General features: G+C 73.3%; 36 protein-coding genes and 2 pseudogenes (1 of these 38 running past the window's edge). 17 read left to right on the forward strand and 21 right to left on the reverse strand.

Annotated features, from left to right (window positions below; genetic code table 11):
* Positions 1-139 precede the first annotated feature (139 nt).
* From ACYVO2_RS19455 to ACYVO2_RS19485, 7 genes are all read right to left on the reverse strand, one after another.
* Positions 140-1063 carry an MBL fold metallo-hydrolase gene (locus ACYVO2_RS19455; RefSeq protein ID WP_461009157.1) on the reverse strand — a complete coding sequence of 308 codons (924 nt, stop codon included), beginning with the start codon at positions 1061-1063 and terminating at the stop codon, positions 140-142.
* Between the two features lie 162 nt (positions 1064-1225).
* A complete protein-coding gene (locus ACYVO2_RS19460; RefSeq protein WP_461009158.1) occupies positions 1226-3244 on the reverse strand; it encodes a S9 family peptidase in 2019 nt (672 codons plus the stop codon).
* Entirely contained in the window at positions 3217-5001 is a 1785-nt protein-coding gene (locus ACYVO2_RS19465) for an N-acetylglutaminylglutamine amidotransferase (RefSeq protein WP_461009159.1), read from the reverse strand. The genes ACYVO2_RS19460 and ACYVO2_RS19465 overlap by 28 nt, the downstream gene beginning before the upstream one ends.
* A 230-nt stretch (positions 5002-5231) precedes the next feature.
* A complete protein-coding gene (locus ACYVO2_RS19470) occupies positions 5232-6422 on the reverse strand; it encodes a carboxylate-amine ligase (RefSeq protein ID WP_461009160.1) in 1191 nt (396 codons plus the stop codon).
* A gap of 292 nt (positions 6423-6714) precedes the next feature.
* On the reverse strand, positions 6715-7884 hold the full coding sequence (locus ACYVO2_RS19475) for a zinc-dependent alcohol dehydrogenase (RefSeq protein ID WP_461009161.1): 1170 nt from the start codon (positions 7882-7884) through the stop codon (positions 6715-6717).
* The gene (locus tag ACYVO2_RS19480) at positions 7881-8369 is read right to left on the reverse strand and encodes a hypothetical protein (protein ID WP_461009162.1); all 489 of its coding nucleotides are present in this window, start codon (positions 8367-8369) and stop codon (positions 7881-7883) included. Before ACYVO2_RS19480 ends, ACYVO2_RS19475 begins: the two co-directional genes overlap by 4 nt.
* A gap of 145 nt (positions 8370-8514) precedes the next feature.
* Complete coding sequence (locus ACYVO2_RS19485) at positions 8515-9048, reverse strand: hypothetical protein (protein ID WP_461009163.1); 534 nt, start codon at positions 9046-9048, stop codon at positions 8515-8517.
* A gap of 163 nt (positions 9049-9211) precedes the next feature.
* Here ACYVO2_RS19485 and ACYVO2_RS19490 point away from each other — a divergent pair, with 163 nt between their 5' ends.
* Both ACYVO2_RS19490 and ACYVO2_RS19495 read left to right on the forward strand, forming a co-directional pair.
* Positions 9212-9697: a DUF2243 domain-containing protein gene (locus tag ACYVO2_RS19490; RefSeq protein ID WP_461009164.1), complete on the forward strand. Its 486-nt coding sequence runs from the start codon at positions 9212-9214 to the stop codon at positions 9695-9697.
* A complete protein-coding gene (locus ACYVO2_RS19495; protein ID WP_461009165.1) occupies positions 9694-10503 on the forward strand; it encodes a cytochrome c oxidase assembly protein in 810 nt (269 codons plus the stop codon). Before ACYVO2_RS19490 ends, ACYVO2_RS19495 begins: the two co-directional genes overlap by 4 nt.
* Here the strand turns inward: ACYVO2_RS19495 and ACYVO2_RS19500 are convergent.
* The gene (locus ACYVO2_RS19500) at positions 10463-11218 is read right to left on the reverse strand and encodes an SDR family oxidoreductase (RefSeq protein ID WP_461009166.1); all 756 of its coding nucleotides are present in this window, start codon (positions 11216-11218) and stop codon (positions 10463-10465) included. The two genes, ACYVO2_RS19495 and ACYVO2_RS19500, sit on opposite strands and share 41 nt — an antisense overlap.
* A gap of 344 nt (positions 11219-11562) precedes the next feature.
* Between ACYVO2_RS19500 and ACYVO2_RS19505 the strand changes: the two genes are divergently transcribed.
* Complete coding sequence (locus ACYVO2_RS19505; RefSeq protein WP_461009167.1) at positions 11563-12504, forward strand: pirin family protein; 942 nt, start codon at positions 11563-11565, stop codon at positions 12502-12504.
* Positions 12505-12781: 277 nt separating this feature from the next.
* Here ACYVO2_RS19505 and ACYVO2_RS19510 read toward each other — a convergent pair.
* Positions 12782-12931, reverse strand: a pseudogene (locus ACYVO2_RS19510) (IS630 family transposase); the annotation flags it as partial.
* Positions 12932-13016: 85 nt separating this feature from the next.
* Positions 13017-13621: pseudogene (locus tag ACYVO2_RS19515) on the reverse strand (TetR/AcrR family transcriptional regulator).
* A 147-nt stretch (positions 13622-13768) separates the two neighbouring features.
* On the opposite strand from ACYVO2_RS19515, the gene ACYVO2_RS19520 reads away from it, so the two are divergent.
* The 4 genes from ACYVO2_RS19520 to ACYVO2_RS19535 all read left to right on the forward strand — a co-directional run bounded on the left by ACYVO2_RS19520 (position 13769) and on the right by ACYVO2_RS19535 (position 19023).
* Complete coding sequence (locus ACYVO2_RS19520) at positions 13769-14527, forward strand: SDR family NAD(P)-dependent oxidoreductase (protein ID WP_461009168.1); 759 nt, start codon at positions 13769-13771, stop codon at positions 14525-14527.
* A gap of 261 nt (positions 14528-14788) precedes the next feature.
* Positions 14789-17278: an ATP-binding SpoIIE family protein phosphatase gene (locus ACYVO2_RS19525; protein WP_461009245.1), complete on the forward strand. Its 2490-nt coding sequence runs from the start codon at positions 14789-14791 to the stop codon at positions 17276-17278.
* Between the two features lie 221 nt (positions 17279-17499).
* Complete coding sequence (locus ACYVO2_RS19530; RefSeq protein ID WP_461009169.1) at positions 17500-18261, forward strand: hypothetical protein; 762 nt, start codon at positions 17500-17502, stop codon at positions 18259-18261.
* Positions 18262-18321: 60 nt separating this feature from the next.
* Entirely contained in the window at positions 18322-19023 is a 702-nt protein-coding gene (locus ACYVO2_RS19535; protein ID WP_461009170.1) for an RICIN domain-containing protein, read from the forward strand.
* A 241-nt stretch (positions 19024-19264) separates the two neighbouring features.
* On the opposite strand, the gene ACYVO2_RS19540 is transcribed toward ACYVO2_RS19535, so the two are convergent.
* Together ACYVO2_RS19540 and ACYVO2_RS19545 are read right to left on the reverse strand one after the other, a co-directional pair.
* Positions 19265-20755 carry a carboxylesterase/lipase family protein gene (locus ACYVO2_RS19540; RefSeq protein WP_461009171.1) on the reverse strand — a complete coding sequence of 497 codons (1491 nt, stop codon included), beginning with the start codon at positions 20753-20755 and terminating at the stop codon, positions 19265-19267.
* A 22-nt stretch (positions 20756-20777) separates the two neighbouring features.
* Complete coding sequence (locus tag ACYVO2_RS19545) at positions 20778-21692, reverse strand: MBL fold metallo-hydrolase (protein ID WP_461009172.1); 915 nt, start codon at positions 21690-21692, stop codon at positions 20778-20780.
* A 180-nt stretch (positions 21693-21872) separates the two neighbouring features.
* Here ACYVO2_RS19545 and ACYVO2_RS19550 point away from each other — a divergent pair, with 180 nt between their 5' ends.
* The 3 genes from ACYVO2_RS19550 to ACYVO2_RS19560 all read left to right on the forward strand — a co-directional run bounded on the left by ACYVO2_RS19550 (position 21873) and on the right by ACYVO2_RS19560 (position 30438).
* Positions 21873-24674: a helix-turn-helix transcriptional regulator gene (locus tag ACYVO2_RS19550; protein ID WP_461009173.1), complete on the forward strand. Its 2802-nt coding sequence runs from the start codon at positions 21873-21875 to the stop codon at positions 24672-24674.
* A gap of 1414 nt (positions 24675-26088) precedes the next feature.
* A complete protein-coding gene (locus ACYVO2_RS19555; RefSeq protein ID WP_461009246.1) occupies positions 26089-27456 on the forward strand; it encodes a glycoside hydrolase family 43 protein in 1368 nt (455 codons plus the stop codon).
* A 141-nt stretch (positions 27457-27597) separates the two neighbouring features.
* Positions 27598-30438, forward strand: a complete 2841-nt coding sequence (locus ACYVO2_RS19560; protein WP_461009174.1) for a glycosyl hydrolase family 95 catalytic domain-containing protein — start codon at positions 27598-27600, stop codon at positions 30436-30438.
* A gap of 159 nt (positions 30439-30597) precedes the next feature.
* On the opposite strand, the gene ACYVO2_RS19565 is transcribed toward ACYVO2_RS19560, so the two are convergent.
* Both ACYVO2_RS19565 and ACYVO2_RS19570 read right to left on the reverse strand, forming a co-directional pair.
* Positions 30598-32913, reverse strand: coding sequence for a rhamnogalacturonan lyase family protein (locus tag ACYVO2_RS19565; protein ID WP_461009175.1), 2316 nt, complete (start codon positions 32911-32913; stop codon positions 30598-30600).
* Between the two features lie 697 nt (positions 32914-33610).
* Positions 33611-34681 carry a rhamnogalacturonan acetylesterase gene (locus tag ACYVO2_RS19570; protein WP_461009247.1) on the reverse strand — a complete coding sequence of 357 codons (1071 nt, stop codon included), beginning with the start codon at positions 34679-34681 and terminating at the stop codon, positions 33611-33613.
* Positions 34682-35580: 899 nt separating this feature from the next.
* Between ACYVO2_RS19570 and ACYVO2_RS19575 the strand changes: the two genes are divergently transcribed.
* Positions 35581-36918, forward strand: coding sequence for a poly(ethylene terephthalate) hydrolase family protein (locus ACYVO2_RS19575; protein ID WP_461009176.1), 1338 nt, complete (start codon positions 35581-35583; stop codon positions 36916-36918).
* Positions 36919-37158: 240 nt separating this feature from the next.
* Here ACYVO2_RS19575 and ACYVO2_RS19580 read toward each other — a convergent pair whose 3' ends face one another.
* Together ACYVO2_RS19580 and ACYVO2_RS19585 are read right to left on the reverse strand one after the other, a co-directional pair.
* On the reverse strand, positions 37159-37506 hold the full coding sequence (locus tag ACYVO2_RS19580; protein ID WP_461009177.1) for a barstar family protein: 348 nt from the start codon (positions 37504-37506) through the stop codon (positions 37159-37161).
* 329 nt (positions 37507-37835) lie between these two features.
* Positions 37836-38894, reverse strand: a complete 1059-nt coding sequence (locus ACYVO2_RS19585) for a phosphotransferase family protein (RefSeq protein WP_461009178.1) — start codon at positions 38892-38894, stop codon at positions 37836-37838.
* 301 nt (positions 38895-39195) lie between these two features.
* Here ACYVO2_RS19585 and ACYVO2_RS19590 point away from each other — a divergent pair, with 301 nt between their 5' ends.
* The 5 genes from ACYVO2_RS19590 (at position 39196) to ACYVO2_RS19610 (ending at position 49656) form a co-directional block, all read left to right on the forward strand.
* Positions 39196-41790, forward strand: a complete 2595-nt coding sequence (locus ACYVO2_RS19590) for a type 1 periplasmic-binding domain-containing protein (RefSeq protein ID WP_461009179.1) — start codon at positions 39196-39198, stop codon at positions 41788-41790.
* 127 nt (positions 41791-41917) lie between these two features.
* Positions 41918-43369, forward strand: coding sequence for an immunoglobulin-like domain-containing protein (locus ACYVO2_RS19595; RefSeq protein ID WP_461009180.1), 1452 nt, complete (start codon positions 41918-41920; stop codon positions 43367-43369).
* Positions 43370-43577: 208 nt separating this feature from the next.
* Entirely contained in the window at positions 43578-43736 is a 159-nt protein-coding gene (locus tag ACYVO2_RS19600) for a hypothetical protein (protein ID WP_461009181.1), read from the forward strand.
* A 96-nt stretch (positions 43737-43832) separates the two neighbouring features.
* Positions 43833-46463, forward strand: a complete 2631-nt coding sequence (locus tag ACYVO2_RS19605; protein WP_461009182.1) for a SpoIIE family protein phosphatase — start codon at positions 43833-43835, stop codon at positions 46461-46463.
* 259 nt (positions 46464-46722) lie between these two features.
* The gene (locus ACYVO2_RS19610; RefSeq protein WP_461009183.1) at positions 46723-49656 is read left to right on the forward strand and encodes a chondroitinase-B domain-containing protein; all 2934 of its coding nucleotides are present in this window, start codon (positions 46723-46725) and stop codon (positions 49654-49656) included.
* 217 nt (positions 49657-49873) lie between these two features.
* Here ACYVO2_RS19610 and ACYVO2_RS19615 read toward each other — a convergent pair whose 3' ends face one another.
* The 5 genes from ACYVO2_RS19615 to ACYVO2_RS19635 form a co-directional block, all read right to left on the reverse strand.
* Complete coding sequence (locus ACYVO2_RS19615) at positions 49874-52033, reverse strand: beta-L-arabinofuranosidase domain-containing protein (RefSeq protein ID WP_461009184.1); 2160 nt, start codon at positions 52031-52033, stop codon at positions 49874-49876.
* Positions 52034-52094: 61 nt separating this feature from the next.
* Positions 52095-54068 carry a glycoside hydrolase family 127 protein gene (locus tag ACYVO2_RS19620; protein WP_461009185.1) on the reverse strand — a complete coding sequence of 658 codons (1974 nt, stop codon included), beginning with the start codon at positions 54066-54068 and terminating at the stop codon, positions 52095-52097.
* Between the two features lie 71 nt (positions 54069-54139).
* Entirely contained in the window at positions 54140-54961 is an 822-nt protein-coding gene (locus ACYVO2_RS19625) for a carbohydrate ABC transporter permease (RefSeq protein WP_461009186.1), read from the reverse strand.
* 29 nt (positions 54962-54990) lie between these two features.
* Positions 54991-55953 (reverse strand): carbohydrate ABC transporter permease, encoded by a 963-nt coding sequence (locus ACYVO2_RS19630; RefSeq protein ID WP_461009187.1) that lies wholly within the window; start codon positions 55951-55953, stop codon positions 54991-54993.
* Between the two features lie 51 nt (positions 55954-56004).
* Positions 56005-57315 (reverse strand): ABC transporter substrate-binding protein, encoded by a 1311-nt coding sequence (locus ACYVO2_RS19635; RefSeq protein ID WP_461009188.1) that lies wholly within the window; start codon positions 57313-57315, stop codon positions 56005-56007.
* 276 nt (positions 57316-57591) lie between these two features.
* Here ACYVO2_RS19635 and ACYVO2_RS19640 point away from each other — a divergent pair, with 276 nt between their 5' ends.
* A protein-coding gene (locus ACYVO2_RS19640) for a LacI family DNA-binding transcriptional regulator (protein ID WP_461009189.1) crosses the window boundary here: on the forward strand, positions 57592-57671 show its 5' portion. The gene runs 949 nt beyond the window's last position; the window shows 80 of its 1029 coding nt (coding positions 1-80); it begins with the start codon at positions 57592-57594; its stop codon lies off the right edge, out of view.

A 57671-nucleotide genomic window follows, 5' to 3' on the forward strand; every position in this document is an offset into this window, starting at 1 on the left:
GGCGGCCCCTCCCGCGCCCGGGGCGGGCGGCGGCGGGGGCGGGCCCGGGGGTGCGCGGGGCGCGCGGGAGGGGCCGCCCGTCCGCGCGGGTGGCGATGGTGGTGCCGCGGTCCACGGGCGTCCTCCCCTGCACGGCCGGTCAGGCGGCGGCCGAGAACGGCGCCCACTGGCGGATCGCGAACCCGGAACCCTCGCGGTCCACTTCGGCGGCGCCGTGGCCGGGGAAGTGCGCGGGGATCACCAGGGCGCGGTGGTCGGCGGCCCAGTCGAGGATCCGCCGCCGGGTGGCGCTCGCCCGCGCCGGGTCCTCGTCGAAGCAGGTGTGCAGACCGGGGTCGAGGATCTGCACCGGGCTGTGCATGACGTCGCCGACGAACACGGCGGTGTCGCCGCCCGAGCGCAGCGTCAGGACGGCGGAGCCGGGGGTGTGGCCCGCGGCGACGTCCAGCCGCAGGTTGCGGTCGATGACGTGGCTGTCCTCCCACAGCAGGGCCTGACCCGCCCGGTGCACCGGGAGCACGCTGTCCTCGAACATGTTCTGGTTGCCGAGGTGGGCGGGGACACCGCCGGCGACCGCCCGGCGGTCGGTGCCGTTGACCGGGTTCCAGAAGTCGAAGTCGGTCCGGTTGATCAGGTAGGTGGCGTTGGGGAAGGTGGGCACCCACGCGCGGTCGGCGAGCACGGTGTTCCAGCCGACGTGGTCGGCGTGCACATGGGTGTTGACCACCAGGTCCACGTCCTCGGGCCGCACCCCGGCCGCGGCGAGGGAGTCCAGGAACGGGGTGTCAAGGCGGCTGAGCACCGGCAGGTAGGGGCGCTCCTTGTCGTTGCCCGCGCCGGTGTCCACGAGGATGGTGCGGCCCTCGCTGCGCACCACCCAGGTCTGCATGTACGCGCGGTAGGCGCCGCTGTCGCCGTCCCAGAAGTCCGGGTCCAGCCAGGAGGCGTTCTCCCGCCACAGCTCGGGCGTGCTCGCGGGCACGATGTCCTGCGCCGGGGCGATGTCGCCCCGCCATTCGACGACGCGGGTGATCTCGACGTCGCCCAGTGCGATGGTGTCCATGTCGGCCGCTCCCCTGAGGTGTGGTGCCGTGGCGGTGGGCCGGCGCCGCGGTCCGCCGGTGGTTGAACCGTAGGCGCGGCCCGGGGCGGCGTCCTATGCGCCGGAGGCTCGTCCGTATGCGCGCGCGTCTCGCGGTCGGGCACGGCCGGACCCGGCGGCGGGTCAGGTCAGGTGCCGCTCCAGCCAGTCCGCGGCGGTGCGGCGGAACAGGCGGCGGCTGTCCGCGCGCAGGAAGTCGTGGCCCTCCTCGCGCAGGGTCAGCAGCTCGGCGTGGACGCCGCGCTCCCTGGCGGCCTGCACGAACTGGCGGGACTCCCCCGGCGGCACGTTGGTGTCGTGCTCGCCGTGCACGGCCAGCACCGGCACCCGCAGCGCGTCGACGCGGCTCATCGGGGACAGGGCGTGCAGCAGCTCCCGGTCGCGTTCCGGGTGGCCGTACTTGTGGGCCGCGGAGCGGGCGATCCACGGCTCGGTGCCGGCGAAGAACGTCGCGAAGTCGGACATGCCGCACACCGCGACGCCGGTGCGGAACAGCTCCGGGTGCCACACCAGGCAGGCCATCACCAGGTAGCCGCCGTAGGAGCGGCCCATGACGGCCAGCCGCCCGGGGTCGGCCGGGCCCGCGGTGACCGCGTGCGCGGCGCAGTCGGCGACGTCCTCGATGGCGGCGAACCGGCCCGCGCCGAGGTCGGCGTCCACGAAGGACCGGCCGTGGCCGCCGGAGCCGCGCACGTCCGGGGCGAAGACGTCCAGGCCGCGGCCCAGCAGCTCGTGGTAGAGGGGGTCGAGCACCGGGCGCTCCTGCTCCTCCGGCCCGCCGTGCAGGTGCAGCACGCACGGCGCGGGCTCGTCCGGTGCCCGGCCGGGCGCGCGGTAGTACCAGCCGGTCAGCGGCAGGCCGTCGCGGGCCGTGAAGGACAGCGGCACCGGGCGCACGGGGCGGCGGCCGGGCGGGACGGCGTCCTCGTCGCGGGAGGACCACGGGGTGCGCCGGGCGGGCGCCTCGCCTGGCAGGTGCCACACGCCCGGGCGGCGCTGGGAGCCGGACAGGGCCAGCAGCAGCCCGCCGGGGCCCGCGGGCGCGGCGCGGGTGACCACCTCGTGCGGCAGCGCGACGGCCCGGGGCGGGCCGGCCAGGGCGGGGCCGCGGGCGGGGATGCGCAGCACCTCGAGGCGGTTGGCGCCCTGCGTGTTCCAGGCCAGCACGGCGGTCTGCCCGTCGCGGGCGAACGCCAGCAGGTCCAGGCCGCTGTCGTCCCGCCCGGCGACGACCGCGGTGGCGGTGGGCCGCCCCTGCTCGTCGAGGCCGACGGCGAGCAGGGCGGGGAACTCGCGTCCGGCGTCGCTGCGCAGCCACACGGTCCTGCCGTCGGGCGAGAAAACGCCGATCCACGGGTCGCCGTCGGCGGCCGGGACGGAGCAGGTGGTGCGCAGGTCGGCGGTGCGCACCACGAACGCCTCCCGGCGCAGCCGCGGGCCGCGCCGCAGCAGGGCCAGCCTCCCGTCGTGGCTGACGTCGCACACCCGCAGGGAGGCCGCGCCGGGTTCGACGGCGAGCAGGGCGGGGGCGGCCGCGCCCTCCGGGTCGAGGAGGTAGGCGGCCAGTGCCCCGCCGGGGCCGGACGCGGGCGCGGTGCCGTCCCGCGCCGCGGACCCGTGGGCGGAGGCGGGCTCGGCGACGGTGACGGCGAGCGCCGAGCCGTCGTGCCGCCAGCAGCCCAGGTGCGCGGAGGCGCCGGGCTCCGCGCCGGCGAGCAGGCGGCGCCCGGTGCCGTCGGGGCGCACGCACAGCACCCGGGTGTGCTCCCCGCCGCCGGGCGCGGTGGTGTAGGCGATCCAGCGGCCGTCGGGCGACCAGGACACCTCCAGCACGGGGTCGGGCCCGGTGTCGAGCAGGTGCGCCTCGTCGGCGTCGACCGGCCCGGCCCACAGTTGGGGCACGCCGCCGCGGTCGCAGATGAACGCCACCCGGTGCCCGCCCGGGTCCGCCGAGGGGTACCAGCAGCCGTGCGCGGTCAGGCGCCTGGGCCCCTCCCGCTGCCCGGCGGCGTCGGGCAGCGGGAGGGGCGCCGGGGCGGCGGGCGCGCCGGCCCGGCGGTGTGGGGCGTACGGCGCGGCGCCGCCCGGGTCGTGGGCGGCGGCCGGGCCGGGCGTCAGTGTATTCCGTGGGTTTGCAGCCATGTCTCCAGCAAAGCCACCTGCCACAACGCGTTGGCTCCGCGCCGGGTGCGGTGCGCGTCGGGGGCGGCGAGCAGTTCGGTGAGGTACTCCTCGCGGAACAGGCCGCGGGCCTTGGCCTCGGGTTCCGACAGCACCTGGCGGACCCGGGCCAGCACCGGGCCGGCCATGTGCGTGATGGCGGGGACGGGGAAGTAGCCCTTGGGCCGGTCCACGACCCGGCGGGGCAGGACCCGGCGCCCCGCGGCCTTCAGCACGCCCTTGCCGCCGTCGGCGAGTTTCAGCTCCGGTGGGCAGGCGGCGGCGAGTTCGACCAGCTCGTGGTCGAGGAAGGGCACCCTGGCCTCCAGGCCCCAGTCCATCGTCATGTTGTCGACGCGCTTGACCGGGTCGTCGGGCAGCATCACGTGCGTGTCCAGGCGCAGGGTCGCGTCCAGCGTGGTGGCCGCGCCGGGCTCGGCCATGTGCGCGCGCACCAGCTCGGCGGAGGTGTCGCGGTCCACCAGCATGTCGGGCCGGAGGACGCGGGCGAGGTCGGCGTGGGAGCGGTCGGAGTAGGTGTCCAGGTAGGCGTCGGCGGCCCGCTCGCGCGGGGCGGCGGCGATGTCGGGGTACCAGTGGTAGCCGGCGAGCACCTCGTCGGCGCCCTGACCGCTCTGGACCACCTTGACCTCCTTGGACACCTGCTCGGCCAGCAGGTGGAAGGCGACCACGTCGTGGCTCATCATGGGCTCGCTCATGGCCGCGACGGCGTCGTCGAGCGCGGTCGTCAGGCGGTCGGAGGGCACCATCAGCCGGTGGTGGTCGGTGCCGAAGTGCCGCGCGACCAGGTCGGAGTACGGGAACTCGTCGCCGTCGTCGCCGCCCTCGGCCTCGAAGCCGACGCTGAAGGTGGCCAGGTCCTTCTGCCCCTCCTCGGCCAGCAGCGCCACGATGAGGCTGGAGTCGAGGCCGCCGGAGAGCAGCACGCCGACGGGGACGTCGGCGACCATGCGGCGGCGCACCGCGGTGCGCAGCGCGTCCAGCACGGCGTCGCGCCAGTCGTCGGCGTCCATCCGCGCGTCCCGGGGTCTGCGGGAGTAGTCGGGCTGCCAGTAGCGGTGGTCGCGGCAGGTGCCGTCCGGCTCGATCACGCGGACCGTGGCGGGCGGGAGCTTGCGCACGCCGTTCAGGACGGTGCGCGGGGCGGCCACGGTGGCGTGCCAGGACAGGTACTGGTGGACCGCCACCGGGTCCAGGGAGGTGTCCACGCCTCCGGCGGCGAGCAGCGCGGGCAGCGAGGACGCGAAGCGCAGCACGCCCGCGGTCCGCGCCAGGTACAGCGGCTTGATGCCCAGCCGGTCGCGGCCCAGGGTCACCCGGCCGGTGGCGTGCTCGACCACGGCGAAGGCGAACATGCCGTACAGGCGGTCGACGCACTCCGCGCCCCACTGCCGGTACGCCTTGAGCAGCACCTCGGTGTCGGAGTCGGAGAAGAAGCGGTGGCCCAGGCCGCGCAGCTCCTCGCGCAGTTCCCGGTAGTTGTAGATGCAGCCGTTGAAGACGCCGGTGAGCCCGTTGTGGGGGTCGCTCATCGGCTGGGCGCCCGCCTGCGACAGGTCGATGATCTTCAGTCGCCGGTGCCCCAGGGCGACGGCGCCCTGCGACCAGAGCCCTCTGCCGTCGGGGCCGCGCGCGGCGAGACGGTCGGTCATGCGCTCCACGGCCGCCAGGTCGGGCCGCGCTCCGTCGAAGCGGATCTCTCCGCTCAGCCCGCACATCAGGCACCGCCTCCTCGGCGCGTCCCGCGGACCGGGGGCGGCGGTGGGTCCGCCGGTGCGTGGGGGCCGGTGCGGGCAAGGGGATTACCGCTGGACATGGGATCGAGACACTCCTGTTTCGGTGTTCATCTGTGCGATCGGCCGGATGGCGGCACGGGTGGGCGGGCGGCGAAGGGGCGGCGCCGTGGGCCCGCGTGCTCCCCTCCGGCGGGCGGGGCGCGGCCGGCGGCTCAGCCGCCGACGGCCCGCACGGGGCCGGGCACCCCCGGCGCCGGTGGTGCGAGGGGGACCGCGACGACGCCGCCCCCGGCGGACCCGGCCCGCCGCCGGGGCGGGCGGCCGCTGCGGGTCCGGGCGATGAGCTGGTCCACGGCCGCGGGCAGGCCCCGTTCCCGCGCCGTGCGGCGGATCCGGTGGGCGGCGCTGCCCTCGGCGATGGCCTGCTCCGTAAGGTCCCGCACCAGCGGCCAGTCCCCCGCCGCCTCCAGGGCGGGGCGCAGCCGGGCGAGCATGCCGCGCAGCACGACGGGGGCGGGGGCCGGGCGGCGGGTGCGCGGGTCGAGCAGCGCGCCCTCCAGGCCGGAGCGGGCCGCCCGCCAGGTGGCGGCGCGCACCCACTCGTGCCCGCTCTCGCACGGCGCCGCGCCGCGCCCGGCCAGCCGTTCGCAGGCGTCCACGACCAGGGCACGGTACAGGCCCGCGACGAGCACGACCGTCTCCGGGCGGGGGCAGGCGTCGCAGACGCGCAGCTCCAGTGTCCGTTGGTGGGCCGAGGGCCGCAGGTCGAAGTAGACCATTCCGGCGTCACTGATGACCTCGGTGCCGATCAGCTCCTCCACCACGGCGTCGTACTCGGCGGCGCCGGTGAAGCAGCCGACCGGCCCGGCGGTGGGCCAGCGCTGCCACACCATCGTGCGCCAACTGGCGTAGCCGGTGTCGTCGCCGAGCCAGAACGGCGAGGACGCGGAGAGCGCGAGCAGCGGGGGCAGCCACGGCCGGATGGCGCACATGACGCGGACGGCCGTGTCCCGGTCGGGGACGTCCACGTGCACCTGGGCGCTGCACACCAACTGCTCGTCGGCGACCCGCCCGTACTCCTCGGCCATGCGCCGGTAGCGCAGGTCGGAGGTGTAGGCGTGGGGCATCAGCCGCGCCAGGGGCGCAGTTCCGGCGGCCACGGCGGCCAGCCCCAGCGAGGAGGCGGCCCCGTCCAGGCTGCGCCGGGAGCGGACGATGTCGGCGTGCAGGTCGTGCAGGGAGGCGTGCACCTCGCTGTTCCACTCCACCACCGTCTGGTGCAGCTCGGTGGTGAAGCCCGGTCTGTGCAGCCGGCCGAGCAGGGCGCCGGCGCGTGGCACCAGTGATCCGCTCTCCAGGTCGAGCACATGGAATTCTTCCTCGACTCCGATGCGGACGGTCATCGCTCTGCTCCTTCGCGGCTCCACGCTCCCGCGGGACCGGCGGCTGGCCGGTCCCCCGCCCGCCGAGTCCCGGCGGGGGCAGCGGGAACACTGTGCTCCTGCGAGTGCCCGCTGAGCTGGAGGTTAGGCCACCCATTTACGGATCGTGAGCGGAGCGGCGCGGCGAGTACGCGGGCAGGACCGGACGGCCGCGGGATGCGCGCCGGCACCGCGGCGAGGGGCACGGAGAGTGGTCATCGCTCGGCACGGGGCCACCGGCGCCGCGCGCCCGGCGGGGACGGTCCGGAAGCCCTCAGGGCCTGAACACGGCGCGCACGCAGCCGTCCGTCTTCTCCTTGAACATCCGGTAGCCCTCGGGGGCGCGGTCCAGCGGCAGGGTGTGGGTGGCCAGGTGGGCCGTGGACAGCTCGCCGCGCGCCATGCGGTCCAGGAGCATGGGGATGTACCGCTGGCCGTGCTGCTGGGCCGCGCGCAGCGTCAGGCCCTTGTTGATCACCGCGCCCAGCGGGAACTTGTCCACCACCGCGCCGAAGACGCCCAGCACGAACACGGTGCCGCCCTTGCGGCAGGCGTGGATGGCCTGGCGCACCGCCGTCGGGCGGTCGGTCTGGAGGCGCAACTGCTGCTTGACCTGGTCGTACAGGTGGGCGGGGCCGGTGCTGTGGGCCTCCATGCCGACGGCCTCGATGCACACGTCGGGGCCCCGGCCGCCCGTCGCCTCCCGCAGCTCGGCGGCGACGTCGGTGGCCGAGTAGTCGAGGGTCTCCGCGCCGCAGTGCCTCGCCGCCATGGCCAGGCGCTCCGGGTGGCGGTCGATGGCGATGACCCGCTCGGCGCCCAGCAGGGCGGCGGCGCGCGCCGCCATCTGCCCGACCGCGCCGCAGCCCCACACCGCCACCACGTCGCCCGGCTTGACGCCGCCCAGGTGCGCGCCCATCCAGCCGGTGGGCGCGGAGTCGGAGGCGAACAGGGCGCTGACGTCGTCGACGCCCTCCGGCACCGGGAAGGCGCCGTAGTCCGCGAAGGGCACCCGGACGTACTCGGCGTGGCTGCCGCGGAAGCCGCCCATGGCGTGCGAGTAGCCGAAGACGCCGCCCGGTTCGTAGCCGTAGGCGGCCTGCGCGATGCCGGGGTTGGTGTTGGTGTTGTCGCACAGCGACCACAGGTCGTTGCGGCAGTACCAGCAGCGTCCGCAGCCGATGAACGAGCACACCACGACCCGGTCGCCGACCTTGTGCCTGCGCACGCCGCGGCCGACCTCGACGACCTCGCCCATGAACTCGTGGCCGATCACGTCCCCGGCCCGCATCGCCGGGACGTACCCGCCGATCAGGTGCAGGTCGGAGCCGCAGGTGGTGCCCAGGCGCACCTTGACCACGATGTCCTGGTCGTTGCGCAGCCCCGGGTCGGGGACCTCCTCCACGGACAGCTTGTTCACGCCCTGCCAGCACAGCGCCTTCACAGCACGCCCTCCCCTCCGGCCCGGCGCGCGGCCAGGCCGACGATCTTCCCGCCGGGCGTCTCGCGGTCGGTGCCCGGGGGGGCCGGCTCGATCACCTCTCCGGTCTCCAGCAGGGACTTGGCGTCGCGCAGCGCCGAACGTACGGCCTGGCGGGGGTCGTCCCCGCCCAGTCGCGCGGCCACCCCCGCGGCGCCGGTGGGCACGGGCACCCGGGGCCTGGCGGCCAGCTCCGTGCCGCGCCCGCCCGGCGCCGGGCGGACCCGTACCTCCACCCGGTCGCCGAGGGCGGCGAGCGGCTCGGGCGGGGTCCGCCCCGGCATCACCGCCTCCGGCGGCCCCTCGACCGTGACCACCAGCCAGCGGTCCGCGTCCTCCTGCCCGGCGGCCCGCCCGGCGGCGCGGAACGCGGCCCGCGCGGCCGCAGCGGCCGCCAGCCCTCCGGCCAGTCCTCCCGCCAGTACGGCGCCGCACACGGTGCGCCTCATCGTCGATGCCTCCCGTTCCGTGGTCGTCGTGGCCCGCCGGTCACCGGGCGGGGACAGCCCTGCGGGTTGCCGGTGAGGGCCCGGCCAAACCCGGGGCGGGGCGGCCCCGCCGCCGGGCGGGGCGCGGCGGCGGCCCGTCGGGGGCTCACCGCGCGTGGGCGTGCCTGCGGGGCAGCGGGCCGACGCCGGTGCGGCGGCCGGGGCGCAGGGCGGCGTGGTGCTGCCCGGGCCCGGGGCCCGAGCGGGCGGCCAGGGCGTCGGCGACGGCGCCGGTGGTGAAGGCGTACACGGCCTTGTGCAGCACGTCCACCACCAGCTCGGCCCGGGGCCAGGTGTCGGGCGGGGCGCCGACCCCGGTGGCGTTCTCCAGGATCTGGTCGTTGGTGAGGCGGACCACGGTGAACTTCGCCGACGCCAGCGGCCCGCGCAGCCCCGCGTGCGCCATCACCGAGCGCAGGACGCCGAGGAGGGCGGCCTGGCCGAAGTGCATCGCCCAGTTCACCGGCAGCGGCTGCTCGCGGGGGCGCTCGCGCATGCCGGTCAGGCGCTGGAGGACGCGTGCGGGGACGTGCGAGCCGGGCCGGCCGGTGACGGCCTGCTCGGCCCTCTCGCCGAGGGTCATCACGACGCCTCCGGCCGTCCCGGCGATCAGGCCCTGCCACAGTGCGCGTTTCATCATGTCCTGGCGGGTACCCGGCGCGGCGGCCCCCACCCGGAGCGTTCCGCCGCGGCACACCCGCGGCGGAGGCGTCCCCGCGCCTCGCGGCCGGAGTGGCGCGGCGGGTCACGGGGCAGGCGCGCCCCGCGTCGGACGGCACAGGAGCGAAGGGAGGCGGAGCCGGATGGCGGACGCGGCCCGGTCCTCCCGCTCCCCCGCGGCGTCCCCCGAGCCGCGCCGGTCGGCGGCCGTGTGCGCCCTGATCGGTGCGGCGGTGACGGCCGCGGCCGACGAGATCGTCTTCCACCAGCTCCTGGGCTGGCACCACTTCTACGACCGCTCCACCACCCGGGTGGGCCTGCTCTCCGACGGCCTGCTGCACTCGGCGGAGCTGCTGGCCCTGGTCGCCGGGTTCTTCCTGTACGCGGACCTGCGGCGGCGCGGCGGCCTCGCCCCGGCCCACGCGTGGGCCGGGTTCCTGCTGGGGGCGGGCGGCTTCCAGTTGTTCGACGGGATCGTGGACCACAAGCTGCTGCGCGTGCACCGGATCCGCTACGGCGTGGACGTCACACCGTACGACCTGGCCTGGAACGGCGGCGGCCTGGTGCTGCTGCTGGCCGGGGCGGCCCTGGCCGTGCGCGCGGCCCGCCGGGGCCGGTCCGGGCCGTGACGGCGGGGCACGGCCACTCCGGCGCGGTGCAGGCGGCGGCGGTGACGGCCGCCGCCGCAGCGCTCGCGCTCACCGCCGCCTACCTGGCGGCCGCCGCCCGTCTGCGCCGCCGCGGCGACGCCTGGCCGTGGACCCGGGACGCGTCGTTCGCCGCCGGGGGCGCCGCGCTGGCCTGGGCGGCGGTGGGTGCGCTGCCGGGCGGGCCGTTCACCGCCCACGTCGCCCGGCACCTGCTGGCCGGCATGGCGGCGCCGCTGCTGCTGGTCCTCGCCCGCCCGCTGACCCTGGCCCTGCGCGCCCTGCCGCCGGGCCGGGCGCGCCGGTGCCTGCTGGGCGTCGCGCGCTCCCGGGCCGCCGGGGTGCTGGTGCTCCCGCCGGTGGCGGCGCTGCTGGACGCGGGCGGGCTGTGGGTGCTGTACCGGACGGGTCTGTTCGCGGCGTCGCGGGAGCGGGCCCCGACGCACGTCCTGGTGCACGTCCACGTGGTGGCGGCCGGACTGCTGTTCGCCTTCGCCGTCTGCCAGGCCGACCCGGTGCGCCGCCGCTGGGGCCCGGCCGTGCGCGGGGCCGCGCTGCTGGCCGCGGGAGCGGCGCACGCCGTGCTCGCCAAGAGCCTGTACGTCTCGCCCCCGCCCGGCACCGCCGTCGCCGCCGAGGACCTGCGCACCGGGGCCCGGCTGATGTACTACGGCGGCGACGCGGTGGAGGCCGCCCTCGCCGCCGCCCTGGCCGCGCGGTGGTACGCCGCCGCGGGGCGCGCCCGGGTCAGACGATGCCGCCGTTGGCGCGCAGCACCTGGCCGTTGACCCAGTGCCCCGCCGGGGAGGCCAGGAACGCGGTGACCTCGGCGATGTCGGCGGGGTTGCCCAGGCGCTCCAGCGGGGGCCGGGCGGCGAGCCGGGCGACGGTCTCCTCGTCCTTGCCGGTGAGGAACAGGTCGGTGGCGGTGGGGCCGGGCGCGACGGTGTTGACGGTGACGTCCCGGCCGCGCATCTCCCGGGCCAGGATCATCGTCATGGCCTCCACCGCGCCCTTGGTGGACACGTAGGGCGCGTAGCCGGGGAGGGCCAGGCCGACCACGGAGGTGGAGAACAGCACGATCGCGCCTCCGGGGCGGACCCGGCGCGCGGCCTGCCGGGCGACGACGAAGGTGCCGCGGACGTTGGTGCGGTGCACCGCGTCCAGGGCGTCCAGGTCCACCTCGGCGACGGGCGCCTGGTACATCCGGCCCGCGGCGTTGATCACGACGTCGACGCCGCCGAAGGTGTTCTCCGCGGTGTCGAACAGCGCGGCGACGGCGTGCTCGTCGGCCACGTCCGCCCGCACGGCGACCGCCCGCCCGCCGGCCTTCTCCGCCTCGGCGACGGCGGCCCCGGCCTCCACGGCGTTGCCGGCGTAGTTCACCACGACCGCGTACCCGTCGGCGGCCAGGCGGCGCACGGTCTCGCGTCCGATGCCGCGGGACCCGCCGGTGACGACCGCGACACGCGGGGCGGGGACGGCGGAGGGGGTGGCGCTCATCGGGGATGTCCTTCCGGTGACGGGGAGGCCCGGCGGAAGACCGCCGCGCCTCGTGCTTCCCCTCCACCGTGGCCCCACCGTCGCCGCCCGGCCACGGTGGCCTCTTCCCTGGGGTCGGCAACCCCAGGCTGCGGACGCGCCCGGCGGGTACGCGGTCGTGGCGCGTACCCTGCGACGCGTCCCGCCGGAGAAGACCGTCCGCATCCCCGGCCGCCCACCGGGGGTGCGTCCGCCCCCGCCAGATGATTGAATATTGAACCTATCGTATCGCGGCGGCCCGCACCGCCCTCCCCCCACCGCACGGGCCGAGCACGTCCCCCCGCCGTCGAAAGGACGCGACCGTCATGAGTGACCTCGACCTCCAGCCCCCCGTGCGCCTGTGCGGGGGACGCGCCGACGCCTCCGCGGGGCCCGTCAAGGAGCTGCTGAGCCCCCGCGAGACACGGCTCGGCGGCAGCACCGTCGTGCGCAGGCTGCTGCCGAACCTGGGGCGGCGGATGGTCGGGGCGTGGTGCTTCGTCGACCACTACGGGCCCGACGACATCGCCGACGAGCCCGGCATGCAGGTGCCGCCCCACCCGCACATGGGCTTGCAGACCGTCAGTTGGCTGCACGAGGGCGAGGTGCTGCACCGCGACAGCCTCGGCAGCCTCCAGACCATCGGCCCCCGCCAACTCGGGCTGATGACCTCCGGCCGGGCCATCTCCCACGCCGAGCAGAGCCCCCGGTCACACGCCCGCCACCTGCACGGCGCCCAGTTGTGGGTCGCGCTGCCCGACGCCCACCGCCACGCCGACCTGCCCGTCGTCACCGCCCCCGGCCTCACCGCCACCGTGATCCTGGGCACCCTGGACGGCGCCCCCTCCCCCGGCACCACGTACACGCCGCTGGTGGGCGCGGACCTGTCCCTCACCGAGGGCACCGAGGCACGGCTGCCCCTGGACCCGGACTTCGAGTACGCGGTCCTGACGATGTCCGGCGCCACCGAGGTGGACGGGGTGCCCCTGGACCCCGGATCGATGCTCTACCTGGGCTGCGGCCGCACCGCCCTGCCCCTGCGCGCCCTCAGCGACAGCGCACTGCTGCTGCTCGGCGGCGAGCCGTTCGAGGAGAAGATCGTCATGTGGTGGAACTTCATCGGCCGCAGCCACGAGGACATCGCACAGGCCCGCGAGGACTGGATGACCGGCTCCCGGTTCGGGGAAGTCAGGGGCCACGACGGTTCCCGCCTGCCCGCCCCGCAGCTCCCGCCGGGCCCGCTGAAGGCGCGGGGACGGGTGCTCTGACCTGCACCTTTCCATCCATGGAGCGAATCCGCCGAGAGGCGTCAGCGGTGCACCCGAGGCCCAGCCGACCTGGTTGCGCACTGGCGTTTCCGCTTCCCGGCCAGCGGCGGTCGCCGTTCCCCGGCATGGCCATGTGTGGTCGCCTACGGCAAGCCTTTTGCTGACCCAATGCCGACTTTGCTGACGATAAGTCAGCTTGAGCGCGCGGCACTTCTCCCTGCCCAGAGGCTGGCGCCACTCACCAGACTGAGGGTCGTGCCGCGCAGGCCTTCCGTCACCGCTGCACCGACCGCACACTCACCCGCAGCTCACGGGCGACGGCCGCGTTGTCGTCCCCTCGCAGGAACCGCTCAGCCGCCTCCAACCGCAACCTCTCCCGGAAGGCCCGGCGCCCGGCCGTCAGCCCACCACCTCGCGCATACCTCATGAAGACGGCACACCGCAGGGATCAAGAGGCGTCAGCCCCCCACGACAACACGCTTTCAAGGTCAGCAATCCGGACATCGACCGAGCTACCGGGCTCGAGCCCGTCTCCCGCAGTGGCGCTCCGTTCGGCGACGGTCCCGGCCGCGGCCCACCGGTGCCGGCGCGACGAGCAAGGAACCGGCGGCCTGCTCGGGGACATCGATGTTGGTGGCGCTCTCCGCGTCAGGCACCACCGCGGTTCCCGCGGCGTGCTGGGCCTCCAAGTAGCGCTGGACGGAGATGAAGTAGGGCAGCTTGCCCAGCTCGAATTGAGCCCGTCCCAGTTCCGGGAGCGCGGCAGTTCGGCAATGACGATGCGGAAGAGGGCCGCCATCGCGGGTCTGCCGATCAGGGCGGCGTACCTGGCGGCCGATCGCGCTCAGGCCGGCGCGCAGGTCACCTGACTGCACAGCGGGCGCCGCTGGGGCCGGACCGCCCTTCCAGTGCTCGGTGACGATGGCTTCGAAGAGCGCCGCCTTGGTGGGGAACTGCTTGACAGCGTGGACTTCGAGACGACTGCCTCCTGCGCGATCTTCGCCAGCGAGGTCCCGTCATAGCCCCGTTCCAGGAAAAGCTTGGTGGCCGCTGCGGTGATCGCTTCGCGCTTGCGTTGAGCGAGTCGTTGATGGTGCGCGGAGAGTCCTGCGGGCATGGGCCATGTATGCCCTGTCACGAGGCGAGTCACTCGACTCGCCTCTGTGTGGATTTTTGCGTGAAGGGAGGCGAGTGGCACGACTCGCCTCGGTCGACGGGAGCGCCCTCCGTCGGCGTCCTTCCGTTCCCGCATGGAGGAGCACTCATGGAGTCAAGCAAGATCGCATCGGTGACCGGCGGCAATCGCGGGTGGGGCCGGGCCACGGCCTGGTCGCCGGCCCGGCACGGGCTGCGCGTCATCGTCACCTACCGTGGCGACGCGCCGGAGGCCGAGGAGGCGGTCAAGAGCGACCAGGAAACCGACGCCGCGGCCGCCGCACTGCGGCTGGACATTCGCGACGCGGCCTCCTTTCCTGCCTTCGTCTCCCACCTGGCCGCGCAGCTCGAGCGCTGGGACGCGACCCGGCTGGACGTCCTGGTCAACAACGCCGGGATCGGGCTGTTCGGACCGCTGGAAGCGGCCACGGCCGACGACTACGACGCGGTGATGGACACCAACGTGCGCGGCACGTTCTTCCTCATCCAGGCGCTTGCGCCCGTGCTGGTCGACGGGGGACGGATTATCAACGTCTCCTCCTCCCTCAGCCGCCACACCAGCGCCGGCACCTCGGTCCACTCGGCCTCCAAGGCGGCGGTCGAGGTCCTCAGCCGGACATTGGCCGTGGAACTGGGGGCGCGCGAGATCCGCGTCAATGCCATCGCGCCGGAGCCGACCGCCACCGACTTCAACGGCGGCGCCATGCGGGACGACGCGCAAATGCGCGAAGGCCTGAGCGCGCAGACCGCGCTCGGCCGCGTCGGCGAACCGCATGAGATCGGCGACGCCATCGCCGCGCTCGCCTCCGAGGAACTACGATGGGTCACCGCCCAGCGCCTCGAAGTGTCCGGCGGCACCCTGCTGTAGGGACCCCTGCCCACACCGTGTGCCCTGCTCCTTACCTGGCAGAACCGGGAAATGTACGCGGTCCGGCACACCCCCGTGCGGGTCGTCGGCCCACCCGCGTTGCGCCAACCGCTGAAGGACCAGGAACAGTCCGCTTCGAGCCCCGGTTGTTCCGGTGCCTGGCAACGGGCACCGGCCGGCGCGCAGTGAAGCGGGCGCCGATTTAGGCTGGAATCAGCCCTCGCGTGGACGACTGCCCGGACGGAGGCATGGCGCGTGGAGATGGCCGGCAAGCAGGACGCCCCCACTGCCGTCGCAGTGATCGACGCGGACGGCACGGTGAGCGGCTGGGGCGAAGGGGGGCGCCTGCTACTGGGCTGGACGGCGGAGGACACCGTGGGACGCCCGGTGACCGACCTGCTGGTCGATTCCCCGAAACTCGGCCTCCCCGGGGGCCATGGCACCGGCCACTCGGAGATCATCCCTCTGCGCCACAGGGACGGGTCCGTCGTGGACGCCGTAGTAACGACTCAACCGTTGTCCGGCGCCGCCGGGCGGGCCCTCGGTCACGTGGTGTCCTTTCAGCGTTGGGGAAGCCGCCCGCTGATCGCCGACCGGGCCTTCGAGCAGTGCCCCTTCGCTCTCGGCGTCTACGACCCTGAACTGCGGTTTTTGTGGATCAACGCCTCCTCGGGCCGGGTGATAGCGCACTCCGAGGAGCAAGTACTCGGTAGGCAGTACCGCGAGGTGCTGCCCGAATTCGACCGCACATTGTTTCCCGAAAGGGACGACAGGCCCTACACCGACAAGCTCTCCGAAGTCGCGAGGACGGGTGAGCCCGCGCGTCTGATCACCGTCTTCCGCCCCCGCGGCAGTGACTACGCCAACGCCTGGGCCACCAGCATCTGGCCGGTCCGAGACGGCGAGGGCAGGATCCGCGCGGTCGCCAACTGGGGGTTCGACATGAGCGCCGAGTACTGGGCTCGGCAACGCCTGCTCATGCTCAACGAGGCCAGCAGCGGCATTGGCCGGACACTCGACGTGATCGGCACCGCTGAGGAACTGGCCCGGACGGCGGTGCCGGGCTTCGTCGACCTCGTCAGCGTGGATCTCTTCGACGAGGTTCTGCGTGGAGAGGAGCCTCCTTCAGCGTCCGCGTTCACTCCCGGCGGGACGGTCAGGCTCAGCCGTGCCGCCCAATACACCTCGAAGGAGGACGCCGGCCGGGCCGCGGGGCCCACCACGCCGGTCACGCACACTCCCGGTTCGGTCGCCGCCCGCTGCATGGCCACCCGCAGGTCCACGGTCGAACTCGCCGCTGAACCCGGCCAGGGCAGCGAGTGGGCCTTCGGGCCCGGGCTCGCCGCCGACCCGGCGCACTGGCCGCCGGGCAATCCAGTGATCGACGAGTCCCTCGCCGCGAAAGACCTGACCGGACGGATCACCGTGCCGCTTCAGGCGCGCGGTGCGCTGCTCGGCGTCGTCGCCTTCTGCCGCCTGGACAGACCTGAGGCCTTCACCGCCGACGACCTGATCCTCGCCGAAGAGCTTGCCGCAAAGGCAGCCGTGGCCATCGACAACGCCCGCCGGTACTCGCGAGAGCGCACGACCGCCCTGACCCTGCAACGCAGCCTCCTGCCGCAGGGGCTGCCGCACCAGGAGGCGGTCGACGTGGCATCCCGCTATCTGCCGAGCGGGACCGACACGGAAGTGGGCGGCGACTGGTTCGATGTCATTCCCCTGTCCGGAGCCCGGGTCGCCCTGGTCGTCGGCGATGTCGTCGGCCACGGCCTGCACGCCTCGGCCAGCATGGGTCGGCTGCGCACCGCGGTCCGCACCCTCGCCGACGTCGACCTGCCCCCCGACGAACTGCTCACCCACCTGGACGACCTGGTTCTCCACCTCGCCAGCGATCTCCAGCCCGGCAGCCACTTCCAGCCGACCGGTGAGTCCGGCGCCACCTGCCTGTACACCGTCTACGACCCTGTCGCCCGGCGCCTCACCTTGGCCAGCGCAGGCCACCCCCTGCCCCTGGTCATCCATCCGGACGGCACCAGGGCCCTGGTGGCCGCACAGCCCGGACCCCCGCTCGGCATCGGTGGGCTGCCTTTCGAGGCCACCGAACTGGAACTGCCGGAGGACAGCCTGCTCGCCCTCTACACCGACGGGCTGGTGGAAAGCCGCGAACGCGACACCGACCAGGGGTTCGCCCAACTGCGGCAGGTGCTGAACCACTCGGTCACCTCACTGGAGGCCCTCTGCGACACAGTGATGGACGCCCTGCTCTCCGAACGCCGCACCGACGACGCCGCCCTGCTGCTCGCTCGCACTCATGGCCTGGATCCCGACCATGTCGCCGACTGCGACGTCGAACCCGACCCGGCCCAGGTGCCGCTCGCCAGGAAGTTCGCCGTCGACCAGCTAGACGCCTGGGGCCTGGAGGAGGCATCCTTCGTCACCGAGCTTGTCGTCAGCGAGCTGGTCACCAACGCCATCAGATACGGCGAACCACCGATCAAGCTACGGCTGATCCGTGACACTTCCCTGATCTGCGAGGTCTCGGACGCCAGCAATACCGCTCCGCACCTGCGCCGGGCCCGTGTCTTCGACGAGGGCGGCCGGGGTCTGTTGCTCGTCGCCCAGCTCACCCAGGGATGGGGGACCCGGCACATGACCAACGGCAAGACGATCTGGTGCGCGCAAGCCCTCCCCGAGGGGTCACTCTCGGGCGAGCAGAACCGAGTCACCCGCCCGTCGGCAGACGAGCGATGAACAAGTGAGCCGGCCGGCCACAAGCCAGACGTCATGCGCACTCGTGAGCACCCGCACCTCCTGGAACAGCAGCCCTGGAGCGCGATGGCCGGCATCAGCGGCTACCTGAACACCACCTGCCATGAGCCCAGCCACACGGGTGCGTTCGAACTTCGTGAACGGCATCAAGAAGCTGCCGGTCGAGGTGACGCTCAGTTGAGGCCACAGGCACCGATACATTCGTGGCCGTCCTCCTGGCCGCCCTGGCCGCGACCCTCGTGCCCGCCGGCCCGTCGCAGGCCGCGGACACCAGCGTCACCGTCGACTTCGGCACCACCGCAGGCACCCCCGGCCACCGCGCCTCGGGCATGATCTACGGGCTGACCCCCGACGGGTCGCTGCCGCCGGACCACTTCTTCAAGGACATCAAGTGGCACTTGATGCGAGCCGGCGGCGCGCAGCTCAACGGTGGCGGCTACGCCACCAGCCTCGCCGACTACCAGACCCGCTGGAAGGCCACCCTCGCCCAGTACAAGCGCACCGTCGCCCTCGGTGGCACGTTCGTCATCCTGCCGCACGACCTATGGGGCGCCGACGGCACCACCAGCCAGCCCTTCCCCGGCGACAACGGCGACTGGACGCAGTTCGACAACTTCGTCAAGCAGCTCATCTCCGACGTCAAGGCCAACAACATGACGGTGGAGTGGGACCTGTGGAACGAGCCGGACCTCAACGGCTTCTGGGACCGGCCCCAGAGCCAGTACCTACAGATGTGGTCGCGGTTCCACGCCGCCGTGCGGGCCAACCTTCCCGGGCAGCTCATCGTCGGCCCCAGCATCGCGACCCAGCCCAACTCCTCCAACACCTGGTGGACCACCTACCTGAAGCACATCAAGGCCAACAACGACGCCCTCGACATCTACTGGTTCATCGGCCGCCTGGAGCGGGCCGGCGCCGACGGCATGCGCGCCAACTGGGGATGGGGCCCCAACCTGCACGACTAGGCGGCCAACCTGCTCACCAGGAACAGCTCCGGCCAGTACCTGCCGCTCGGCGAGTGGTTCATGTACCGCTACTACGGCTCGCAGACCGGCAATGTCGTCAAGTACACCCCCGGCACCGACATCGACGGCTTCGCCACCAAGGACAACACCGCCAGGAACGCCAAGATCCTGATCGGCAGCAACGGCAACTCCGGCAACGTCACCGTCAACCTCACCGGCCTCAACACCACCTCCGTCGTGGAGAACGGCAGGGTCCGCGCCGTCGTCCAGCGCGTCCCGTACAACAGCGGCGCCGCCTTGACCGGCCCGACGACCGTCTCCGACACCACCCTGGCGGTCGCCGGCAACGCCGCTTCGGTGACCGTCCCCTACACCAACGCCCAGGACGGCTACACCATCACCCTGCTCCCGCCGTCCAACACCACCGTCTCCACGGTCGCCGGACGTCCCAACACCTACACGGTGGTCAACCAGCACAGCGGCAAGTGCCTGGACGTCTCCGGCGCCTCCACCGCCGACGGCGCCGCCGTCATCCAGTGGACGTGCAGCGGCACCGCCAACCAGATGTTCACCCTCAGCCCCGTCAGCGCGCTCGCCAACAGCCAGGACTACCAGCTCGTCGCCGCCCACAGCGGCAAGTGCGTCGACGTCTCCGGCGTCTCCACCCAGCCGCGAGCCGTGATCCACCAGTGGACCTGCGACTCCGGCGGCGCCCTCAGCACCAAGAAGAGCCAGATCTGGCGCCTCCAGGGCATGCGCTGACCCGTCCCTCGAGCACGGGGGCTCCCAGCACGACGGGGAGCCCTCACCTGGGCCGGGCGGACTGACGCGTCGGACGGAGCACCATCTCCGTCGCACCCGGCGCCCTCGTCCACCGAGCGACAAGCGACCCGGCAAGCACCTTGGCCTTCCGCCGGAACTCCCGGGCTGGTGCACGCCCTCGCCGGACGATCGGCCGTCCCGGTCAGTCGTCCGGCACCAGGTGGGTGCTCAGGCCGCGAGGTCAGTTCCAGGCCTGTCGTTCCCGGCCGCGGGGGTCGTCGACCTGGGTCCATTCGGCGTCGATGCGCATGGTGACCCTGCGTCGGGTGTCGTAGGGGTGCCAGCCGGGGTTGCCGGTCCTGGCGAACCGGATCCAGGCCTCGTGCATGCGGGCGGCGAGATCCGCGGGGGGCTTGTCGGGGCCGAGCAGGGCGGCAGGGCCGTGCAGTTGGGGAAGGTGCGCGAGGTCGAAGACGAAGGGCAGCTCGACCGCGTGGGTGGCGCCGAGCTCTCCGTCCAGGGCGTGCGAGCGCCAGGCGAACTCATAGGCGTGGGTGGCGGACCGAGGATGGGCGGCATGGGCGTCGGCCAGGGACCGGCTGCCCGCGCCGAACAGGGCGTCGCCCATGATGGCGGAGCGCAGTTCCGCGAAGGACGCCTCGGGGCGTGACGTTCGGTACGCCTCGATGAGTCGCGTCGGCTTCGGGTGGGCGCGCGCCGCCGCGTCGTGGACGTCCGCGGCCGTCGAGGTGGCGTACTTGCCCACGGGGACCAGGTAGAGGTTTCCCTCCTCGGTGTTGGTCCCGATGAGCAGGTCGACGTCGGCGCCGAGGCCTGCGGCGACGGATGCGGCGGGCTGCGTGTCGAGGACGAGGCTGAAGGGGCTGAGTCCGATCAGCGGGTCGTGGTGGGTCTCGGTCCGCAGGTCGATGCCGGCGAGCCGGGAGGCGGCCTCGACCAGGCGGTCGTCGGAGATCTCCGCGAAGGCGTCGACGTGGGGGGCGATGCCCAGCGCCTCGGCCGCGGCCTCGGTGACGCGGGCGGCCTGCTCGGTGGTGAACGCGCCCAGGCCGCTGCCGCTCTGGACGATCGCCCGGCGGAAGAGGCCCGCGGCTTCGGGGGTGGCGAGGACGCCGCCGACGACGGTCGCTCCGGCCGACTGGCCGAAGAGGGTGACGTTGTGCGGGTCACCGTGGAAGGCGGCGATGTTCTCCCGCACCCAGCGCAGCGCGGCCACGACGTCGAGCAGGCCGCGATTGGCGGGCGCGCCGGGGAGGTCGAGGAAACCGGCGATGCCGAGCCGGTGGTTGAGGGTGACGAGGACCACGCCGTCGCGGGCGAAGGCGGAGCCGTCGTAGAGCGCGGACCGTGTCGATCCGGCGACGAATCCGCCGCCGTGGACGAACACCATCACGGGCAGGTCACCGTCATCGGCGGCGGGCGTCCAGACGTTGACGGTGAGGTAGTCCTCGCCGCGGATCCAACCGGGGCCGAAGTAGGGGGACATGTCCACGCCGCCGAGCCTGCGCTCGGACTGCGGCGCGTTGGGCCCCGGCACGGTGGCGTCCCGTACGCCGGGCCACGACTCGTGCGGCTGCGGCGGCGCGAATCGGCCGGCGCCGCGGGGCGGGGCGGCATAGGGGATGTCGAGGAAGGCGGCGGTGTCGCCTCGGCGCAGGCCGCGGGCCGCTCCCTGCGCTGTGATCACGACGGGTTCGGGGTGGTGCTGCACAGTGGTGCCTTTCCGCGGGGTGTCAGGCCTGCTTGGCGTACGGGGCGAAGGGGGCCCAGCCCTTGACGGCGAACTTGCCGCCCTGGCGCGTCACTTCGGCGGCGCCGTGGCCGCCCAGGTGCGCGGGGATCACGAGGGCGTTGTTGTCGGCCGCCCAGCCGAGCACCTTGCGGCGGGTGGCGCGGGCGCCCGCGGGGTCTTCGCAGAAGCAACTGTTGACGTCGGGTTCGAGGATCTGCACCGGGCTGTGCAGCATGTCGCCGACGAACACCGCGCGGTCCGTCCCGGAGGTGAGGGTCAGGACGCAGGAGCCGGGGGTGTGCCCGGGAGCCGCGTCCAGGCGCAGGCCGGCGTCGATGCGGTGGCTGTTCTCCCACAGCAGCGTCTGACCGGCCCGGTGCACCGGGGCGACGCTGTCCTCGAAGACGTTCTGGTTGCCGCGGCCCAGCAGCGGCTTGTGGCCGTTCTCGGGGTTCCAGAAGTCGAAGTCCTCCTTCGGCATCAGATAGGTGGCGTTGGGGAAAGTGGGCACCCATTGCCGGCCGTCCAGGCGTGTGTTCCAGCCGACGTGATCGATGTGGAGATGCGTGTTGATCACGATGTCCACGTCCTCCGGCTGGACTCCGGCCCGGGCGAGATCGGCCAGGAAATCCGTTTCGAGGTGGCTCCAGACGGGCGCGTAGGGGCGCTCCTTGTGGTTGCCGACCCCGGTGTCGACGAGGATGGTCCTGCCCTCGCTGCGCAGGAGCCAGGTCTGGATCGCGGAGTTCACGATGTTGGTGTCGGAATCCAGGAAATGCGGGGTCAGCCAGGAGGCGCCGTCGTCCCACACTTTCTTCGGGCTTTCCGGGAAGAAGGTCTCGGGCGTCATCCCGACGGAGCCGAAGTATTCCCATACCCGGGTGATGCCGACGTTGCCGAGCGTGATGTGGTCCATGGGGTGTCCTGGGGAATTCGGGGGATTTCCTGAACGGTAGGAGCGGGTTCGGCGGGCGGGGTATCCGTCGGGTGACTGCACCTGCGCGCACGGCCCGGGCAGGGGGTGCGGCCGCTTGTAGCCTGGGCGGGGCATGGCGAGGCGGCTCCCGTTCGAGGAGCCACGATTCCTGGAGACCCCGTGGACGAGCACACAGGCGACCTCGGTGCGGTCCCGAGACCGGAGCCGGAGTCGGGGGAACCGCTCGTCGGCCGGGACGCCGAGCTGGGACGACTCTTCCGTGCGGTGGACTCGGCGTACGCCGACCCGGTGCTGATGCTGGTCGGCGGCGCGGGCACGGGGAAGAGCGCGCTGCTGGACCGTGTGGCGCGTCGGGCCGAGGCCGGTGGCGTGCGCGTACTGCGTGCCGAGGGGAGCGAGTCGGAGTCGCGTCTGGCGTTCTCCGCCCTGCATCAGTTGCTGCGGCCGGTGTCGGCCGAGGTGGACGGGCTGCCGGAGAGGCAGCGCGCGGCGATACAGGACGCCTTCGGTGCGGGACCGCCCGCACCGCGGCATGCGACGCCACCCGATCTCATGCTGATCGGGGGCGCCGTGCTGAGCCTGCTGTCGGCCCTGGGCAGCCGGGGTCCCGTACTCGTGGTGCTGGACGATGCGCAGTGGCTCGATCGTGCTTCCCTGGACGCGCTGGCCTTCGCCGCCAGACGGCTGGAGGGCGAGCCGGTCACCATGCTGCTCGCGGTCCGTGGCGGCGATCATCTTCCGGGATTCGACGGTCATGCGCCGACGCTCACTCTGGGACCGCTCGACAAGGCTGCGGCCGATCGGCTCCTCGATCTGCAACCGAACAGCCCCAGGGGCCACGCCAGGACGCGGATCCTCGAACAAGCAGGCGGCAACCCTCTGGCGCTGGTGGAACTGACGAGGGCGGCCACCACCCACGACGCGGCCGTCCGGTTGCCGTCCGCGGGCCCGCTCCCGGTCACGGATCACCTGGAGCGGATCTTCGCCGGCCGTCTGACCGGCCTGCCCGCCGCCGCCAAGCACGCCCTGCTGCTCCTGGCCGCCATGGACAGCGCCGACTCCGCGGTCGGCGTCGCGTCCGGGCTGCCGAACGCCGAGGACGACGTCTGGCTGCCCGCCGAGCAGGCCGGGCTGGTCCGGCGGACCGGGCGGGGCCTCCGGTTCCGCCACCCGCTGATGCGGTCCGCCGTGTATCACGCCGCGTCCTTCGGCGCCCGGCGCGAGGCCCATCTCGCGCTCGCCGAGCTGCTGCGGGACGAGCCGGACCGGCGTGCCTGGCATCTGGCCGCCGCCTGCACGGGCCCGGACGCGGCCGTGTCGGCGGAGCTGGAGCGGACCGCCGACCGAGCCCGCCGACGCGGCGGCCACGCGGCGGCCGCCAAGGCGCTCCAGCGCGCCGCGGAGCTCGCACCGCAGCGGGAGGACAGCGCCCGGCTGCTGGTCGAAGCCGCTTCAGCGGCCGTGTTCACCGGTGACCTCGCCTGGGTCGAGGAACTGGCCGCCGCGGCACGCGCCCGCACCGACGACCCGTCGCTGCTGGCGTCCGCCGCCGTGCAGACCGGACGGCTGGCGGTGCTGACCGTACGCCACACGACGGTGTTCTCCCGACTGACGGCCGCCGCCGAGCGGTGGGCGGCCTCTCAGCCCTCCGCGGCGCTGGAACTGCTGGCCTGCGCCGCCGTGGTCCGCTTCTACTGCGGAGAGGACACCCAGCGCCACCGCATCCAGGACATCCTGGGGCGTCTTCCCGAGGACGCCTCGTCCGCCGGCCCGCGCACCTGGGTGAGGGCCGTGACGGATCCTCACTCCGATCGGGCCGAGCTCGTCTCCCTGCTCCCGCGGTTGGCCGCCGAGGCGGAGGACCGGCCGGAGAGGCTGACCACCGTCGGGATCATGGCGTGGCTGCTGGACGAGACCCCGCAGGCCGTCCGCTGCTTCGACGAGGCCTTCGACCGCTGGCAGGAACGGGGGCGGTTGCCGGAGGGGTTGGGCGGCGCGGTCGCCTGGGCCCATGTGGAACGAGGACGATGGGACCAGGCCCGGGAGGCCTGCGCCCGCACCATCGCGGTCGGGCGAGCGGCCGGGCTCGACCACGCCGTGGCCTGCGCGGCCGCCGTGGACGCCACCGTGCTGGCCCACCAGGGGGACGCGGCGGCGGCCCGCGCCCGGGCTGACGACGCCCTCGGCCTGATCGATCCGCTGGAAAGCCGCTCGGTCTCCATCTATGCCCGTCGTGCGCTCGCCGCGGCGGCTGCCGCGGAAGGCGCGTACGAGACCGCCTACGGTCAGCTTCGCTCGGCCTTCACGGCGGACGGCGCGCCCGTGCACTACCACGCCTCCTACCCGGTCCTGGCGGATCTGGCCGCCGCCGCCGTGCGCAGCGGCCACCGCGAGGACGCCGCCATGGTCGTCGAGCGTTGCGCACGATCGCTCGGGGAGGGCATCTCACCTCGGCTGCGCGCGCTGGTCAGCCGGGCCCGTGGCCTGCTGGCCGACCCCGAGGACGCCGAGCCGCACTTCCGGGCCGCCGTGGCCGACCCGGTGCTCGCGCACTGGCCCTTCGAGCGCGCCCAGGCCCTGCTCGACCTCGCCGAGTGGCTGCGGCGCCGTCGGCGCGTCGCGGAGGCGCGGGCGCCGCTCACCGAGGCCCTGGAGACCTTCCGGCGTCTGGGCGCACGCCCGTGGACCGAGCGAGCGCGGGCCGAGTCGCGCGCCGCCGGCCTCGACGTCATGGACACGGCTCCCGACGCGCTCGCCGAACTCTCCCCGCAGCAGCGGCAGATCGTCGGGCTCGCCGCCCGCGGGCTGACCAATCGCGAGATCGGCGAGAGGCTCTTCCTCTCCCCGCGCACGGTCGGCTCACACCTCTACCGCAGCTTCCCCAAGCTGGGCATCACCGCCCGCTCCCAGCTCCGCGACCTCATCGAGGGCACTCCCGCCACGGCCGCTCACCAGGAATGAAGGCCCGTCCAGCCCGGCCGTGGAAGCAGTCCTGGTCCTGGGCCGGTCTGTACGGGCCCGCGGGGCTCGGCACGGCGTCCGCGCTCGGGCGCGGCGGCCACCGGGAGGTCCCTGTCAGGGAACCCAGGCCACACGTGACATGGTTGACCCGCGGGACCGCGGGTCGGGGGCGCTTTCGGCGCGTCGCCCGACGGTGTTCCGGGGATTGATGAGCGGTCGCCATGCCGCACGTTGTTCGACTTTTCGGACACGCGAGTCGCGGCAGTGGGTGCCGGCGGAGCGCGAGCACGAGGAGGGGGACGGTCACGGTCCCGTCGGCGACCGGGCGGGCGCCGGCGAGCGTGCCGCCGCCCGCGCCGCCGGGGCGCAGGCTGCACCGGGCGCGGTGGGCATCGAGCCTCCTGAGGGGTCGGCGGCGGTACGGGTCCGGTCCTTCCACTCCAGGGCTCGGCGTGACCGGTCACACCACTGGACGATTCTGGCGGCGAAACCCGAAGTGTCAATACCTGAACCCAACACGGGGCCCGGCATCGCGGACGCCGCCCAGGCCGCGTCCTTCACCGTCTCCGTCAGCGAACCGCGTGCGCGGCCGGTACGGCCGGACCGCCTGCCCGGGAGGGCGGCCGGACCCCGCGCACCGGCCGCCGCGCCGATCCGATCCGGTCGCCGAGCCGGCACCGGCCGCGGTCCACCTCGGCTTCGAGGACCTGGGCAGCGCGGGCGCCCGCATCGCGGGCCGGCGCGCTCAGTCGGAAAGCTCCCCGAAACTTGCGCCGGGTATTGACGCTCACTCAGGCATCCCCAATCATCCTAGTGTCCGACAGGCCAATGAATGTTCGAAATGTCGAACTTCATGCCCGGGTCGGCCCACATGACAACCGCACACCCCTCTCCGGCGCAGTACACACCCGACGGGCCCACGCACCACCTCACCCGCACCGCCCGTACCGGTACGGCTCCTGCCCGACGCCCTCGGTCGCCGCTCACGGCGATGGCGGCGTGCGGCAGCGGGCCATGACCACCCTTGGGAGACCGGCATGCCTCCGACCGCTCCACACCCGCCCCCGCGCCCGCGCCGCGCGGCGGTCCTCGCCCTGGCCGCCTCCGGTTCCTCCACCGGGGCATGAGCCCCTCCGCCGGCGGCGACCACTCCCGGCTCCCCTGGCGCCTGGGCCCGCTCACCCGGACCAACCCCACCTGCTGACCGCCCCTCCGGGCCGGGGCCGCCCACGCCGTCCGGTCCCGCCCTGTTCCCCCGCCGCACCGGCGTCACCACCGGGCGGACGAGCGGCGCCGGCCGCGGGACGCACCGCCGGCGCCGCTCGTCCGCCCACGTCACCTGGAGGCCAGGATGATCCCGGCTGCTCGACCGTTCCCCACCGGCACGAGACTCAGGCGAGCGGTCGCCTGGGTGATGGGCCTGATGCTCGCATGCGTCACCCTCCCCGCCGCGGTGCTGCCCACCGCGGCCAGGGCGGACAACCCGATCGTGCAGCACATCTACACCGCGGACCCCGCCCCGCTGATCCACAACGGCCGGGTGTACCTCTACACCGGGCACGACGAGGACGGCTCCACGTACTTCACCATGAAGGACTGGCGGGTGTGGTCGTCCGACGACATGGTCAACTGGACCGACCACGGCTCCCCGCTCAGCCTGGCCACCTTCAGTTGGGCGTCCGCCGACGCCTGGGCGGGCCAGGCCGTCCAGCGCAACGGCAAGTTCTACTGGTACGTCCCGGTGAAGAACCGGGCGACCGGCCGCATGGCGATCGGCGTGGCGGTGGCGGACAGCCCCACCGGGCCGTTCCGGGACGCCATCGGCCGCCCCCTGGTGGAGAACGGCGAGATCGACCCGACCGTCTTCATCGACGACGACGGCCAGGCGTACCTGTACTGGGGCAACCCGAACCTGTGGTACGTGAAGCTCAACGCCGACATGACCTCCTACTCGGGCAGCGCGACCAGGATCCCGCTCACCACCGCGGGCTTCGGCACCCGCACCGGTGACCCCAACCGGCCCACGCTGTACGAGGAAGCACCCTGGGTGTACAAGCGCAACGGCCTGTACTACATGGTCTTCGCGGCCAAGTGCTGCTCGGAGTTCATCGCCTACTCGACGGCGCCCGGCCCGACCGGGCCGTGGACCTACCGCGGCACCGTCATGCCCACGCAGGGGAGCAGCTTCACCAACCACCCGGGAATCATCGACTACAAGGGCAGCTCCTACTTCTTCTACCACAACGGCGCACTCCCCGGAGGCGGCGGCTTCACCCGCTCGGTCGCCGTGGAGAGGTTCTCCTACAACGCCGACGGCAGCATCCCGACGATCAACATGACCAGTGCGGGCGCGCCCCAGAACGGCACGTTGAACCCGTATGTGCGCCAGGAGGCCGAGACCATCGCCTGGGGGCCGGGCATCGAGACCGAGCCGTCCAGTGAGGGCGGCATGAACGTCGGATGGATCGAGAACGGCGACTACCTCAAGGTCAAGGGCGTGGCCTTCGGCTCCGGCGCGTCGTCCTTCACCGCGCGCGTGGCCTCGGCGACCGGCGGCGGCACCCTGGAGCTGCGCCTGGGCAGCCCCACCGGAACGGTGGTGGGCCGGTGCGGCCTGCCGGGCACCGGCGGCTGGCAGACCTGGACGTCGGTGTCCTGCCCGGTCAGCGGCGTCACCGGAACCCAGGACCTGTATCTGCGGTTCACCGGCGGCAGCGGCTACCTGGCCAACGTGAACTGGTGGCAGTTCACCGCCCGCACCGCCGCGACACCCTCTCGGTGACCCGGGGGCCCGGCGCCGCACCACCGGCCCCACCGCGGCCGCCGATCGCCGCCGGGCCCGCCCCCGCCCCCGCCACTCGCAGCACTCGGTACGCGAACCCGCCCCGGACCGGGCGCGGCATGGCAGCGACAGGAGAATCGCATGACTGATCCGACGCGCAGGCGCGTGATCACGGGAACGGCCGCCGGCCTCGCGGCCGCGCTGACGCCGATGGCCCGGACCGGGGCGGCCCATGCCGCGCAGGCGCCCACGGGCGGCGACATGGCCCTGTGGTACGACGAGCCGGCGGGCACGGACTGGCTGCGCGCGCTGCCGATCGGCAACGGCCGGCTGGGTGCCATGGTCTTCGGCAACACCGACACGGAGCGGTTGCAGCTCAACGAGGACACGGTCTGGGCCGGCGGGCCGCACGACTCGGCCAATCCGCGGGGCGCGGCCGCGCTGCCGGAGATCCGGCGGCTGGTGTTCCAGAACCAATGGGCCCAGGCGCAGGACCTGATCAACCGGACGATGCTGGGAAGCCCCGCCGGCCAGCTCGCCTACCAGCCCGTCGGCGACCTGAGACTCGCCTTCCCCGGCACCGGCGCGATCTCGCAGTACCAGCGGTGGCTCGACCTGACCACGGCCGTGACGGCGGTGTCGTACACGGCGGGCGGGGTGCGGTACCACCGCGAGGTGATCGCCAGCGCCCCCGACCAGGTGATCGCCGTGCGCCTGACCGCGGACGTGCCCCGCTCGATCACGTTCACGGCCACGTTCGCCAGCCCGCAGAACACCACGGTCTCCACCCCGGACAGCACGACGATCGGACTGTCCGGCATCTCCGGCACCATGGAAGGCATCGCCGGCTCCGTCCGCTTCCTGGCGCTGGCCCGCGCCGTCGTGCAGGGAGGAAGCACGTCGAGCTCCGGCGGCACCTTGCGGGTGACCGGCGCCGACAGCGTGACACTGCTGATCTCGATCGGCACCGGTTATGTCGACTTCCGCAACGTCAACGGCGACTACCAGGGCATCGCCCGGAGGCACCTCGACGCCGCCCGGAGCATCGCGTACGAGCAGTTGCGCGACCGGCACGTGGCCGACTACCAGAGGCTGTTCGGCCGGACCACGATCGACCTCGGCAGGACGGCGGCGGCGGACCTGACGACCGATGTGCGGATCGCCCAGCACTCGTCGGCGCACGACCCGCAGTTCTCCGCGCTGCTGTTCCAGTACGGCCGGTACCTGCTCATCTCCTCCTCCCGGCCGGGCACCCAGCCGGCCAACCTCCAGGGCATCTGGAACGACCAGATGAGCCCGTCCTGGGACTCGAAGTACACGATCAACGCCAATCTGCCGATGAATTACTGGCCGGCGGACACGACGAACCTGTCCGAGTGCTTCGAGCCGGTGTTCGACATGATCGGTGACCTCACGGTGACCGGTGCCCGCACCGCCGCGGTCCAGTACGGCGCCGGCGGCTGGGTCACCCACCACAACACCGACGCCTGGCGGGGCAGCTCGGTGGTCGACGGGGCGCTGTGGGGCATGTGGCAGACCGGCGGCGCCTGGCTGGCCACCATGATCTGGGACCACTACCTGTTCACCGGCGACCTCGGCTTCCTGCGGGCCAACTACCCCGCCATGAAGGGCGCCGCGCAGTTCTTCCTGGACACCCTGGTGCGGGAGCCGAGCCTCGGGTGGCTGGTCACCAATCCGTCGAACTCCCCCGAACTCCCCCACCACGCCGGAGTCAGCGTGTGCGCGGGCCCGACGATGGACATGCAGATCCTGCGCGACCTGTTCGACGGCTGCGCCCGCGCCGGGGAACTGCTGGGCGTGGACACCGACTTCCGCGGCCGGGTCCGGGCGGCCAGGGACCAGTTGGCGCCGACGCGGATCGGTTCGCGCGGCAACATCATGGAGTGGCTGTACGACTGGGTGGAGACCGAGCCGGGGCACCGGCACGTCTCCCACCTGTACGGTCTGCATCCCGGCAACCAGGTCACCAGGCGCGGCACCCCCGAGCTGTTCCGGGCCGCCCGGCGCACCCTGGAGCTGCGGGGCGACGCGGGCACCGGCTGGTCACTGGCCTGGAAGATCAATTTCTGGGCCCGGCTGGAGGAGGGAGCCCGCGCCCACGACCTGATCCGCAGCCTGGTCACACCCGACCGGCTCGCCCCCAACATGTTCGACCTGCACCCGCCCTTCCAGATCGACGGCAACTTCGGCGCCACCTCGGGCATCGCCGAGATGCTGCTGCACAGCCACACCGGTGAACTGCACGTCCTCCCGGCCCTGCCACCCGCCTGGCCCGACGGCCGGTTCGCGGGCCTGCGCGGACGCGGCGGGTACACCGTCGGCGCCCGATGGAGCGGCGGAGAGCCCCAGGAGCTCTCCGTCGTCCCCGACCGCGACGGAACCGTCAAGGTCCGCAGCCGGATGTTCGCCGGGCAGTTCGAGCTGGTCGACCTGGCCGACGGCGCGGCGGTGCCGGTGCAGCGGCCCGAGTCCGACGTGGTGACGTTCCCGGGGCGGGCCGGCCGCACGTACCGCGCGACATCCCTGGGGCGGGCGCCGGTGGTGGAGACCGGCGTGGACTACCGCCTGGTGGCGCAGCACAGCGGCAAGGCGGCGGACATCGAGTCCGCGTCCACGGCGGCGGGGGCGGCGCTGATCCAGTGGACGGCCAACGGCGGGGCCAACCAGCGATTCGACTTCCTCGCCTCCGCCGGGGGGCACTACCGGATCCGGTCCCGGAACAGCGGCCTGGTCCTCCAGGCGGCCGACTCGGGCGCGGGCATCGCCCAGCAGCCGGACACCGACGCCACCGGCCAGCAGTGGAGGGTGGTCGACCAGGGGGGCGGTGTGGTGAGCCTGGTCAACCGGCGCAGCGGCCTGGCCATGGACGTCTGGCAGGCCTCCACCGCCGACGGCGCCCGCATCTCCCAGTGGAACCTCACCGGCGCCCCCAACCAGCGCTTCCGGCTGGAGCGTCTCTAGGGCCTGCGGCTGCCTGTCGGCGGGGTCGGCCGACGCGGCACCGGCCGCCGTTGGGCGTGCACGCGCTCGGCACGCGGGTGGTCGAGCGGTGGGCCGGCCGGGGGGCGCCCGGCCGGCCACTCGGATGTCACTCCTTCCCTGGGCTCGGCATGTGCGGCGTCAGCGCAGGTAGACGCTGGGCTGCGCCGGGCGGGTCATGCCGGCGCCGAGGAAGTAGCTGGGGTGCGGCGGCTGGTTGTAGGCGGTGTTCTGCCAGGCCAGCGCCACGCGGTACTGCGCGTCGTGCAGCAGGGTGTGGAGTTTCGTGGTGGTGGGGGTGGTGGTGGCGTAGATGCGCAGGGCGGCGTTGCTGCTGTGGCGCCAGATCACCTCTTCCCGCCAGTCACCGAACAGGTCGCCGGACAGGACGGGGGTGGACTTGGTGCCGTTGCTGGAGGCGACGCCGCTGCCGGTGAGCAGGCGGGTGTCGCCGCCGGTGCCGTACTTGTCGATGGTGGTGCCGTTGAGGAGTTCACGCACCGGGTCGGCGTCCCACCAGGCGAGGAAGTTGGCGGAGGACGGGTTGCGGCCGACGTTGCCGCCGGAGGCGTTGCGCAGTTGGGTCATGTTCGGGCCCGAGCCCCAGAACTCCGCGCCCGGGTTCCCGGCGTGGATGTCGGCGGCCACCCCGCGGCCGGGACCTTCGGAGCCGCTGGTGGGGGTGCGGTGGATGACCTGGCCGGTGCGGGCGTCGTGCAGGTCGGAGCCGGGCTGGTTGCCGGCCTCGTGGATGGTGAAGACCTCCAGGCCGGTGCGGGAGGGCACGAAGTCGCCGACGTGCAGGGCGTCGCCGTGGCCGAAGCCGGTGGCGTACATCAGGCGGCCGTTGTCGTCGATGGTCGCGGAGCCGTAGACGATCTCCTGGCGGCCGTCGGCGTCGACATCGGCGATGGACAGTTGGTGGTTGCCCTGGCCGTAGGCCGCGCCGTTGCCGGAGGTGTTGGAGTCGAAGGTCCAGCGGCGGGTGAGCCGGCCGTCGCGGAAGTCCCAGGCGGCGATGACGGCGCGGGTGTAGTAGCCGCGGGCCATGATCAGGGACGGGCGCTGGCCGTCGAGGTAGGCGGTGCCGGCCAGGAAGCGGTCGGCGCGGTTGCCGTAGTTGTCGCCCCAGGAGGAGACGTTGCCGCGCGGCGGCTCGTAGTTGACGGTGGACATCGCGGCGCCGGTCTGGCCGTTGAACACCGTCAGGAACTCGGGCCCGGCCAGGACGTAGCCGCTGGAGTTGCGGTGGTCGGCGCCGGCGTTGCCGATGACGGTGCCCTGCCCGTCGCGGGTGCCGTCGGCGGTCTTCATGGCGACCTCGGCGCGGCCGTCGCCGTCGTAGTCGTACACCTGGAACTGGGTGTAGTGGGCGCCGGCGCGGATGTTGCGGCCCAGGTCGATGCGCCACAGGCGCTGGCCGTTGAGCCGGTACGCGTCGATGTAGACGTTACCGGTGACGCCGGACTGGGAGTTGTCCTTGGCGTTGTCGGGGTCCCACTTGACGATGAGCTCGTGCTGCCCGTCGCCGTCCACGTCACCCGGGCTCGCCTCGACCGGCGTGTAGCCGGAGCCGGGGACCTGGAGGGGCACATCGAGGTAGTTGCCGCCGGTGAAGCGCAGCGAGGGCTCGGAGGCGGGCTGCTCGACGCCGCCCAGCACCGCCCGCACCGTGTAGGAGGCGTCCGAGGGGGCGCCGTTGTCGAGGTAGTTGGTGGAGTCGGTGATCGGGGAGCCGTTCACCTTGGTGCCGTTGCGGTAGACGTTGAACGCCGTGTCGTAGCCCTCGGTGCCCAGCAGCCGCCAGGACACCAGGTTCCCGCTGCCCGAGCGCACCGACACCAGACCCCGGTTCACATCCTCCATCTGCACGGCGCCGCCGACCGGCGGGTCGGGGTCGGGGTTGCCGCCGCCCACGCGGACGAGCTGCCACTGCTGGTTGGGGCCGTCGTTGTCGGTGTACTGGGAGAGGCGGGCGCCGTCCGCGGTGGACCGCTCCCACACATCCAGCGCCTTGCCGCTGTGGCGGTTGATCAACTGCACGTGCCCGCTGTCGGTGTCCACGACGCGGAACTGCTGGTTGGCGGCGTTGCTGTCGGCCCACTGGATGACGTTCGCGCCGTCCGCGGTGGACAGTCCCTCGATGTCCAGCACCTTGCCGCTGTGGACGGACTTGACGCGGTAGTGGCCGTCGCCGGAGTCGACGAACTGCCACTGCTGCGCGGTCCGGTCGTCCCGCGACCACTGGACGATCGACGCTCCGTCGCTGGTGGACGCGTCGCTCACGGACATGGCCTTGCCGCTGTGCCGGCTCACCAGCACATAGGACGCGCCGGGATCGATGACGGCGGCGTGCGCCCGCGACGCGGGCAGGGCCACCAGCGTCGCGGCCGCCAGCAGCACCGCGAGCAGGAACACGGCCGGCCCGCGCATTCGTTGCAGACTTCGGTCGAGCATGTGCGGCTCCTTGAGATGGACTGACAGAGGCTCGCGCATCCCGGAGAGAGGTTTTGAAACGATTCATCAACGGGGATGCGTGAGGGAGGACCCGAGTCGCGCATGGGTGCGTGGGAGCGTTCCCAACGGAGGCTAGGTGGGGCCGTTCGGGAGCGGCAAGACCTGTGCACGGACTGTGTGTCGTAAATCGTTCGTTCGAGTGGGATCCGGTTGCCTCGTCGTGCTCGGCTCTACCGGAAGGGGTGGTTCACCTCTGCGCGGGGGCCGGTCGCCACCCGGAGCAAGGCGTGCTGCTGCCGGGTTCGCCCCTGGTCGGGGGCGTTCCCGGGCTTCCTGGGGCATGGATGGGCATGGCGCCTCGGGGCACTCCGGGTGCCTCGGCACCGTCCCCGAATCCCAACAGAAACAAAAGGCCGATTGGCCTTCCCACCTGCGCCCGCGGCTGAACGGCCGCCCTCGGAGAGTCGGTCCTGCGGCATGCCGGGCGGGCACCGGTGGCCCGCCGCCGGGTTGACCGTGCGCGCCGTCCGCGCCGCCGCCCCGGGCGGATGAGGAGCGTCGGCGGGTCGGGGTGTTCGCGCCGAGGCCCCGAACCGTCCGGGCGGCGCCGTGGTGGCGGGGCGCGACGCCGGAGGGTCCGGTGCCCCGCCCCGCCGCGGGCATGTCGTCATTCCCCTCCGGGCGGCCGCGGTGTCGGTCAGCGCAGGTGGGCGGCCAGCGAGAGCTGCTGCTCCCGGATCCCCTGGAGCATCAGCCCGGCGAACTGGGTGGCGCCGTACTGCGAGAAGTGGGTGTTGTCCGTGACCCCGTCGACGGAGGAGCGGAGGAAGAGCTGCGCGGAGGCGGACGGGCCGAGGGACTCCACCAGCGCCTTGCTCTTGGCGGTCAGGTCGATCACCGGCACCCGCTGCGCCGTGCCGACCGAGCGCATCTCGGCGGGCAGGTTCACGCCGACGCCGTTGACGTGCAGCGCCGTGGGCGTGAGCCGGTTGCCGTCGAACAGCCGCCGGACCGGTGGCGTCACCAGGACCGGGACGCCGCCCTTGGCACGGACCTGCGTGATCATGGAGGTGAGGTTGTTCCGGTAGGCGGAGGCGCTGGTCTGCTTGTCGTTGTGGCCGAACTGGATGAGGACCAGGTCGTTCGCCCTGACCTTCGACAGCAGCGCCGGGAAGAGCGCCGAGTTGCTCAGGAAGCTGCCCGAGCTCTCCCCCGAGTCCGCGTAGTTGGCGATGACCGCGCCGGGGCGCACCGCGGTCGTGATCATCTGGCCCCATCCGGTGTACGGGGCTGTCGGCTGGTCGCACACGGTCGAGTCACCGGCCAGATAGGCGACCAGCGGCTGGGTCGCCGGCTTCACCGAGAGGGCCGAGACCTGCGGACCGGCCCCCGTGAACCGGATGTCCAGACCGGGATTGCCGGTGCCGCCCTGACCGGTCGGCTGCCCCTCCGGCTGCCGCACGTTGACCGTGAACGAGTACGTGGCCGTGGTTCCGGCCGCCGTCCGCGTCGCCGGAAGCATCAGGCGCCGGGCCTCCACCCACATCTCGGTCTGTCCGGCGGACGCGCCGCCGATGGACACCGTCACGTCGTAGTTCCCCGGAGCGACCGCGTAGCGGCAGGTGATCGGCGAGGTGCCGGAACAGCCGGCCGGCAGGGCCTGCGCCCCGGCGCCCCCCGCGTGCGCCGCGCCGTGGCCGGCCAGCGCCGCGGCGGTCAGCAGGCCCGCCGTCCCCAGCCGGACCCCACGCTTCCCTATGAATGACATGCTCACATCAATCACTGTCCCATCCTTGTCCGAGGAGGTGCGCCGATCGAGGTCCACGGCCCGTCACCCGGGGGCCGCCGGGCGGAGGAGCCCCGGGGCGGGCCGCGCTTGCGGGCGACGCGTCACCCGATGAAGTGACCTTGGCCCCGCCAGGGCCGTTTCCCGCGCGGTCAGGTGGTCGTGGCGGCCACGGACGCGCCCGGGCCGCGGGCCGCACTCGCCGACCGGGTGCGTCGGCGAGCTCTCTCAAGTGGAAGGGTGCGGGGGCTCCCCGACGAGCCGCCGGCACTTCACGCAGCTTCCCGATCGCGGACCGCACTGTCAATCACCGGTCGTCAACCTGCGGGTGGCCGACACGACGCCGCATCGCCGGAACGCGCCTCCGCCCCGACCGCCGCCCGCCTGCCGCGTGGAGGGAGTCGCCCCAGGTCGGACACGGTCGCACAGGGGTTTCGGAAGTCACCTCCCGCCGGACTGGAGGAGTCACCCCTCATCCCCGAAACCAAACATGATCGAACAATGCAGCGGACAGAATGCTTGACGACCAATCATCGCCTTCTTACGCTCGCAGCGCATGGGAACGTTCCCAAACCGGTGGACGACCGGCCCCCTCGCCCCCCGAGGATGCCCCGTTCGCCCATCCCCCCACGACACCCGTCCGAAGACATCGTGACCGACTCGCACCGGCACCCCCGGGCCGCGCCGAACCCGCGGCGCTCCGGCGCCGGTCGCACCGCCGGCTGATCGGCGGCATCACCGGCCGCCGCCCGGGCAGGGGCGGTCGGCGCCGATCCGCCGTCCGATCGGGACGCCGGCCGACTTGTCATGATCGCAACACACAGCGGGCCCTGCCGGCCTGCCTTCCGCGCGCAGGCGACGAGCACAAGGAGGACACACCGGTGGAATCGAGTGCCATCGAGGTCCCGGCGCCCGAAGAGGCCGGGGCCGGACGCGCCGGACCCCGTCCGACGAGCTGGCCGGCCAGGCTCGGCGCGGCCGTGGTCGGCCTGGTCACCGCGCTGGTCGCGGTTCAGCCGGCGTCGGCCGCGGAGAACCCGTACCAGCGGGGCCCGGACCCCACGGTGAGCAGCGTCGCGGCCCAGCGGGGAACGTTCGCCACCGCCGAGACGAGCGTGCCCTCCGGCAACGGCTTCAACGGCGGGAGGATCTACCACCCGACGGACACCAGCCAGGGCACCTGGGGCGCGGTCGCGGTCGTGCCCGGCTACACCGCCCGGTGGGCGGACGAAGGCGCCTGGATGGGGCACTGGCTCGCGTCGTTCGGCTTCGTCGTCATCGGCATCGACACCAACAGCCCCAACGACTGGGACACCGCCCGCGGAACCCAGCTCCTCGCCGCGCTGGACTACCTCACCCAGCGCAGCCCGGTGCGCGACCGGGTCGATCCCAACCGGCTCGGAGTCATCGGCCACTCCATGGGCGGCGGCGGCGCCATCAGCGCGGCGCTGCGGCGGCCGTCGCTGAAGGCCGCCGTCCCGCTCGCGCCCTTCTCGCCCTCGCAGAACCTGTCCTCCCTGCGCGTACCGACGATGATCATGGGGGCGCGGGACGACGGCACCGTCACCCCGTCCTACCTCGACGGCCTGTACGCCGGCATACCGGCCGCCACGCAGAGCGCCTTCATCGAGCTCAGCAGCGGCGGCCACGGATTCCCCACCTGGGGGAACTCGGCCGTGACGCGCCGCATGATCCCCTGGCTGAAGATCTTCATCGACAACGACACCCGCTACACCCAGTTCCTGTGCCCGTCCCTGGCCGACACCAGCGGCATCTCCAGGTCGAGGACGAAGTGCCCGTACGTGCCGCCCGGCACGACGCCCCCGCCGCCGACCGGCGGGCAGATCATCGGGGTCGCCTCCGGCCGCTGCGTGGACGTTCCGAACTCGTCCCAGAGCAACGGCACCCAGGTGCAGTTGTCGGACTGCGTGACCAGCGCCGGCCAGCAGTGGACCCGCACCGCCGCCGGCGAACTGCGCGTGTACGGCGGCAAGTGCCTGGACGCCGAGGCCAACGGCACCTCAGCCGGCACCCGGGTCGTCATCTGGGACTGCCACGGCGGGCAGAACCAGCGGTGGAGCACCAACGCGGACGGCACGATCACCAGCGCCCGGTCCGGCCTGTGCCTGGACGCCTACAACGCCGGAACCGCCAACGGCACCCAACTCGTCCTGTGGACCTGCAACGGCGGCTCCAACCAGAAGTGGACCCTCCGCTAGGACGGCACCGACCGAAGCCGGGAACACCGCACACCGAAGTGCCGGGCCCTCCGCCCGGCACTTCGGCCGCCACCCGGAACGGCCCGGTGACGCGCGGAGGCCCCGGCGGGGAGACGGGCGACGTCTCCGCTGTTCACGCCGCCCCGGGGCGGTCGCCGAGGTGCGCGGTTCGCTCGCGAGTCGGCGGCGGCAGGCGCCGAGGGCGGCTCGGCCGGTCCGTGAGCGCGTTCGCTCGGCGGCTCATCGGAGCGCGAGCGTGACGCCGCACCGTTGGAGGAGTCGCACGATCTCCTCGAAGTAGGAGAGCCGGCCCTCCGGGTCCTCCACGACGTCGGCGAGGGCGCGGCGCGCGATCTGGGAGTCGTGCCAGACGAGGGTGAACGGCGGGGCCACTCCGAATCCGCCGGCGAGGCAGTCCTTGAAGGCGTGCCACTCCCGGCCGAAGTAGCGGCCCGGGCCGAGCAGGGCCTCGGCGAGCGCGCAGTCCAGCCCGGGAGGTCGTGGCGAACCGGCCGTCGAGGTGGTGCTCGCCGCCGGATCGGTCCGGCCGGGGCGGGTCCGCGCGCCGCCGGGACAGGCCCTCGACATCGGCGCATGCTCCCCGCTCCCGCCGTCGTCCCCGCGAGCAGTTCGAAGCGCGGCGCCCGCGGGCGTACCGGCATCCGCTCCTCGGTCCTGACGCCGGCGCCCAGCACGACGTCGTACCGTTCCGGGTCGGCGGGGTGGGGCCGGTGCGCCGGTCGATGGTGAGGATCTCGCAGCGTCCTGCGGCGTCGCCGGTAGACGCCGTGGCCCCGACCGCCGCTCACGACTGGCTTCCGGGCGGCGGGCTTCCGGCGTGCGGGGTGCCGGGGGTGGGCGGCGCGGACCCGCGGCCCCCCGGCCGCGCGACCTCACCCAGGGTTCACACAGGCCTGTCAGTACCGGGGCCGCGCGCTGTGCGCGGGCAGTGGGCGCAGGGTGGGCCATCGTTCCAGCAGCCGTACGGCCAGGGCCGCGCTGAGGCGACCGAGTGCGCGCAGACGGTCGTGGCCGCGGGTCAGGTCGGCGACCACGCCGAGTCGGTGGACGAGGCGTTCCCGGGCGGAGACGTGGCCCCACTCGAAGTCCTCCGCGGGTACCCGTGCGAGGTGGTCGACGGACTCGCGGTGGGCGCGTTCGACGAGCGCGTCGCCACGGATCAGCCACCCGGCGCAGGCGTCGGCGAGATCGCCGGGAACGTCCCCGCCGGTGAGGCCGCGCCAGGTGGCACGGTAGACGGCCTCGGCTTCCGCGAGCGGCGCGCCCGTGACCGACATCGCGCACCAGCAGGTCGGGAAGCCGATGCGCAGGTAGGCGAGTTCGACCAGGCCGTTGCCCAGCGACGCCTGCTCGAAGTCGACGAAGCGGACGCCGCCCGCGGTGCGCAGGTCGTTGCCGGGGCAGGGGTCTCCGTGCAGCAGCGCGTGGTGGGGCGCCGGGTCGAGCCGGTCGATCAGGCCGGCGAGCTCGTCCGGCGCTCCCGGTGGGACGGGGACGCCGAGGGCGCCGGCGAGCGCGAGGAAGGACTCGGCGTCCGCGGCCGTCGGCCCGGACCAGGCGGGGAGCGCTCCCGCGTCGGCCGGGCCGGTGAGCGCGTGCAGCCGGGCGAGGGACTCGGCGTAGCCGGGCATCCAGTCGTCGGCCGCGCCAAGGTCGTCCAGGTGTTCCAGGACCATCACCCGCGACGCCGCGTCCGTGCCGAGCAGCGCGGGCGCGACGGCCGGCCGGGTCGCCCGTGCGGCGAGCCGCAGCGCGGTGACCTCCCGCGCGAAGCGCGCGTCCGCGTCGGGCCCGGTGCCGCCTCCGTCGGCGATCTGTTTGACGATCACCCGGCCACCCCCGCGCAGGTCCACCCGCCACACCCGGGAGCGCGGACTGCTTTCCAGGACCGCGGCCCGCGCGGGGCACCCCACCGCGGCCCGCAGCTCGCCACTGAACGGCACCCGGGTCGGCATGGGGGTCAGCGTAGCCCTCCGCGGCACGGTCACGGGCACGTCGCCGAGGACACCGCTGCGGTCCCGGGGTCGGCGGGCTCCGGGTGACGGAGGTTCCCCGGCGGGCCGGAATCGCGGCGTTGCCGTCAAAGCGGACAGTAGGCGCCGAACCGGTACCACGGGCCCGCGCGTCTTGATGAGATTGAGGAAGTGCGTGACTTGAGGACAGGGGGAGTCTTCAATGGTCTTACCGAGTGGCAGGTTCGAAGGGTTTCCGGACGACACGGGAGCCGTCGCTTTCGTACGTGAGTTTCCATCGGTCGTGGCTCCGGGAAATCGCAAGGAGCTGGCGACCAAACCGCCGCTGGTCATTCTGCGGGTGCCGGACAACGCGCTCGCGCACGAGCGCGGTGTGCAGCGGGTGGTGGAGGCGCTGCGGCAGTCGCTGGACCACAACGGGCGGCTGGCGCCCTATGCGCACGTGCCCGCGGCGCCGGACTCGGTGCTGCTCTCGGAGCGGGTGTGCCTGGGCCTGCGGGCTCCGCAGCACATGACGCCGGACCGCTACCCGAACTTCTGGGTCATGCGGGACCTGGTCGCCCGCATCCGGGAACACCCCGGGCGGTGGCCCGGGCTGCGCGCCGAGGAGTTGCGGCAGCACGCCTGCGATCGGGAGCAGGCCGAGCAGCGGGGTTGGCTGGGGCGGTTCTCGAGCAGCGGTCCCCCGGCGGACACCTTTCGCGGGTGGGTGATCCGCATCTGCTGGCTGTCGATCACGCGGACCCTGCCCCGGTGGGTGTGGTCGAAGCGGACTTCGCGCAAGGTGATGCGGTGGCTGGGCGGTCTGCCCGCGGCCGCGGGCGGCAGGGACCTGTTCACGGTGATGGACCAGGTCGCCGCGGTGCACGCCGTCCGGCTGGCCGCCGACCCCGGCCATGAGGAGGCGCTCGGTGAGCTGGAGGAACTGCTCACCCGCGCCCTCCTGGAGGACCTGAGCACGCCGCGGGTCGGCGGCGTCCTGCCCAAGCGCCGCCGCAGGACCGCACGGCCGGTGCTGCTGGTGGAGCTGCCCCCGCCCGGGGCGCCCGGCGCCCGAGCGGCCGAGCGCTTCCTGCGCGCCCTGCACCGGATGCGGGACGGCGCGCGGCGGCCGGGCCCGCTGGTCGTCGCCGTGGGACAGCCCTCCCCCGCGCTCCTCGCCGACCTGGGCGACCCGCCCGTCAGCGACTTCGCTCAGGCCGCGATCCGGCTCGGCCAGGACGGCCCGCCGCAGTTGGTCGCCTTCCAGGAGGAGGCGTTCGGCAGACCGGGGCTGCCCCTGCGCCCGGTGCGGCCCCGCAGGTTCCGCACCAGTTGGCGCACGACCACGTCGGCCGCCGCCGCGGTCATGGCGCTGGTCCTGGCCGGCACCGGCCTGGGCGTGGCACGGGCGTGGCCGGACACGGACCGCTCCTGTGTCGGCGGCAGCGACTCCGTCGCCGAGGGTGCCCTCAGCCAGCACGTCGACGTGCCCGTCGAGGACTGGTACAACGCGGCGGAGGAGGCCATCAGGAAGGAGAACGCGCGCGCCGAGGCATTCGCCGCCAAGGGCCGGACGGTGCGGACCGTGGTGGCCTTCGTGTCCAGCAGACCTCGGGGCGCGGACGAGGCACTGTTCGACGGGACGATCCCGGAGCTGCGCGGCATCGCGCTGATGCAGAAACACCTCAACGACAAGGCCCGCCACAGCAACGGGATCGTGCCCCTGCGCGTGGAGGTGCGCCCCACCGGCGAGAACTTCGAGAACGCCGAGGAGGAGGCCGAGGCGCTCGTCCGCGAGGTCCTCGGCGGGAGCGCGGCGGGGCACGAGGACCACGAGGACGTCGTCGGCGTGCTGGGGTACGCGCAGAGCCGGGAGGAGACCAAGGCCGCGCTCCAGGTGCTCGGCCGGGCGGAGATCCCCACTGTGGGAACCACCGCGACAGCCGACGAGATGCTCACGGGTGAGGCACGCGCCAGCTACTGGGCCTTCACCCCGCTGAACTCGACCGAGGCCGGGATCGTGGCCCGGTTCGCGCGCGAGGCGAACATCGTCGCCCAGCCCGGATCCGGGGACACCTGCTCCCCGGCCGAACACGCCGTCGTGATCGAGACCTCCGCCGACCTGTACAGCCGCAGCATCGCCGGCTTGTTCCGCGGGAAGTTCTCCGTCCGCCCCGGCGACACCCGGGTGTTCGACTTCAATCAGGCCAACCACTTCCCGGAAGCACACTCGGAGCCCGACGCGACGAAGGTGTCCGTCGCCGACACCCTGGCCACACACGTGTGCGAGGCGCTACAGGAGACACCGAACCCGGTCGTGTACTGGTCGGCGCGGTCCCGCGACTTCACCGCGTTCATCGACGCCATGGACGAGAAGAACTGCTTCGACCACCACGTGACGGTGCTCGGCGGCAACGAACTGACCAACGTGGCGATGACCGGGAAGTTCGCCGACAAGGACTGGTTGCGCCTGTACTACGCCGCGCACCGCATGCCGACCTCGGACGAGCGCGCGAGCAGGACGACCCGGCAGTTCGTCGCGGACTACGTCGACTTCGTGGAGGCGACCACCTCGGGAACCGACCCCTGGCGGCAGGACGGTCACTCTGCGGTGGCCTATGACGCGCTGCATGTGCTCTCCGAGGCGGTCAACGTGGCTCGGGGCAATGACGGGGCCGTCGGCCGGAGGTTCGTCCTGGCCGCACTCCGCAGGCCCATGTCGTTCGAAGGCGCCACCGGCAGGATCTCCTATCGGGAGAACACCAATGTGCCCCCCGAGGACAAGACCCTCGTCCTGCTGCGCCAGCTCGGACAGGAGCCGAAGGTCGTGCTCGCCTGCGGCGCCTACGACCCGAAGGCCGCCGAGCCGACGGAAGCCGGGGGGTGCCCGGGCTGACCACCGGCGGCTCCGCCGTGCGTGCCGGTTCCCTTGACCGCTCCCGGGGCCCGCTCCTACTGTTTGGCCGGTTTCACGATCACTGTTCGGAATTTCGAACAATGCTGCATCGTCGAGAGGACCTGACGTGAGTCGCGCCCGTGCCCGTTCCAAAGCCTGGCTGCTGTGCCTGCCGATGCTGTCCGCGGCTCTCGTCACGGCGCCCGGGGCGGCCGCCGAAGCGCCGCCGCCCCGAGCCGCCTCCGTCGCCGACTGCGAAACCGGCGCGCGGCAGGTGACCGGGGACGGCGCCGCCTGCCGGGAACGGCCGCAGCGGTCCGCCGGCATCCCCCTGGACCAGCGGCTGGACGAGGCCGCCGCCGCGCTGACCGTCTGGGACGCCGACGACGTCCGCGGCAACATCACCCTGCCGGACCGGGGCCTGCACGGCGCCCGGGTCTCCTGGAAGTCCTCCGCCCCGGCGACCGTCACCCGGACCGGCGAGGTGCGCCGACCCGCCCACGGGGAGCCGCCCGCCGCCGTGACCCTGACGGCGACCGTCAGGATCGGGCACCTCAGGACCGAGCGGCGCTTCGACCTGACGGTGCGCCCGCTGCCGCGGAAGGAGCGTCTGGAGGGCTACGTCTTCCCCTTCTTCGCCGGGGAGAAGTACGCCGACGGCGAGCAGATCCACTTCGCCGCCAGCCGCGGCAACGACCCGCTGCACTGGGACGACCTCAACGGCGGCAAGCCGGCCCTGACCTCGGCCCTGGGCGAGAAGGGCGTACGCGACCCGTTCATCATCCGCTCCCCCGAGGGCGACAAGTTCTACCTCCTGGCCACCGACCTCAAGATCCACGGCGGCCAGGGGTGGGACCACGCGACGAGGCACGGCAGCAAGCACATCGAGGTCTGGGAGTCCACGGACCTGGTCCACTGGTCCGAGCAGCGCCATGTGCGGGTCTCCGGCGACAACGCCGGCATGACCTGGGCACCCGAGGCGACCTACGACAAGAGGCTCGGCGCCTACGTCGTCTACTGGGCGTCGAACCTCTACAGCGCCGACGACCCGAACCACGAGGGCACCTCCCACACCCGCATGATGTACGCGACCACCCGCGACTTCCGCACCTTCTCCGAGCCCCGCGTGTGGAACGACACCGGCGCGAACGTCATCGACTCCACCGTCGTCCGCGACGGGGGCCACTACTACCGCTTCAGCACGGACGACGGCGTCGTCGGATCCTGCACCGCCGACATCGTGCTCGAGCGGTCCAAGTCCCTGACCGCGGTCGACGTGCCCGGCAGCAAGCCTCGCAAGTGGCAACTGGTGGACGACTGCGTCAGGACCGACTTCGGCATGGGCTGGCTGGAGGGCCCGACGGCCTTCAAGTCGAACACCGAAGACCGGTGGTACGTCTTCATGGACGAGTCCTCCGGCCGCGGTTACGTGCCGTTCACCACCCGGGAGCTGGACACTCCGAGCTGGAGCATCCCGGACGACTACGAGATGCCCGACCGGCCCCGGCACGGCACGGTCCTGCCGGTCACCAAGGCCGAACTCGACCGCTTCCGCGCCGCCTTCCCGCCCGCCGGCTGAGCCCGCGGACCGGGCCCGGCGACCGGGCCCGCCGACTGGGCCCGCCCGGCTCCGGCGGGCCCGCGGCGGACGCCCGGGAGCACGGCGGCGGCGTCGCGGGCGCGTCTCACACCGCAGACGGAGGCGCGCGCCCGGCCGCCACCGCGTAGACTCGTTGATCGTTTGCAGCTCCGGGGACGGGGCCCGGGACAGCGGGGAGGGGCAGGTCATGTCCGGCCAGAACGAGGCACCGATCTATGAGGGCCTGGTGCGGGAGCGCGGAGACGTCCTCACCGAGGTCCGCCGCGCCGCCCAGGAGGCGGACAGCGAGGTCGCCCAGGTGCTCGACTTCCGCCTGCCCCCGGTCACGGGACCGCCGGTGCGCTGACCTGCCGCTGGGCCGTTCGGGTGGCGGCGGGGCGCCGACCAGCGCACACGCCGCGGTGAAGCCGTGGCGCGGGCCGCCGTGGGGCACACTGAGCGCATGGGCAACCTCAGGCCGGCGGGGGCACCATCGCGGCGCTTCCCGCAGAGCCCGGGGAGCGCCGCCGCCGCGCGGCGGTTCGTCCGGGACTGCCTGGCCGGCGTCGCCCCGCCCATGGCGGACACCGCCGAGCTGCTGGCCGGCGAGCTGGTCACCAACGCGGTACTGCACGCGCGCACCGAGGTGGAGGTGGCCGCCTGGGCCCGCGACGGCAGGGTGGCGGTGCGGGTCGGCGACCACCGGCCGTGCCGCGGCCTGACACCGCAGGACTGCCACCCTCACGCCGGTACGGGGCTGGGGCTCACCATGGTCGAGCGGCTGGCCTCCCGCCACGGCGTGGACACCGGCGACCGGGGCAAGACGGTGTGGTTCGAGCTGTGGCCCGACGGGTCCGCGCCGCCGCCCTCCGGATGGGCGCCCCCGGCTCCGCCCGACGGGCCCGGCCGCACCGTGCGGCTGGTCGACCTGCCGGGCGCGCTGTACTCGGCCGCCCGCCACCACCGGCACGCGCTGCTGCGCGAGCTGCTCCTCGCCGCGGCCGCGGGCAAAGCGCTCGGCCTGCCCCCGGCGGACCTGGCCACCGCCCACGACACGAGCAACCTGATCAGCGCCCTGGTGCGGGCCGCGCTGGCGGGGCAGCCTGCCGACACGGGCGTCCACTCGCTGGCCCTGCCGATGCCGGCGGACACCGCGCCCGCGGTCCTCACCCTGCGCCGCGTGCTCGACCTGGCCGAGGAAGCGGCACGGGAGGAGCACCTGCTCACCCTGCCGGCCCTGCCGCAGTACCGCGTCTTCCACGCCTGGCTGTGCGACCAGATCGCCGGTCAGCTCACCGGCGGGCAGGCCACCGCGTGGACCGTGGTCCCCCGCGAGCCGGGCACCAGCCCCGCCGAGCTGCTGCCGTGGGACGCCGGCCATGTGACGGCGGGCCGGGTCCCCACCATCGCCGCCGACGACGGCAACCGGATCATCGCGGTCAACGGCCCCGCGGCGGACATGCTCGGCTGGCGGGCGGAGGACCTGCTCGGACGGCCGCTCACCACGCTCATCCCCGAGCACCTGCGCAGGCGCCACATCGCCGCGTTCACCTCCCTGCTGCTCACCGGCCGGCCCCGCATCCTGGGCCGGTCCGTCCCCCTCCCGGCGCTGCACCGCGACGGCCGGGTGGTCCCCGTCCGGCTGTTCATCCAGACCCAGGAGACGGCCGACGGCCGCACCGTGTTCGTCGCCCAGCTCTCCCCCAGGGCGCCGGCCCCCGTCCCCTCGACCCGCGCCCCCGGCCCGAGCCGCCACGCCGCGCCGCGGGAACCGGGCGGGCCGCGGCCGGCCCCGGAACCCCGGGGGGCCACGGGCAGCGGCGCGGCGGGCATGCCGGCGTTGGAGCGGCTCTCCCTGCTGGCCGACACCGGCAGCGCGCTCAGCAACACCCCGAGCCTGGACGAGGGGCTCCGGCAGGTGGGCCGGCTCCTGACGCACCGGCTGGCCGACTGGTGCGCGGTGGACCTGCTCGACGAGCACGGCCGGGTGGACCGGGTCTGCGTCGTCCACCGCGACCCCCAACGGCTGCGCCCCGGGGCGCTCGAGGGCGGGCTCCCGCCGGTGTCGCAGGCCGCGCGCGGCCCCCTGGCCCGCGTGCTGCGCGGCGCGGGCCCGCTGCTGCTCACCGAGACCCCGATCCCCAGCCGGTCCCTGAGCCCTCTCGACGCCCACTACCGGCGGTTGTTCGAGCACTTGGGCGCGAACAGCGCCGTCATCGCCCCGCTGCGGGCCCGCCGGGAGATCTTCGGCGCTCTGACCCTGGCCCGGGTCGGCGGCGAGCGGCCGTTCACCGAGGACGACCTGCCCCTGGTCGACGAGCTGGTCCGCGGGCTCGCCCTGGGAGTGGACAACGCCCGGCTGTACCAGGAGACCAGGAACATCGCCCAGCGCCTCCAGCGCTCCCTGCTCCCCGTCCTGCCCGAGGTGCCGCACCTGCGGCTGTCCGCCCGCTACGCCGCCTCCTCCACCACCGCCCAGGTCGGCGGCGACTGGTACGACGGCTTCGTCCTGCCCAGCGGGGACACCGCGCTGGTCATCGGGGACGTCGCCGGGCACAGCCTCGACGCGGCCATCGCGATGAGCCAGTTGCGCAGCATGCTGCGGGGCATCGCCGTCGACCGGCAGGAGCCCCCCGAAGTGGTGCTGCACCGCCTGGACATGGCGAACCACAGCCTGTACCGGGAATCCACCGCCACCTGCATCTACGGCTTGGTCAAGGGCTCGGAGGCCGGGCCGTGGGAGCTTCAGTACGCCTCCGCCGGGCATCTGCCGCCGCTGCTGACCACCGAGGACGGCGCCACCCGCTACCTCGAGGAGGGCGCGGGTCTGCTGCTGGGCCTGGACCCCGGCATGCCCCGCGTCCGGGCCCGCGCCGTGCTCCCGGCCCACTCCACCGTGCTGCTGTACACCGACGGTCTCATCGAACGCCGCGGCGAGTCCCTCGACCACGGCATGGCCCGGCTGCGCCGGCACGCCTCCGCGCTGGCACGCGAGCCCCTCGACGTGTTCTGCGACGAACTCCTCATCGGACTGGGCGCCGACAGCGCCGACGACATCGCCGTCCTCGCCCTCCGCCCGGCCCCACCGGACTGACGGCGGCCGGGCCGGCGTGTTCGGTTCCGGCGCCGTCGCCCGGCCCCGGCCGTTCCTACCGTCCGTTTCCCGGGACCCCTCCCAACACCCGCCCTCTACGGTCGCGCCTGATGTCTCACGGCTCGGGCAGCGCGACAGGTCCGGGGCCGAGGAGGAGAACGCCAACAAGGAGGACGACCCCGTGCGGCACACCCTGTCAAACCCTCACCCAGCCCACAGACACAGGCAACTGCCCCTGGCGGTCGCCGTCCTCGTGACGGTGATAGCAGCACTCCTCGCCACCCCCCACACCGCCCAGGCCGCCAGCGTGGAGATCACCCCCTCCGCCACCGCCGTCACCGCCAGCACCCACGACGGCAACCTGCCCGCCAACACGGTGGACAACGACCACACCACCCGCTGGTCCGGCAAAGGCGACGGCGCCTGGCTGCAACTGGACCTCGGCACCACCAAGACCGTCAGCCACGTGAAACTCGCCGTCCACCAAGGCACCACACGCCAAAACATCTTCGAGATCCAGTACTGGAACGGCAGCACGTGGGTCACCACCCACAACGGCCGCACCAGCGGCACCACCACCAGCCTGGAAACATTCACCTTCACCCCCGTCCAGACCACCAAGATCCGCTACCTCGGCCACGGCTACACCGCCCCCACCGGCACCGGCGACTGGAACAGCCTCACCGAGGTCGAAATCTGGAGCGGCGACGGCGACGGGAGCACCCCGACACCCGGAACCCCCGTGAAGGTGCCGGTCGGCGGCACCGCCGTCACCGCCAGCACCCACGACGGCAACGTGCCCGCCAACGCGGTGGACAACGACCACACCACCCGCTGGTCCGGCAAGGGCGACGGCGCCTGGCTGCAACTGGACCTCGGCACGGCCACCACGGTCAGCCACGTGAAACTCGCCGTCCACCAGGGCACCACACGGCAGAACGTGTTCGAGATCCAGTACTGGAACGGCAGCACGTGGGTCACCGCCCACAACGGCCGCACCAGCGGCACCACCACCAGCCTGGAGACGTTCAGCTTCACCCCGGTCCAGACCACCAAGATCCGCTACCTCGGCCACGGCTACACCGCCTCCACCGGCACCGGCGACTGGAACAGCCTCACCGAGGTCGAGATCTGGACCGGCGACCCGGGCAACGGCGGCGGCGGCGAGGTTCCGGCCGATGTGCTGGACCTGGGCAACTGGAAGCTGCAACTGCCCATCGGCGCGTCGGAGAGCCCGACCGAGATCAAGCAGCCGCAGCTCGACAGCTACTCCCACGACCCCTACTTCATGGTCACCGGTGACGCCGTGCAGTTCCGCGCCCCGGTCAACGGCGTCACGACCAGCGGCTCCAACTACCCGCGCTCGGAGCTGCGGGAGATGACCAACGGCGGCACGACCAACGCCGCCTGGTCCTCCACCTCCGGCACCCACACCCTGACCGTCCGGGAGGCGTTCACCCACCTGCCCGAGGGCAAGCCCGAACTCGTCGGCGCCCAGATCCACGGCGTCGAGGACGACGTCACCGCGCTGCGCCTGGAGGGCTCGCGGCTGTGGATCACGGACGGCGACAACAGCAACCACCACCTCATCACCGGTGACTACGAGCTCGGCACGGTCTTCGAGGTCAAGTACGTGGTCGGCAACGGCGAGATCGATATCTACTACAACGGCCAACTCGAAACCACCCTGGACCACTCCGACCCCACCAACTACTTCAAGGCCGGCGCCTACACGCAGGCCAACTGCACCAACTCCTCCCCGTGCAGCACCAGCAACTACGGTGAGGTCGAGATCCACCAAGTGAGCGTCACACACGGCGGGGACCAGGGGCCCGGCCCGGGCCCGGGTCCGGTCCGCACCGTGAACGTCGCGACGTCGGCCCAGTTGCAGACCGCGTTCGGCGCCGCGCAGGCCGGGGACCGGATCGTGCTCGCCGACGGGCAGTACACGATCGGCAAGATGTCCGGCAAGAACGGCACCGCCACTCAGCCCATCACGGTCGTGGCGGCCAACCGCGGCCGGGCAGTGATCAATAACGGGCAGCTCGAGGTCGCGAACTCCTCGTATGTGACCTTCGAGGGCCTGAAGTGGACGAACAGCAACACGTTGAAGATCACCAGTTCCAACAACGTGCGCCTGACCCGCAACCACTTCCGGCTGACCGAGGAGTCCTCGCTGAAGTGGGTGCTCATCGGCGGGGCGAACAGCCACCACAACCGGGTCGATCACAACCTGTTCGAGGAGAAGCACCAGCTCGGGAACTTCATCACCATCGACGGGTCGGAGACCCAGCAGTCCCAGTACGACCTGATCGACCACAACCACTTTCGCAACATCGGCCCCCGCGCGCAGAACGAGATGGAGGCCATCCGGGTCGGCTGGAGCGAGATCTCCCGGTCGAGCGGGCACACCGTCATCGAGTCCAACCTCTTCGAGAACTGCGACGGTGACCCGGAGATCATCTCCGTGAAGAGCAACGACAACATCGTCCGCCACAACACCTTCCGCGCCTCCCAGGGCACGCTGTCGCAACGGCACGGCAACCGCGGCACGTTCCACGGCAACTTCTTCTTCGGTGAGGGGAAGTCGGGGACCGGCGGGATCCGCGTCTACGGCCAGGACCACAAGATCTACAACAACTACTTCGAGGGCCTGACCGGCACCGGCTACGACGCCGCGCTCCAGCTCGACGGCGGCGACGTGGACACCTCGGGCGCCCTCAGCGCGCACTGGCGCGTATACCGGGCGACCGTGGTGAACAACACCTTCGTGAACAACGTGTCGAACATCGAGATCGGCGCCAACTACAGCCTCGCCCCGGTCGACTCGGTCATCGCCGACAACGTGGTGACCGGCAGCCAGGGCAAGCTGTTCAACGAGCTCAAGAAGCCGGTGAACATGACGTACTCCGGCAACATCGCGTGGCCGACCGGGTCGGCGGCCGTCGGGGTCACCCAGCCCGCCTCCGCCATCAGGCCGGTCGACCCGCTGCTCGTCCGCGACGGGTCGGTGTACCGCATCGGCGCGGGCAGCCCTGCGATCGACGCGGGCGTCAGCCGATCGTTCGTCACCGACGACATGGACGGCCAGGCCCGCACCGGGGCCCCCGACGTCGGCGCGGACGAACGCTCGTCGGCCGCGGCCGTCCGGGGGCCGCTCACCGCGACCGACGTCGGCCCGGGGGCCCCGTAGCGAACGCGGCGGCGCACGCGGGCGGCGACCGCCCGGGGCGGTCACCGACGCGGGATCCGTTGATGCCGCGTCGGTGACCGCCAGGCACCTGCCGGGTGGGGAGGGGAGGCCCGGCAGGGCGCGGAACGGAACCGGGAGGGCAGGGCTCCGCCCCAGGTCTTCATGGCCCGGGCCCTTCGTGGTCCGGGGTGGAGTCCCGGCTCTTCGGGGGGCGGGGTCAGCTCGGCCGTCCGCGCCCGAGGCCCGCGGCGGCCGCGGCGGCGACGACGCGGTCCCGTTCGGCGCGGGTGAACCGTCCCTCCGACAGCCATCCGTCGGCGAGGGTGCGCACCGCTCCCACGAAACGGCCGGAGGTCGCGAAGGGCGCCTGCCCCCACAGGACGTCGAGGAAGGTCAGGCCGTCACCGCGGGAGCGGTTCGGTACGCCGGAGTCGGCCGCGCCGAACACCACGACGGGCTCGGCGCGCCTGAAGTAGGCGTGGTAGCGGGCGTCGTCCGCGATGTGGAACGGGGCCAGGGTCAGGCCGTGCGTGGTGAAGTGCATGGGGCGGCCCTCGGGCGCGATCGCGTCGGCGAGGTCGCCGCGGAGCGTGAAGTGCCGGTAGAAGGAGAACGCCTGGAACCGCGTCTCCTGGCTCCGGGCGACGAGCAGGACCGGCCCGAGGAACAGCGACTGGACGGCGGGGTCGTCCATGGCCCGCTCCACCCGCAGGCGGTAGGGGGCGGAGACGGCGACCCGGTCGCCGCGCTGCCAGGTCCTGCTCAGCGTGAGATGGCTGCCGGGCACCGCCTCGACCGGCTGCGGGACCCCGTTGACCGTGACGGTGAATCCCGCGGTGGCCCAGGAGGGGACCCGCAGCTTCAGGTCGAGTCGGCCGCCGCCCTCACGGAAGGTGAGGGTGCGCACCCCTTCGGCCGGGTAGTCGCTCGTCTGCTCGATGACCAGGCCCCGCTCCGGCCACCGCAGCGTGGAGGCGAGGTACAGGTTGACGTACAGCGCGCCGCCGTCGGCGGAGCGGAAGTAGATGGAGTCCTGGTACTTGGTGTGGTTCTCCATGCCGGTGCCGCCGCAGCAGGTGCCGGTGTTGCCGTACTGGCGCGCCACCCCCGGGCCCATGCCGACGAAGTAGGTGACCTCCGGGCTGTCCGCGCCGGGCGTGTCCCGGCGGGAGGCGAGGATGTGGTTGGTCAGCCCTCGCTCGTAGTGGTCCAGGTACGCGGGGTCGGCGTCGTGGAAGAACAACTGCCGGCTGAGCTTGAGCATGTTGTACGTGGCGCAGGTCTCGGCGTTCTTGTCGTCCAGGGTGGACGCGATCGCGCCCCGGGCCCGGAACATCTCGCCCTGCCCGGTGCCGCCCAGGCTGTACGTCCGGGTGCCGGCGACCATGGTCCAGAAGTTGCGGGCCGCCGCCGCGTAGCGCTCCTCCCCCGTGTGGTCGAACAGGCGCAGGTAGCCGGTGAACTGCGGGATGTGCTGGTTGGCGTGCCTGCCCTCCAGGATGTCGCGGTCGCCGGCGCAGGCGTCCAGCAGCGCGGTGTTGTCGAAGCAGCGGGCCGCGGCGAGGTGCTCCTCCCGGCCGGTGAGGGCGTACAGGTCCGCCATCACCTCGTTCATCCCGCCGTACTCGCCGGCGATGTAAATCGACCACATGCGTTCCAGTTGGGCCTTCGGCAGACGGCCGAGGCGGCTGTGCACCCAGTCGCCCATCCGGGCGGCGATGGCCAGGGCCTGCGGGTTCCCGGCCAGGGTGTACGCGTCGAGCAGACCGCGCATGATCTTGTGGCAGGTGTAGTACGGCGCCCAGATGGTGGGGTACGTCGTGTAGCTCTCCAGCAGGATGAACTGCGTCTCCGGGTACGCCGCCAGGTAGCCGGGATGGCTGGGCTTCGGCGAGCCGTGCTCCGCGAGGGCCTGCTGGCACTCGCCGAGGGCGCCGACCAGGTGGTCGAGCTTGGCCTTGAGGGCGGCCTCGCCCGTGTCGGCGTACGCCTGGGAGACCAGGGTGAGGAAGTGGCCGCCGTAGTGGCCGCGCAGGTTGCCGTCGGAGGTCTCCCAGCCGCCGGGCGGCCGGGCGCCGCGGGTGTCGAGGCCCGCGTTGGCCCGGAAGACGGCCAGGATGCGGTCGGCCGGGTAGGTCCTGGCGTAGTCGAGCATCAGGTCGCGCTTGCGGCGGAAGGCACCGGCGCCGAGCGTCACCCCGCCCAGGGGGAAGGGGCGCACCGCCCAGTTGGGCGGGGCGGGCACGGGAGCGGACGCGGGCGCGGGCGGGGGCGCCGCCGCGGCCCGGCCGGTCGCCGAGGCGTGCGCCACGGGGACGGCGACCGCGGCGCCGGTGGCGAGCTTCAGCAGGCGGCGACGGGAGGGGGAGGGGGGCATGCTCGGACTCCGATTCGTCGGTCGTCGGCGGACAGCGGGGCGGACGAGCCTGGGTGCAGGGTCAGGGGGCGCGGTCACCTCCCGGGGGCGCGGTCCGCGGCCGGTTCGCCGGCAGCCACACGCGCATCGTCGAGGGCCCGCGGTTCGCCCAGGAGTGGTAGGGCACCAGGACGATCCCCGTCCGGTCGGCGGCGGGGGCGGCGGCCCGGTCGAGCGGACGGTACGGCCACGCGGCGCCGTGCGGCTCGCCGGGTGGGGCGAGCGCGCCGGGCGCGACGACGGTGTGGTCGGGACCGTCCTCCGGCTCGGCGGAGGTGTCCACCCGTACGGCGTCGACGTCGTGTCCGCCCGGCAGGTCCACGGACTCCGCGCAGTACACCAGGGGCCCGCGCTGGACGGCCACCGTGCCGCGCACGGCGTCGATGCGGGGGTCGGGCTCCACCCAGCGCGGTGCCACGGGCAGCTCCAGCCGGATCTCGTCGCCGGGCCGGAACACCCGGGTGACCGCGGCCGTGCCCGGGGCGACCCGGCGGCGGGCCCCGTCCGCGCCGACCAGCCACGCGGTGGCGCCCTCCGTCCAGGCGGGCACGCGCAGCGAAAGCGTCCACGGGTGGTCCGGGGACCGGACGACGCGCACGGTCGTGGTCCCGCCGGACGGGTAGTCGGTGCGGACCCGCAGCGCGACGCCGCGGCCGCCCGGGAGCGAGGTGGAGATCTCGGCGTCGGCGTACTGGTGCACCTGGACGCCGTGGTCGTCCGCCGTCGCCAGGTACGCGGGCAGCAGGGCCAGGGTCCGCGCGACGTTGGTCGGGCAGCAGGACACCGCGAACCAGGGCGCGCGCAGGCCCGAGTCGGCGCGCGGGCTCTCGGCGTCCGCCGGGGGCGCGGCGCCGCGGTGGCGGCGGTGCAGGGTGTTGGCGTAGAAGAAGGCCCGGCCGTCCTCGGAGGGGGAGGTCGCCACCACGTTGAACAGGGTCCGCTCCGCCAGGTCGGCGAACCGGGGCTCGCCCGTGGCCAGCAGCAGCCGCCAGCTCAGCATCACGGAGGCGACGCCGGCGCAGGTCTCCGAGTAGGCGCGGTCGGGCGGCAGCACGAAGTCGTCGCCGAAGGACTCGTCCCGGTGGTGCGCGCCCATGCCGCCGGTCAGGTAGGTGCGCCGGGCGACCGTGGCCTCCCACTGCCGTACGACCGCGGCGAGCAGGGCGCCGTCCCCCGTCTCGACGGCCACGTCCACGGCGCCGGCCGCGAGGTACAGGGCGCGGACGGCGTGCCCGCGCAGCACGGTGGCCTCCCGCACGGGCACGTCTTCCTGGTAGTAGGCGCGGCCGAACTCGATGTCGGCGAGCGTGCCGTGCCCGCGGCGGTCCACGAACAGCGCGGCCTGGTCGAGGTAGCGCTGCTCCCCCGTCAGCCTGGCCAGCTCCACCAGGGCCGTCTCGATGCCCGGGTGGCCGCAGACGCCCTCGATGCCGCCGGGTCCGAAGGTGGCGCAGACGTGGTCGGCGGCCCGCCGGGCCATCTTCGTCAGCTCCCCCTCCCCCCGGGCCCTGGCCTGGGCCACGCCCGCCTGGACGAGGAATCCGTGGCAGTACAGCTCGTGGCCCCATTCGAGGTCGCTGTGGCGGGGCCGCTGGCCGGGGCGGCCGAAGGCGGTGTTCAGATAGCCGTCCGGTTCCTGGGCGGGTGCGATGACGTCGGTGAGCGCGGCGATCCGGGCGTCGAGCGAGGAGCCGGCCCCGCCGCACGCGGCCTGCCAGGCCATGGCTTCGAGCAGCTTGTAGTGCTCGGAGTCGGCGAACTCGCGGCCGCGCCGGTCCCGGTGGATCCGGCCCTCGGCGGCGGCCCGGAAGTTGCCGGTCCAGCCGGCGCGCTCCATCCACTCGCGGCAGTGCTCCAGCGTGGCGGTGGCGTTGGTCCGCCGGCGCCGCGCCCAGAAGCCCCCGGTGATCCGGACCTCGTCCAGGCCGAGCGGCCGCAGTCGTCCCCGGGTCGGCGCCACCGGCAGGACGGGTGATCCCACTGTGTTCGCGTTCACCACTTCATGCCTTCGGTTCGTCCTTCCGGTCGTCCGTCTCGGGTCGGGTGCTTCCCTTTCGGTCCGGTGCCTCAGCCCTTGAGCGCCCCCGACATGAAGCCCCGCACGTAGTGCCGTTGCAGCAGCAGGAAGACGAGGAGGCAGGGCACGGCGAGGACCACCACGCCCGCCTCGGTGGCGCCGTAGTCGACGGCGCCCATGCTCTGCTGCCGCAGGTTGGCGACGGCCAGCGGCAGGGGCGCCTTCTCGCTGTCGGAGATGAGGATCAGCGGCGCGATGAAGTCGTTCCACGCCGCGAGGAACGCGAAGAGCCCCACGGTGATCAGCCCCGGCCGCACCGCCGGGAGGAGCACCCGGCGCAGCGCGCCGGCCGTGCCGCAGCCGTCGACCAGCGCCGACTCCTCCAGTTCGCGCGGGACCGCCTCGAAGGAGATCCGCATCATGAAGGTGGCGAACGGCAGTTGGAACATGGCCAGCACCAGGCTCAGCCCGACCAGCGAGTTCTCCAGGTGCAGCTCGCCGAGCAGCACGTAGAGCGGGATGAGCAGCGTGGCGTACGGGACCATGAGGATGGCCAGCGTCAGCAGGAACAGCGCGTTCTTGCCGGGGAAGTCGAAGCGGGCGAAGGCGTAGCCGCCGAGCAGCGACACCCCGAGGGTCAGGGCGACGGTGAGCGAGGAGACGACGGTGCTGTTGAGGAGGTACCGCCACAGGCCCGCGTCGTACTCCAGCAGCGTCCGGTAGTTGCCGAGGCCGTAGCCGGACTCCTGGGCCGTGCCGGGCTGGGCGCTGACCGACGCCCAGGCGTTCCACAGCAGGGGGAACAGGAAGATGACGGCCAGTCCTCCGGCGACGACGTAGTACGGCGTGCGGCCGAGGGCGCGGGTGAGCACCGTGGGGTCCCTTCTGCGACAGGGGCGGGTCATGACTCGTCGGCGCGGCGCAGGCCGATGAACTGGAGGAGGTTGAGCAGCAGCAGCGCGCCGAGCACGAGGATCGACAGGGCCGCCGCGGTGCCGAGGTCCAAGCGCTGGAACGCCTCGCGGTAGATCAACTGCACGACGGTGACGGTGCTGTTGTCCGGTCCGCCCTTGGTGAGGACGAAGAACTGGTCGAACGCGAGCAGCGAGCCGGTCACGCACAGCAGCAGGCACAGGGCGAGGGACGGGCGCAGCAGCGGCAGCGTGATGGAGCGGAAGACCTGGCCGCGGCCGGCGCCGTCCATGCGCGCCGCCTCGTACACCTCGTGGGGGATGCGCTGGAGGCCCACGAGCAGGATCAGCATGTAGAAGCCGGCGAACTTCCAAACGACGAGGAGGACCGTCGAGATCAGGGCGGAGTTCGGGGTGCCGAGGAAGGAGACCGGGCCGTCGGCGAGGCCGAGTCTCTCCAGGGCGTCGCCGAGCGGTCCCGTGGTGGGGCTGTACAGGCCCCAGAACAGCAGGGAGGCGGAGGCCAGCCCCAGGGCGCCGGGCAGGAAGTAGACGGTGCGGAAGAAGCCCGCGCCGGGGCGGGACTCCTGCACCAGCAGGGCGAGGAGGAGCGCGAGGCCGAGGAGGACGACCGTGACGATCACGGTGTACACCAGGGTGAAGCGGACGGCGGGCCAGAACAGGTGGCTGCGGGTGGCGTCGGTGTAGTTCTCGGGGGCGTTGCCGCCCTGGTCGCCGGCGAGCAGTGGCCAGTCGCTGAGCGACATCCGCCCGACGAGCAGCAGCGGCAGCAGGAAGAAGACCGCGACGAACACGGCCGTGGGGGCCGCGTAGCCGAGTCCTTGGACTTTGCGGGACCGCCACAGGGGGGTCGCCGCACGGGGCCGGCGGGCCGGGCGCCGCGGCGGGGCCCGGTGCTCGGCGGCCGCCCGGTCGGGCGCCTTCACCTGCATGGCTCTCCTTAGCCGTGGGAGGTGGCAGGGGGTCGCGGGGGTCCGGGCCGGTCAGTCGGCCAGCGAGTCGCTGACCGCCTCGTTGTGCTTCTCGACGGAGGCGCCGTCGCCGAAGACGGCGTCGCGCATCAGGGCCAGCCACGGCCCGTTGGGGTCGTTGAAGGTCTGGCCGAACTTCGGCGCGTACGGCGTGCGGCCGTGCGCCACGAGCCGGTTGATGGTGACCAGCCGCGGGTCCGCCTCGGAGTGCCTGTTGGCCGCCAGGTCGGTGCGGGCGACCACGTCCTTGTGCGCCGCGACCACCTCCACCTGCGCCTCCTCGCTCAGGGACCAGGCGAGGAAGTGCCACGCCTGGTCGGCGGAGTCGCTGGTGGCGGAGATGCCGATGGCGTCGCCGCCGACGAAGGTGGACTCGCCGCCGTCGGGGCCGGGGATGGGCGCGACGCCGAGGTCGAGGTCCTTCGGCATCAGGCCCAGGGTGGTGGACGGCATGGGCATCACGCCGACCTTGCCCTTGGGGAAGACCCCGGTCCAGGTGGTGCCGGTCTCGTCGCGGGCGCCGGGGGCCACGATGCCGTCGCGCACCCAGCCCCGGTAGGTCGCGTAGACCCGCTTGGCGGTGTCGGAGGCGAGGAGCGCCTCGGTTCCCTCCTCGTCGAGCACCTCCTCGCCGGCGGCCCAGATGGACGGCCACCAGGTGAAGACGCCGCAGCCGCCGCAGTTGCCGCCGAAGAAGGTGCCGTCTACGCCTCCGCCGAGCGCGTCCACGGCGCGTGCGTGCCGGTCCCACTCGCGCAGGCTGGTGGGCGGCTTCGCGGGGTCGAGCTTCGCCCGCTCGTACAGCTCCTTGTTGTAGAAGAGCACCGACAGGTCCAGGGTGTGCGGCACCACGTACTTCCTGCCCTCGTGGGTGCCGGCCTCGATGTGCGACCGGGCCAGGTGCTCGGCGAAGGGCAGGGCCCGGACGCGTTCGGTGAGGTCGGCGAAGAGCCGGTTGGCGGTGTAGTTCGGGACGAACACCACGTCGGAGGCGAACAGGTCGGGCAGGTCGCGGGACCCGGCGGCGGCACCGACCTTGGCCTGGTAGTCGTCGGTGGGGACGACGGTGAGTTCGATCCTGTTCCTGTGGCGCGCGTTGTACGCCTCGACCAGCGCCTCGCTCTGCGGCCGGGTCGCCGCGCGCGTCCACATGGTCAGCGTGGTGCCGTCGTCGACGCCCCGCACGTCCCCCGTCCCGCCTCCCCCGCCGTCCGGGCCGTCCCCCGATCCGCACGCCGTGACCAGGCCGGCGGCGGTGAGCAGCGCGATGGCACCGGTGACGAGACGGCGTAGGTGTCCGCGCGGTCCGGCCGTGCGCCCCATGGCGATCCCCCTCGAGTGGCGGCGGGCCGCGGGCGGGCCGGCCGGTCGGGACATGGATGTGGTGGCGCTGAACTCGTCGGAAACGGACCGAAAACCCTTTCAGCAAGCTAGAACCCGCCCCATCGCCCGTCAATCCCCCTGTCCTGGCCGGGAGTCGACGACCGCACCGAAATCCGGGAGGAGGCATCGGGTGCCTTGGACCGAAACCACTCGCGTACGGTTTTACGCGCAACGTGCCCGCCGCCCCGGCACGCGCCGCGAGACAGGAGAACTCCCATGGCACAGGCCGCCGGCCCCTCTCGTCCGCATCCCGCCACGCTCAGCGACGTCGCCCGGCTGGCGGGGGTGTCCATCGC

The sequence above is a fragment of the Streptomyces capparidis genome (genome assembly GCF_054782095.1).

Excerpts from the sequence above, each read along its gene's own strand:
- ACYVO2_RS19490 (WP_461009164.1), top strand. The coding sequence starts at position 9,212 with ATGGCGGACGCGGCCCGGTCCTCCCGCTCCCCCGCGGCGTCCCCCGAG.
- ACYVO2_RS19485 (WP_461009163.1), bottom strand. The coding sequence starts at position 9,048 with ATGATGAAACGCGCACTGTGGCAGGGCCTGATCGCCGGGACGGCCGGA.
- ACYVO2_RS19630 (WP_461009187.1), bottom strand. The coding sequence starts at position 55,953 with ATGCAGGTGAAGGCGCCCGACCGGGCGGCCGCCGAGCACCGGGCCCCG.
- ACYVO2_RS19470 (WP_461009160.1), bottom strand. The coding sequence starts at position 6,422 with ATGACCGTCCGCATCGGAGTCGAGGAAGAATTCCATGTGCTCGACCTG.
- ACYVO2_RS19525 (WP_461009245.1), top strand. The coding sequence starts at position 14,789 with ATGGCCGGCAAGCAGGACGCCCCCACTGCCGTCGCAGTGATCGACGCG.
- ACYVO2_RS19585 (WP_461009178.1), bottom strand. The coding sequence starts at position 38,894 with ATGCCGACCCGGGTGCCGTTCAGTGGCGAGCTGCGGGCCGCGGTGGGG.
- ACYVO2_RS19570 (WP_461009247.1), bottom strand. The coding sequence starts at position 34,681 with ATGTCATTCATAGGGAAGCGTGGGGTCCGGCTGGGGACGGCGGGCCTG.
- ACYVO2_RS19560 (WP_461009174.1), top strand. The coding sequence starts at position 27,598 with ATGACTGATCCGACGCGCAGGCGCGTGATCACGGGAACGGCCGCCGGC.
- ACYVO2_RS19500 (WP_461009166.1), bottom strand. The coding sequence starts at position 11,218 with ATGAGCGCCACCCCCTCCGCCGTCCCCGCCCCGCGTGTCGCGGTCGTC.
- ACYVO2_RS19535 (WP_461009170.1), top strand. The coding sequence starts at position 18,322 with ATGTACCGCTACTACGGCTCGCAGACCGGCAATGTCGTCAAGTACACC.
- ACYVO2_RS19505 (WP_461009167.1), top strand. The coding sequence starts at position 11,563 with ATGAGTGACCTCGACCTCCAGCCCCCCGTGCGCCTGTGCGGGGGACGC.
- ACYVO2_RS19615 (WP_461009184.1), bottom strand. The coding sequence starts at position 52,033 with ATGCCCCCCTCCCCCTCCCGTCGCCGCCTGCTGAAGCTCGCCACCGGC.
- ACYVO2_RS19465 (WP_461009159.1), bottom strand. The coding sequence starts at position 5,001 with ATGTGCGGGCTGAGCGGAGAGATCCGCTTCGACGGAGCGCGGCCCGAC.
- ACYVO2_RS19480 (WP_461009162.1), bottom strand. The coding sequence starts at position 8,369 with ATGAGGCGCACCGTGTGCGGCGCCGTACTGGCGGGAGGACTGGCCGGA.
- ACYVO2_RS19460 (WP_461009158.1), bottom strand. The coding sequence starts at position 3,244 with ATGGCTGCAAACCCACGGAATACACTGACGCCCGGCCCGGCCGCCGCC.
- ACYVO2_RS19555 (WP_461009246.1), top strand. The coding sequence starts at position 26,089 with ATGGGCCTGATGCTCGCATGCGTCACCCTCCCCGCCGCGGTGCTGCCC.
- ACYVO2_RS19455 (WP_461009157.1), bottom strand. The coding sequence starts at position 1,063 with ATGGACACCATCGCACTGGGCGACGTCGAGATCACCCGCGTCGTCGAA.
- ACYVO2_RS19565 (WP_461009175.1), bottom strand. The coding sequence starts at position 32,913 with ATGCTCGACCGAAGTCTGCAACGAATGCGCGGGCCGGCCGTGTTCCTG.
- ACYVO2_RS19580 (WP_461009177.1), bottom strand. The coding sequence starts at position 37,506 with ATGTCGAGGGCCTGTCCCGGCGGCGCGCGGACCCGCCCCGGCCGGACC.
- ACYVO2_RS19605 (WP_461009182.1), top strand. The coding sequence starts at position 43,833 with ATGGGCAACCTCAGGCCGGCGGGGGCACCATCGCGGCGCTTCCCGCAG.
- ACYVO2_RS19600 (WP_461009181.1), top strand. The coding sequence starts at position 43,578 with ATGTCCGGCCAGAACGAGGCACCGATCTATGAGGGCCTGGTGCGGGAG.
- ACYVO2_RS19545 (WP_461009172.1), bottom strand. The coding sequence starts at position 21,692 with ATGGACCACATCACGCTCGGCAACGTCGGCATCACCCGGGTATGGGAA.
- ACYVO2_RS19520 (WP_461009168.1), top strand. The coding sequence starts at position 13,769 with ATGGAGTCAAGCAAGATCGCATCGGTGACCGGCGGCAATCGCGGGTGG.
- ACYVO2_RS19635 (WP_461009188.1), bottom strand. The coding sequence starts at position 57,315 with ATGGGGCGCACGGCCGGACCGCGCGGACACCTACGCCGTCTCGTCACC.